This is a genomic window from Nostoc sp. (genome assembly GCF_036919575.1).
Classification (GTDB): domain Bacteria; phylum Cyanobacteriota; class Cyanobacteriia; order Cyanobacteriales; family Nostocaceae; genus Nostoc.
This window is the reverse complement of record NZ_JBALBY010000095.1, coordinates 1-56,984: the sequence shown is the minus strand read 5'-3', so window position 1 is coordinate 56,984 and position 56,984 is coordinate 1. Positions and strand designations below refer to the sequence as shown.

60 protein-coding genes, 1 other RNA gene and 3 pseudogenes are annotated in these 56,984 nt (G+C 41.7%); 34 read left to right on the top strand and 30 right to left on the bottom strand.

Annotation, left to right across the window (positions count from 1 at the left end):
* Nucleotides 1–233: 233 nt before the first annotated feature.
* The 5 genes from rsgA to grpE form a co-directional block, all read right to left on the bottom strand.
* Nucleotides 234–1,349 (bottom strand): small ribosomal subunit biogenesis GTPase RsgA, encoded by a 1,116-nt coding sequence (gene rsgA, locus V7K27_RS24270; RefSeq protein ID WP_334950697.1) that lies wholly within the window; start codon nt 1,347–1,349, stop codon nt 234–236.
* Nucleotides 1,346–1,600 carry a sulfurtransferase TusA family protein gene (locus tag V7K27_RS24265; RefSeq protein ID WP_334829077.1) on the bottom strand — a complete coding sequence of 85 codons (255 nt, stop codon included), beginning with the start codon at nt 1,598–1,600 and terminating at the stop codon, nt 1,346–1,348. Before V7K27_RS24265 ends, rsgA begins: the two co-directional genes overlap by 4 nt.
* A gap of 2 nt (nt 1,601–1,602) precedes the next feature.
* Entirely contained in the window at nt 1,603–2,733 is a 1,131-nt protein-coding gene (dnaJ, locus tag V7K27_RS24260; protein ID WP_292822996.1) for a molecular chaperone DnaJ, read from the bottom strand.
* A 719-nt stretch (nt 2,734–3,452) separates the two neighbouring features.
* Entirely contained in the window at nt 3,453–5,411 is a 1,959-nt protein-coding gene (gene dnaK / locus V7K27_RS24255) for a molecular chaperone DnaK (protein WP_334950696.1), read from the bottom strand.
* A 226-nt stretch (nt 5,412–5,637) separates the two neighbouring features.
* Nucleotides 5,638–6,390 carry a nucleotide exchange factor GrpE gene (gene grpE, locus V7K27_RS24250; RefSeq protein ID WP_334950764.1) on the bottom strand — a complete coding sequence of 251 codons (753 nt, stop codon included), beginning with the start codon at nt 6,388–6,390 and terminating at the stop codon, nt 5,638–5,640.
* Between the two features lie 1,272 nt (nt 6,391–7,662).
* On the opposite strand from grpE, the gene V7K27_RS24245 reads away from it, so the two are divergent.
* Both V7K27_RS24245 and V7K27_RS24240 read left to right on the top strand, forming a co-directional pair.
* Complete coding sequence (locus tag V7K27_RS24245; RefSeq protein WP_334950695.1) at nt 7,663–9,669, top strand: GspE/PulE family protein; 2,007 nt, start codon at nt 7,663–7,665, stop codon at nt 9,667–9,669.
* 125 nt (nt 9,670–9,794) lie between these two features.
* A pseudogene (locus V7K27_RS24240) lies at nt 9,795–10,925 on the top strand (type IV pilus twitching motility protein PilT); the annotation flags it as partial.
* 5 nt (nt 10,926–10,930) lie between these two features.
* Here V7K27_RS24240 and V7K27_RS24235 read toward each other — a convergent pair.
* Nucleotides 10,931–11,056 carry a hypothetical protein gene (locus tag V7K27_RS24235; protein WP_334950693.1) on the bottom strand — a complete coding sequence of 42 codons (126 nt, stop codon included), beginning with the start codon at nt 11,054–11,056 and terminating at the stop codon, nt 10,931–10,933.
* Between the two features lie 35 nt (nt 11,057–11,091).
* Between V7K27_RS24235 and V7K27_RS24230 the strand changes: the two genes are divergently transcribed.
* The gene (locus V7K27_RS24230; RefSeq protein ID WP_334950692.1) at nt 11,092–12,318 is read left to right on the top strand and encodes a type II secretion system F family protein; all 1,227 of its coding nucleotides are present in this window, start codon (nt 11,092–11,094) and stop codon (nt 12,316–12,318) included.
* Between the two features lie 120 nt (nt 12,319–12,438).
* On the top strand, nt 12,439–12,999 hold the full coding sequence (locus V7K27_RS24225; protein WP_334950691.1) for a hypothetical protein: 561 nt from the start codon (nt 12,439–12,441) through the stop codon (nt 12,997–12,999).
* A gap of 290 nt (nt 13,000–13,289) precedes the next feature.
* Here the strand turns inward: V7K27_RS24225 and bioU are convergent, their stop codons facing one another.
* From bioU to V7K27_RS24210, 3 genes and pseudogenes are all read right to left on the bottom strand, one after another.
* Entirely contained in the window at nt 13,290–14,312 is a 1,023-nt protein-coding gene (gene bioU, locus V7K27_RS24220) for a (S)-8-amino-7-oxononanoate synthase BioU (RefSeq protein WP_334950690.1), read from the bottom strand.
* Nucleotides 14,313–14,562: 250 nt separating this feature from the next.
* Nucleotides 14,563–14,808, bottom strand: coding sequence for a UPF0175 family protein (locus tag V7K27_RS24215; protein ID WP_334950689.1), 246 nt, complete (start codon nt 14,806–14,808; stop codon nt 14,563–14,565).
* Nucleotides 14,809–14,881: 73 nt separating this feature from the next.
* Nucleotides 14,882–15,045, bottom strand: a pseudogene (locus V7K27_RS24210) (saccharopine dehydrogenase-like oxidoreductase); the annotation flags it as partial.
* A gap of 265 nt (nt 15,046–15,310) precedes the next feature.
* Between V7K27_RS24210 and V7K27_RS24205 the strand changes: the two are divergent.
* The 11 genes from V7K27_RS24205 (at nt 15,311) to V7K27_RS24155 (ending at nt 20,578) form a co-directional block, all read left to right on the top strand.
* Nucleotides 15,311–15,952 (top strand): hypothetical protein, encoded by a 642-nt coding sequence (locus V7K27_RS24205; protein ID WP_334950688.1) that lies wholly within the window; start codon nt 15,311–15,313, stop codon nt 15,950–15,952.
* A 29-nt stretch (nt 15,953–15,981) separates the two neighbouring features.
* The gene (locus V7K27_RS24200) at nt 15,982–16,152 is read left to right on the top strand and encodes a hypothetical protein (RefSeq protein WP_334950687.1); all 171 of its coding nucleotides are present in this window, start codon (nt 15,982–15,984) and stop codon (nt 16,150–16,152) included.
* A 41-nt stretch (nt 16,153–16,193) separates the two neighbouring features.
* Nucleotides 16,194–16,442: a DUF4926 domain-containing protein gene (locus tag V7K27_RS24195; protein WP_334950686.1), complete on the top strand. Its 249-nt coding sequence runs from the start codon at nt 16,194–16,196 to the stop codon at nt 16,440–16,442.
* A 105-nt stretch (nt 16,443–16,547) separates the two neighbouring features.
* Complete coding sequence (locus tag V7K27_RS24190; protein WP_334950684.1) at nt 16,548–16,802, top strand: hypothetical protein; 255 nt, start codon at nt 16,548–16,550, stop codon at nt 16,800–16,802.
* Nucleotides 16,799–17,146, top strand: a complete 348-nt coding sequence (locus V7K27_RS24185; RefSeq protein ID WP_334950683.1) for a type II toxin-antitoxin system RelE/ParE family toxin — start codon at nt 16,799–16,801, stop codon at nt 17,144–17,146. Before V7K27_RS24190 ends, V7K27_RS24185 begins: the two co-directional genes overlap by 4 nt.
* Nucleotides 17,147–17,431: 285 nt before the next feature.
* Complete coding sequence (locus V7K27_RS24180; RefSeq protein ID WP_334950682.1) at nt 17,432–17,641, top strand: hypothetical protein; 210 nt, start codon at nt 17,432–17,434, stop codon at nt 17,639–17,641.
* 151 nt (nt 17,642–17,792) lie between these two features.
* On the top strand, nt 17,793–18,239 hold the full coding sequence (locus tag V7K27_RS24175; protein WP_334950681.1) for a hypothetical protein: 447 nt from the start codon (nt 17,793–17,795) through the stop codon (nt 18,237–18,239).
* A 14-nt stretch (nt 18,240–18,253) separates the two neighbouring features.
* A complete protein-coding gene (locus V7K27_RS24170; protein ID WP_334950679.1) occupies nt 18,254–18,865 on the top strand; it encodes a PIN domain-containing protein in 612 nt (203 codons plus the stop codon).
* 616 nt (nt 18,866–19,481) lie between these two features.
* Nucleotides 19,482–19,691, top strand: coding sequence for a DUF2997 domain-containing protein (locus tag V7K27_RS24165; RefSeq protein ID WP_334950678.1), 210 nt, complete (start codon nt 19,482–19,484; stop codon nt 19,689–19,691).
* A 39-nt stretch (nt 19,692–19,730) separates the two neighbouring features.
* Nucleotides 19,731–20,117, top strand: a complete 387-nt coding sequence (locus tag V7K27_RS24160; RefSeq protein ID WP_012406942.1) for a DUF1257 domain-containing protein — start codon at nt 19,731–19,733, stop codon at nt 20,115–20,117.
* On the top strand, nt 20,117–20,578 hold the full coding sequence (locus V7K27_RS24155; protein WP_334950677.1) for a ferredoxin: 462 nt from the start codon (nt 20,117–20,119) through the stop codon (nt 20,576–20,578). The genes V7K27_RS24160 and V7K27_RS24155 overlap by 1 nt, the downstream gene beginning before the upstream one ends.
* A gap of 118 nt (nt 20,579–20,696) precedes the next feature.
* On the opposite strand, the gene V7K27_RS24150 is transcribed toward V7K27_RS24155, so the two are convergent.
* Complete coding sequence (locus V7K27_RS24150; protein ID WP_334950676.1) at nt 20,697–20,981, bottom strand: YiaA/YiaB family inner membrane protein; 285 nt, start codon at nt 20,979–20,981, stop codon at nt 20,697–20,699.
* A gap of 550 nt (nt 20,982–21,531) precedes the next feature.
* Nucleotides 21,532–22,497, bottom strand: a complete 966-nt coding sequence (locus V7K27_RS24145) for a glycosyltransferase family 8 protein (RefSeq protein WP_334950675.1) — start codon at nt 22,495–22,497, stop codon at nt 21,532–21,534.
* A gap of 635 nt (nt 22,498–23,132) precedes the next feature.
* On the opposite strand from V7K27_RS24145, the gene V7K27_RS24140 reads away from it, so the two are divergent.
* Nucleotides 23,133–23,255: a hypothetical protein gene (locus V7K27_RS24140; RefSeq protein ID WP_334950674.1), complete on the top strand. Its 123-nt coding sequence runs from the start codon at nt 23,133–23,135 to the stop codon at nt 23,253–23,255.
* Nucleotides 23,256–23,408: 153 nt separating this feature from the next.
* On the top strand, nt 23,409–25,871 hold the full coding sequence (gene pheT / locus V7K27_RS24135) for a phenylalanine--tRNA ligase subunit beta (RefSeq protein ID WP_334950673.1): 2,463 nt from the start codon (nt 23,409–23,411) through the stop codon (nt 25,869–25,871).
* Nucleotides 25,872–25,959: 88 nt separating this feature from the next.
* On the opposite strand, the gene V7K27_RS24130 is transcribed toward pheT, so the two are convergent.
* A complete protein-coding gene (locus tag V7K27_RS24130; RefSeq protein ID WP_334950672.1) occupies nt 25,960–26,352 on the bottom strand; it encodes a hypothetical protein in 393 nt (130 codons plus the stop codon).
* Nucleotides 26,353–26,592: 240 nt separating this feature from the next.
* Here V7K27_RS24130 and V7K27_RS24125 point away from each other — a divergent pair, with 240 nt between their 5' ends.
* From V7K27_RS24125 to V7K27_RS24100, 6 genes are all read left to right on the top strand, one after another.
* On the top strand, nt 26,593–28,173 hold the full coding sequence (locus V7K27_RS24125) for an ATP-binding protein (RefSeq protein WP_334950671.1): 1,581 nt from the start codon (nt 26,593–26,595) through the stop codon (nt 28,171–28,173).
* A 1-nt stretch (nt 28,174) separates the two neighbouring features.
* Complete coding sequence (locus tag V7K27_RS24120) at nt 28,175–30,058, top strand: WD40 repeat domain-containing protein (RefSeq protein ID WP_334950670.1); 1,884 nt, start codon at nt 28,175–28,177, stop codon at nt 30,056–30,058.
* Complete coding sequence (locus V7K27_RS24115; protein ID WP_334950669.1) at nt 30,055–30,540, top strand: type II toxin-antitoxin system VapC family toxin; 486 nt, start codon at nt 30,055–30,057, stop codon at nt 30,538–30,540. Before V7K27_RS24120 ends, V7K27_RS24115 begins: the two co-directional genes overlap by 4 nt.
* A 90-nt stretch (nt 30,541–30,630) precedes the next feature.
* On the top strand, nt 30,631–30,786 hold the full coding sequence (locus V7K27_RS24110; protein WP_334950668.1) for a hypothetical protein: 156 nt from the start codon (nt 30,631–30,633) through the stop codon (nt 30,784–30,786).
* Between the two features lie 145 nt (nt 30,787–30,931).
* A complete protein-coding gene (locus V7K27_RS24105) occupies nt 30,932–32,083 on the top strand; it encodes an ATP-binding protein (protein WP_334950667.1) in 1,152 nt (383 codons plus the stop codon).
* A gap of 203 nt (nt 32,084–32,286) precedes the next feature.
* The gene (locus V7K27_RS24100; protein ID WP_334950666.1) at nt 32,287–32,556 is read left to right on the top strand and encodes a YciI family protein; all 270 of its coding nucleotides are present in this window, start codon (nt 32,287–32,289) and stop codon (nt 32,554–32,556) included.
* Between the two features lie 520 nt (nt 32,557–33,076).
* On the opposite strand, the pseudogene V7K27_RS36570 reads toward V7K27_RS24100, so the two are convergent.
* A pseudogene (locus tag V7K27_RS36570) lies at nt 33,077–33,154 on the bottom strand (ribbon-helix-helix domain-containing protein); the annotation flags it as partial.
* A gap of 153 nt (nt 33,155–33,307) precedes the next feature.
* Here V7K27_RS36570 and V7K27_RS24095 point away from each other — a divergent pair.
* The 6 genes from V7K27_RS24095 to V7K27_RS24075 all read left to right on the top strand — a co-directional run bounded on the left by V7K27_RS24095 (nt 33,308) and on the right by V7K27_RS24075 (nt 36,397).
* A complete protein-coding gene (locus tag V7K27_RS24095) occupies nt 33,308–34,108 on the top strand; it encodes an ice-binding family protein (RefSeq protein ID WP_334950665.1) in 801 nt (266 codons plus the stop codon).
* Nucleotides 34,109–34,336: 228 nt separating this feature from the next.
* Nucleotides 34,337–35,131 carry a Tab2/Atab2 family RNA-binding protein gene (locus V7K27_RS24090; protein WP_334950664.1) on the top strand — a complete coding sequence of 265 codons (795 nt, stop codon included), beginning with the start codon at nt 34,337–34,339 and terminating at the stop codon, nt 35,129–35,131.
* Between the two features lie 52 nt (nt 35,132–35,183).
* On the top strand, nt 35,184–35,756 hold the full coding sequence (locus V7K27_RS24085) for a Uma2 family endonuclease (protein WP_334950662.1): 573 nt from the start codon (nt 35,184–35,186) through the stop codon (nt 35,754–35,756).
* Nucleotides 35,757–35,816: 60 nt separating this feature from the next.
* Nucleotides 35,817–36,047, top strand: coding sequence for a type II toxin-antitoxin system MazE family antitoxin (gene mazE, locus V7K27_RS24080; protein ID WP_334950661.1), 231 nt, complete (start codon nt 35,817–35,819; stop codon nt 36,045–36,047).
* Entirely contained in the window at nt 36,034–36,150 is a 117-nt protein-coding gene (locus V7K27_RS36565; protein WP_442947645.1) for a type II toxin-antitoxin system PemK/MazF family toxin, read from the top strand. Before mazE ends, V7K27_RS36565 begins: the two co-directional genes overlap by 14 nt.
* Before the next feature lie 4 nt (nt 36,151–36,154).
* Complete coding sequence (locus tag V7K27_RS24075; RefSeq protein WP_442947646.1) at nt 36,155–36,397, top strand: type II toxin-antitoxin system PemK/MazF family toxin; 243 nt, start codon at nt 36,155–36,157, stop codon at nt 36,395–36,397.
* Nucleotides 36,398–36,471: 74 nt separating this feature from the next.
* Here V7K27_RS24075 and dcm read toward each other — a convergent pair whose 3' ends face one another.
* Nucleotides 36,472–37,722, bottom strand: coding sequence for a DNA (cytosine-5-)-methyltransferase (gene dcm, locus V7K27_RS24070; protein ID WP_334950658.1), 1,251 nt, complete (start codon nt 37,720–37,722; stop codon nt 36,472–36,474).
* Nucleotides 37,723–37,776: 54 nt separating this feature from the next.
* Nucleotides 37,777–37,968: a hypothetical protein gene (locus V7K27_RS24065; protein WP_334950657.1), complete on the bottom strand. Its 192-nt coding sequence runs from the start codon at nt 37,966–37,968 to the stop codon at nt 37,777–37,779.
* A gap of 204 nt (nt 37,969–38,172) precedes the next feature.
* Here V7K27_RS24065 and V7K27_RS24060 point away from each other — a divergent pair, with 204 nt between their 5' ends.
* On the top strand, nt 38,173–38,823 hold the full coding sequence (locus V7K27_RS24060; protein ID WP_334950656.1) for a hypothetical protein: 651 nt from the start codon (nt 38,173–38,175) through the stop codon (nt 38,821–38,823).
* Between the two features lie 590 nt (nt 38,824–39,413).
* On the opposite strand, the gene V7K27_RS24055 is transcribed toward V7K27_RS24060, so the two are convergent.
* The 3 genes from V7K27_RS24055 to V7K27_RS24045 all read right to left on the bottom strand — a co-directional run bounded on the left by V7K27_RS24055 (nt 39,414) and on the right by V7K27_RS24045 (nt 41,090).
* Entirely contained in the window at nt 39,414–39,701 is a 288-nt protein-coding gene (locus tag V7K27_RS24055; RefSeq protein WP_334950655.1) for a hypothetical protein, read from the bottom strand.
* Nucleotides 39,702–39,725: 24 nt separating this feature from the next.
* Complete coding sequence (locus V7K27_RS24050; RefSeq protein WP_334950763.1) at nt 39,726–40,379, bottom strand: PAP/fibrillin family protein; 654 nt, start codon at nt 40,377–40,379, stop codon at nt 39,726–39,728.
* 87 nt (nt 40,380–40,466) lie between these two features.
* Nucleotides 40,467–41,090 carry a hypothetical protein gene (locus V7K27_RS24045; RefSeq protein ID WP_334950654.1) on the bottom strand — a complete coding sequence of 208 codons (624 nt, stop codon included), beginning with the start codon at nt 41,088–41,090 and terminating at the stop codon, nt 40,467–40,469.
* Between the two features lie 1,013 nt (nt 41,091–42,103).
* Between V7K27_RS24045 and V7K27_RS24040 the strand changes: the two genes are divergently transcribed.
* Nucleotides 42,104–42,403: a hypothetical protein gene (locus V7K27_RS24040; protein WP_334950653.1), complete on the top strand. Its 300-nt coding sequence runs from the start codon at nt 42,104–42,106 to the stop codon at nt 42,401–42,403.
* Nucleotides 42,404–42,627: 224 nt separating this feature from the next.
* Here V7K27_RS24040 and surE read toward each other — a convergent pair whose 3' ends face one another.
* Complete coding sequence (surE, locus tag V7K27_RS24035) at nt 42,628–43,308, bottom strand: 5'/3'-nucleotidase SurE (RefSeq protein WP_334950652.1); 681 nt, start codon at nt 43,306–43,308, stop codon at nt 42,628–42,630.
* 640 nt (nt 43,309–43,948) lie between these two features.
* Here surE and psb32 point away from each other — a divergent pair.
* Nucleotides 43,949–44,686 carry a photosystem II repair protein Psb32 gene (psb32, locus tag V7K27_RS24030; protein WP_334950761.1) on the top strand — a complete coding sequence of 246 codons (738 nt, stop codon included), beginning with the start codon at nt 43,949–43,951 and terminating at the stop codon, nt 44,684–44,686.
* 96 nt (nt 44,687–44,782) lie between these two features.
* Here the strand turns inward: psb32 and V7K27_RS24025 are convergent, their stop codons facing one another.
* The 4 genes from V7K27_RS24025 to V7K27_RS24010 all read right to left on the bottom strand — a co-directional run bounded on the left by V7K27_RS24025 (nt 44,783) and on the right by V7K27_RS24010 (nt 47,918).
* A complete protein-coding gene (locus V7K27_RS24025) occupies nt 44,783–45,166 on the bottom strand; it encodes a DUF4346 domain-containing protein (RefSeq protein WP_334950651.1) in 384 nt (127 codons plus the stop codon).
* A gap of 139 nt (nt 45,167–45,305) precedes the next feature.
* Nucleotides 45,306–45,794, bottom strand: coding sequence for a pentapeptide repeat-containing protein (locus tag V7K27_RS24020; protein WP_334950650.1), 489 nt, complete (start codon nt 45,792–45,794; stop codon nt 45,306–45,308).
* Nucleotides 45,795–45,855: 61 nt separating this feature from the next.
* The gene (locus tag V7K27_RS24015; protein WP_334950648.1) at nt 45,856–47,034 is read right to left on the bottom strand and encodes a GNAT family N-acetyltransferase; all 1,179 of its coding nucleotides are present in this window, start codon (nt 47,032–47,034) and stop codon (nt 45,856–45,858) included.
* Nucleotides 47,035–47,177: 143 nt separating this feature from the next.
* Entirely contained in the window at nt 47,178–47,918 is a 741-nt protein-coding gene (locus V7K27_RS24010) for a RibD family protein (RefSeq protein ID WP_334950647.1), read from the bottom strand.
* 294 nt (nt 47,919–48,212) lie between these two features.
* Here V7K27_RS24010 and V7K27_RS24005 point away from each other — a divergent pair, with 294 nt between their 5' ends.
* The gene (locus tag V7K27_RS24005; protein ID WP_334950645.1) at nt 48,213–50,342 is read left to right on the top strand and encodes an ATP-binding protein; all 2,130 of its coding nucleotides are present in this window, start codon (nt 48,213–48,215) and stop codon (nt 50,340–50,342) included.
* A gap of 70 nt (nt 50,343–50,412) precedes the next feature.
* Here the strand turns inward: V7K27_RS24005 and V7K27_RS24000 are convergent, their stop codons facing one another.
* From V7K27_RS24000 to V7K27_RS23990, 3 genes are all read right to left on the bottom strand, one after another.
* A complete protein-coding gene (locus V7K27_RS24000) occupies nt 50,413–51,633 on the bottom strand; it encodes a Gfo/Idh/MocA family protein (RefSeq protein WP_334950644.1) in 1,221 nt (406 codons plus the stop codon).
* A 123-nt stretch (nt 51,634–51,756) separates the two neighbouring features.
* Nucleotides 51,757–52,476: a ribonuclease III gene (gene rnc, locus V7K27_RS23995; protein ID WP_334950643.1), complete on the bottom strand. Its 720-nt coding sequence runs from the start codon at nt 52,474–52,476 to the stop codon at nt 51,757–51,759.
* Nucleotides 52,477–52,792: 316 nt separating this feature from the next.
* Nucleotides 52,793–52,987 carry a hypothetical protein gene (locus V7K27_RS23990; protein WP_334950642.1) on the bottom strand — a complete coding sequence of 65 codons (195 nt, stop codon included), beginning with the start codon at nt 52,985–52,987 and terminating at the stop codon, nt 52,793–52,795.
* A 124-nt stretch (nt 52,988–53,111) separates the two neighbouring features.
* Between V7K27_RS23990 and V7K27_RS23985 the strand changes: the two genes are divergently transcribed.
* Nucleotides 53,112–53,495 (top strand): hypothetical protein, encoded by a 384-nt coding sequence (locus tag V7K27_RS23985; protein WP_334950641.1) that lies wholly within the window; start codon nt 53,112–53,114, stop codon nt 53,493–53,495.
* Nucleotides 53,496–53,750: 255 nt separating this feature from the next.
* Here the strand turns inward: V7K27_RS23985 and rnpB are convergent.
* From rnpB to V7K27_RS23965, 4 genes are all read right to left on the bottom strand, one after another.
* Nucleotides 53,751–54,186: RNase P RNA component class A (gene rnpB, locus V7K27_RS23980), an RNA gene on the bottom strand.
* Between the two features lie 48 nt (nt 54,187–54,234).
* On the bottom strand, nt 54,235–54,930 hold the full coding sequence (locus V7K27_RS23975) for a hypothetical protein (protein WP_334950640.1): 696 nt from the start codon (nt 54,928–54,930) through the stop codon (nt 54,235–54,237).
* A 64-nt stretch (nt 54,931–54,994) separates the two neighbouring features.
* The gene (corA, locus tag V7K27_RS23970) at nt 54,995–56,137 is read right to left on the bottom strand and encodes a magnesium/cobalt transporter CorA (protein WP_334950639.1); all 1,143 of its coding nucleotides are present in this window, start codon (nt 56,135–56,137) and stop codon (nt 54,995–54,997) included.
* Between the two features lie 556 nt (nt 56,138–56,693).
* On the bottom strand, nt 56,694–56,984 hold a 291-nt coding region (locus tag V7K27_RS23965; RefSeq protein ID WP_334950638.1), incomplete at its 5' end, for a hypothetical protein.

Here is a 56,984-nt window from a genome sequence, read left to right as displayed (position 1 = left end):
TCCCGCAGGGTACCGCAGAGGCGCAGAGAAGCCAGTGCGTTGCGGGGGTGGAGGAGTTTGTAGCAACTGGCGCGACACAGAGAGAAGGAAGAAATGCTTAACTGAACTGTATTGAATTATGTACGACTGGTCTAAGCTTTGGGGTAGCGAGTCCGCATTCGCTATCAGTGGTGAGACTTAATCCCCCACGCTCTTGAATTCTGACTCCTGAATTCTGACTCCTGAATTCTTCTTCATTCTTCATCCCGATATAATTCCTGCAAGTCCTGTAACTGAGTCTTGCGGGAAATCCGGCGATATTTTTTACTTTCTAGCTTGGGTTCGTATTGACTCTGCCCTTTGCCTTTGTTTTTGCTTTTTAACTTCATGGTGGATTCTGGATCAGCTTGTTGATGCAGATGAGTTTCATGAGCGATCGCAGCGTCCAAAAATTCTAAATAATGTTCATATCGTTCCCAGTCTCCGCGGACCACACACTCAGGCTCATCTCGATGCAGACAATCACTAAACCGACAGTTAGCAACTGCTAACCGCTCTCTTGCTTCTGGGAAATAACGGATTAATTCTTCTGGGTTACAATCCATGTCAGGCTGATTAAACCCCGGAGTATCAGCCAACAAACCACCCCTAGGTAACTCAAATAATTCTATATGGCGAGTCGTATGACGACCACGAGCCAGTTTACCAGAAACTTCTCCGACTCGCAGCTTGGCAGAATCAATCAGCGTATTAATCAGGCTAGATTTGCCAACACCGGAAGGCCCAGCAATTACAGTAATTTTATTGCTCAAATATCTGGCTGCTTGGTCAGTATTTATGCCATCCTTAACACTGATAAATATCGGTTGATAGCCCCAACCAAGCAGGCGATCGCTAACTTGTTGCTGTGACTCCGGTGAAATTAAATCACTTTTATTCAAGCATAAAAGTACATCTAAGCCAGTAGACTCAGCCTTAATTAGAAACCGACTGAGTTGATAAGGTTCCAAAGGTGGATCAGCGACGGCAAATACCAAGAGGATTTGGTTCACATTGGCGATCGCTGGACGATCTAACTCACTTTGGCGGGGTAAAACCTCAGCGATCGCTCCCCGTCCTCCAGCCCAATCTGGCTCTTCTACCACAACGCGATCGCCTACCATCACCTGTTGTCCGATTTTTTTCAGACGTGTTCTCCGGGTACAAAGCAGGCGAGGGGGATGGGGAAGATGAGGATCTTGCTCCCTCATCTCCCCCATCTCCCCCATCTCCCCATCCTCTTGATCCAGCTGTACTCGATAAAAATTAGCCTGTACAGCAACCACCGTACCCAATAACTGTCCAGTTGCGGTAAAATTTTCCCCTGTCATTCAACAACTGGACGGCGCACTAACAGAGAAAAATAACTAGTGTAGTCTGTAATTTGTTCCACTTGATAGCCTGCCATTGTCAGACTATCGGGAACCTGCTCAATTGGCTCACCTGGGTCTAGCCAGACTTCTAGCAAACCTCCCAATGGCATTTTCTCCAGACGTAGTTTTGTCCGCACAAAATTAATTGGGCAAGGGGTGCCGCGTAAATCAAGTTGAGCATCGGGAGTTAAAACAGAAGAGGGCTTCATTATTACTTAAATAAATTTCCCAAGAATCCTTCTAGACCGCCTTTACCAGTGCGATCTCCCTTAATTTTAGCCAGCTTCTCCAACAGTTCCCTCTCCTCTGGGGTGACTTTGTTGGGAATATCAATTAATACGTTCAGCATATGATCTCCACGACTCACGGGATTACCCAAGCGCGGTACGCCGCGATTTTCCAACTTCATCACCGTATTCGGCTGGGTTCCAGCTGGAATAATTAGTTCCACCGGACCATCTACCGTATCTACCTCTAACCGACAACCTAAAATCGCTTGCAGGTAGCTAACTTTGATTTCGGAGAGAATATTAATGCCATCCCGTTGGAATTCCTCGTCCTCATTCACGAACAAGTAAACGTACAAATCCCCAGGAGGTCCACTACGTTGACCAGCATCTCCTTCACTAGAAATCCGCAAGCGTGTGCCATTATCCACCCCAGCTGGAATGGTAATTTTGAGTTTCTTTGTGACTTGATTTGCGCCTTTACCATCACACGCATCACACTTATCTTCAATTACCATCCCTGTTCCATTACAGGTGGGACAAGTTGAGACTTGGGTGAAACTGCCAAAGGGTGTTCTGGTGACACGGCGAACTTGACCCGATCCGGTACAAGTCGAACAAGTCCGAGGGCGGGTTCCAGGTTTAGCACCAGAACCGCTACAAACTTCACAATTTTCTAGATGGGAAATGCGAATTTCTTTTTCACCGCCAAATACCGCTTCCCGAAAGTCTAACTTCAGGTCTAGCCGCAGGTCATCACCTCTGGCAGGCCCACTGCGCCGTCTTTGTTGCGTGGGACTACCCATACCGCCAGCAAAGCCACTAAAAATGCTCTCAAAGATATCGGCAAAACCGCCCATATCGCCGACATCTTGAAAGCCCGCGCCAGCAGCACCAGATACACCCTCTGGGCCAAAGCGATCGTAACGAGCGCGGGTTTCTGGTTCCGAGAGTACCTCATAAGCGCGGTTAATTTCTTTAAAGCGATCCTCCGCCCCCGGTTCTTTGTTCACATCTGGGTGATACTTCCGGGCTAAACGGCGATAGGCTTGTTTGATTTCTTCTTTGTCGGTGTCACGAGAGACACCCAGGATTTCATAATAGTCGCGGGCCATATAGCAAAGGTAAAAGTTAGAAGGAAGAAAGGAGAAGGCATTAGAAGGTCACTCACGGTCACTTGCGACCCTACGGGAAGGCGTTATTGCCTAAAGCTCTGGAAGAGCAACGCAGTGTCCTTCAGAGGGTGGCTTGCCGGAGGTCAGGCAGGAGATAAAATTAATTTTTGTTAATAACTGATTTTACCCTTTACTTTTCACAAAAATCACCGACAAATCTTGAGCAACAGGTGCTTTCCTCGTGAGAGACGACAAAAGCCATAGAAGTTAGGAGCTGGTTGTAAGCCTTTGCTCAGACTTGTTACTGCCGAGCGCTGTCTCTTTTACAATTGTGCTACGTAGGAGAGGAAAACCTCGCCCATCAACCAGAGGGGCTAGCCGCACCATTAGGTGTGGAAAACCACCCATTGCAATGGAAGTGCATCTGAACTGGCATACTACCTAGCTCAAAGTAATTTGCTTCTACAATCTAGCAAAGTGCTGGGGTCTTGTGAAACTTCGCTAAATTTATAATCAATATATTTAGATATATTAAAGTGTCTTAAGAAAAATCTGCAACTTAGGGCAGGGGGAGATGAGGGAGATGAGGGAGATGAGGGAGTAAGAATTTTAGATTTTAGATTTTAGATTTTAGATTAAAGAATTGAAATTTAATCCAAAATCGTCAATCCAAAATCCAAAATTGAATTGCCTAATGCCCAATGCCCAATGCCCAACCCCTAATCTATCGCCTCATAATCAGCCTGTGCAGTACTTTCTTCGTCAAAATCAAAGTTGAATTGTGGCATTAGTGTGCCATTCATTGGTGAGTCCATTTCTGGGTTCAAGAGATTAGCTGAAGCCTCCTCAATCTCATCAGTTTGACTGTTAGCTCGATTGTAGACATCAGCACCAATTGCCAGCAGGGTTTGTTGGAAGTCGTCTAAGCGCTGCTTAAATTCCCCTGTGGAAACACTGGAGTCAATCATGGCAGCTTGGAGTTGTGAAACTTTTTCACTGGCCAAGGTTTTCATCTGCTCGCCGATAAAGTTGCCATTATCTTTGATGGTGGATTCGTAACTGAATAACAGATTATCTGCTTGGTTTTTGAGTTCAACTAGTTCTTTACGTCTTCTATCTTCTTCGGCAAACAGTTCGGCCTCTTGGCGCATCCGTTCGACTTCGTTGTTACTCAAGCCACCTGTATTGGTAATCCGAATACTCTGTTCTCTACCAGTACCCTTGTCTTGGGCAGAAACCTTCAGGATGCCGTTGACATCGATTTCAAAGGATACTTCAATTTGGGGCACACCACGGGGCGATGGGGGAATTCCTGCGAGCAAAAACTTGCCGAGACTCTTGTTATCTCGTGACATTGCCCGTTCACCTTGGAGGATGTGAATTTCTACCGAGGTTTGCCCATCAACTGCTGTGGAAAAAACTTGTGACCGACTCGTAGGAATTGTGGTATTGCGTTCAATGATTTTGGTGAACACTTCACCCAAGGTTTCAATTCCCAAGGACAGAGGTGTAACATCCAATAGTAAGAGATTATCGACTTCGCCACCCAACACACCTGCTTGGATAGCCGCTCCCAATGCTACCGCTTCATCAGGGTTGATCGAGCGATCGGGAGCTTTGCCGTTAAAAAACTTAATCAGCGCGTTTTGGACTGCGGGAATACGGGTAGAACCACCTACCAAAATAATCCGATCTATGACTTCTGGTTTGAGATCCGCATCTTTGAGCGCTTGGATCATTGGTTCGATGGTCGCTTCAATTAATTTTCCTGCGAGTTCTTCAAATTTAGAGCGGCTGAGTTCCATCTCCAGATGCTTTGGGCCGGCATCATCAGCCGTGATAAACGGCAAGTTGATGGAGGTATTGACGATGCTGGAGAGTTCAATTTTTGCCTTTTCTGCTGCTTCCCGCAGGCGTTGCAGTGCCATCTTATCTTGGGAAAGGTCGATTTTTTCCTCTTGCTGGAAGTGTTCCATCATCCAACGCACGATCGCATTATCAAAGTCGTCTCCACCTAAGTGGTTGTTACCACAAGTCGCCTTAACTTCAAAAACGCCATCTCCAAGTTGCAGGATCGAGACATCGAAGGTGCCGCCTCCTAAGTCGAATACTAAAATTAGCTGCTCTTGGTCTTGCTTTTCCAATCCGAAAGCTAAAGCCGCAGCTGTTGGTTCGTTGATGATTCGCAGCACTTCTAGTCCAGCAATGGTGCCAGCATCTTTAGTTGCTTGTCTTTGGGCATCTGTGAAATATGCGGGTACCGTGATCACTGCCTGAGTCACCTCCTCACCCAAGAAGTTTTCTGCATCCTGCTTGAGCTTTTGCAGGATCATCGCGGATAGTTCTTGTGGCGTGTAATTTTTGGAGCGAATTTGCACATCAACGGTATCATCTCGACCTTTGACACAGTTGTAGGGAACGCGATCGCGCTCTGTTTCAGTCTCTTCCCAACGCCGCCCAATGAATCGTTTAATACTGTAAATTGTGTTTTCGGCATTGGTTACGGCTTGGCGCTTTGCCAATTGACCAACCAAGCGATCGCCACTCTTGCCAAATCCCAAAATACTAGGAGTAGTTCGTCCACCTTCTGAACTGGCGATCACAAGTGGTTGACCGCCCTCCAAAACTGCGACGCAACTGTTAGTAGTGCCTAAGTCAATCCCAATAACTTTTCCCATATTTGCCAGTATTTTTACTGAGTTTTTCTACTGTAATTTGTCGCGGACTAACTTTTTTGCTTGTTGCAAGGCTAGCGGATAACGCCTGTGGAACCCCGATTGCTGGTAGCAAGAGAGAAGTTGAAACACAGAGAGTTATCCCAAGCCTTGTCCAAGTTTTAGGTAGGCGATGCTCGTCCTTGCTAGAACCCAGGCACTATTGGTCAGCGAGGCGAGCGATTACAGCTTAACTGAAGGCTTGACTCGACGACTGATCTTCTGGTGCAGCAGGGGTATCTTCCTTGGGAGCAGCTACTTTGACCATTGCATGGCGCAGCACGCGATCGCCCAAGTAATATCCGCGCACTAACTCTTCTAACACTCTTCCTTCAGGATGTTCATCCGTAGGTTCCCGCATTACTGCTTCATGCAGGTTAGGATCAAATTCTTCACCTTCAGGACGCATCGGTGATACACCCAAGCGCTTCAGGCTATCTACTAATTGTTTGTAAACGCCTTGGTAACTTTTGTGCATGGTCATTTCGCCATCAGATAGCGGTTTGAGGTGCGATCGCGCCCGCTCAAAATTATCGACCACTGGCAGCAATTCCAAAATCGTGTTCCGCTTCATCTGCACCTCTAGCTCTTCTTTTTCTTTGCTAGTGCGTTTCCGATAATTCTCAAAATCAGCGGCAATCCGCATATATTGAGTACTACGCTCTTCTAGTTGCGTTTTCAGGGACTCGATTTGTTGAGTCAGTTCTGCCAAAGCTGCTCTTTCCACTTCAGTTTTCTCGGTTGCCGCGACACCATTTTCAGGATTGAGAGTAGCCGGATCGCCGGATACATTGGTTTGGGCTGACACTTGCTCTGTCACCTCGCTGCCAGATTCATTGAAATTAATTTGGGCTGGGGAGTCACTCTTCATTGCTTGCTTTACCTCTGTTGGTTCACCCAATTGCTGGCTTGTATTGTTTATCTGTTTATTCTCATCCATTATTGTCTACTCATTCCAGATGCTATTTATGGCAGTGTATCTCCACAGCTTGCAACCGTCGTCATTCACGACTTGCTACTGAGGCTGATTTTGTTGCCGACAAGTTCCTGGAAGTGATGTAACCGTCCTCTTATTGTGACAAATGGTGAACACGTTAGCCCAGATGCGATTAAGGCGGGAACCCGAACGAGTAGTGTACCTCTAGGCAGTAAGTAAACGTGAGTTCGACAAGTTTTATTTGACCTCTCCCCCAGCCCCTCTCCGCTTCGGAGAGGGGAGTAAAAAGCTTAATTTTTCGTTGCTCCTCCCTTTCCGTTTCGGAGAGGGAGGCTGTCCGGGAGAGGTTCATCGAACTCACGTTAAGTAATTTGGAAGAGTGGCCCTGAATGTGATTCGCCCCTCATCTGAATTCATGAGTCAGTTTTTTAAGGAATTACTACTTAAAATTTAACCATTTATCAAATATTGTCATTCCTTCGGAAGTGCGAAGTGTTGAGTCAGATGTTTTAAATCATGACTTTTCACGTCATCTGAAAAAACTAACGCGAAACCTAGCCCGTACTAGAAAGAGGTTTTCCAGATCAGAGTTAGGATTTACGCAAAAGTCCGCGCTATAGGGGAAATTCATGAATTTCCCCTATAGCGCGGATCTATTTACCATCAAAATAATGATTAATCCCAGCCTGAAACGACCTATTATTTTCTCTACTAAGTAAGTAGGTGAGAATAACAGGACTTACGCACTCAAAATCTGAAACTTCGATCCCCCCTAACCCCCCTTAAAAAGGCTACGGTGTATACACAAGTCGAATTACCCCCCTTAATCCCCCCTTATAAAGGGGGGAAACAGGAAATTTAGTTCCCTCCCCTTTCTAAGGGGAGGGTTAGTGTGGGGTAAAACCTTGGTAAATCAGCTATTTCAGACTTGTGTATACACCGTAGCCTTTTTAAGGGGGGATCTTAAAAGCCCCCTTTTTAACGGGGTTGGGGGATCTCTTATGCGTAAGTCCTAAATAAATCAAAGTAGATTAAGTAATGTAAAAAATATTGAGATGAGTTCGTAGAGAGGGCTTCAGCTCTCAAATTACGACTAAAGTCCTTACTACAAACCTTGAATTATTCACGCCGCTCTACTTACTACTTCTTTTTGACTCGCATTTAGCGGCGAGGCCGCTGATAAGTTCGGTGATTTACGACTTTTTGGGGAAATGAGAATTCTGTCTCCCAGTCTGGGAATACTTTAAGCAGAGGTTTCCCCAAATCAATTGCTCATTTATGACTTACTCGTCAGCACACCGGCGCAGTACCGCTCTAACTACCAGAACAGAGTTTTCGCCCTTCGGCAACAAGCTAGTACTATCTGGCTATGTCAATACCGACCAGATGAGGCAGGCACTAATTGAAAGCCGCAAATCTGGCAGACCCCTAACGGAAGTCCTAGAGTCAATCACTGGTCAACAACTATCACCTGAGTTGCTCAGGCAATATAAAAAACAGCAGCTATTTGAACTTAAAATCCTATACGGTGTTGAATTCCTTGATCCAGAAGTCAACTCCTTTGACACCTCGATGATGGCGAACCTGATTGAAACCCTGATCCCAGTGGATATCTGTCGTCGCCATCGTTTAGTACCACTGTCGAAACACGAAGACCAAACCCCGCCCTCAGTTTTAGTGGCGATGGTCGCTCCAGATAATCTAGAGGCTTCCGATGACCTGAACCGCATCTTGCGTCCCCAAGGCTTGGCCTTGCAGCGCATGGTGATTACACAGGAAGACTACCAACAGCTAATCAACCAATATTTGGATCAAATGGCTGTTAAGCAGAAGCACCTAGACCAAGCAAAGTTTACAGATATTAATCAGGATTTAGAAAACCTCGGAAATCTCGATCTTGCGGAGGCCCCGGAAGAAATGGAGGCTGATCTAGGGGCGGCGATGAAGGGTGCAGAGGATGCCCCAGTCATCAACCTAGTCAACAGAATCCTAGCTAAAGCCTTGCATGAGGGCGTTTCTGATATTCATATCGAACCGCAAGAAGAAAACTTACGCATTCGCTTTCGGAAGGATGGCATACTGGTCGAAGCTTTCGATCCTCTACCGAAAAAAATCATCCCGGCGGTAACTGCCCGATTTAAAATCATCTCCAATCTAGACATTGCGGAACGGCGTATACCCCAAGATGGACGCATCCGGCGGCTGTTTGAGGGACGTAAGGTAGATTTCCGGGTCAGCACCTTACCCAGTCGTTACGGGGAAAAGGTGGTGCTACGGATTTTGGATAACTCTTCCACCCAATTGGGATTGGATAAGTTAATTACCGACCCGGAGACTTTACAAATTGTCCAGGATATGGTAAGCCGTCCCTTTGGTCTAATTTTGGTGACTGGGCCAACTGGTTCTGGGAAAACAACCTCGCTATATTCTGCATTATCAGAAAAGAATGATCCCGGTATTAATATCAGTACTGTGGAAGACCCAATTGAGTACAGCCTTCCAGGGATTACTCAAGTACAGGTGATTCGGGAAAAAGGGCTGGATTTTGCTACCGCGTTGCGGGCTTTCTTGCGGCAAGATCCAGATGTGCTGCTGGTGGGTGAAACGCGGGATAAAGAAACGGCAAAAACAGCAATTGAGGCTGCGTTGACGGGTCACTTGGTATTAACTACTTTACATACCAATGATGCCCCAGGTGCGATCGCTCGTTTGGGAGAAATGGGGATTGAGCCATTCATGGTTTCTAGTTCCCTAATTGGCGTTTTAGCTCAACGTTTGGTGCGGCGTGTATGTCCTGAATGTCGTATTCCCTACACTCCTACCGTTCAGGAATTGGGTCGTTATGGTCTATCAGCTTCCTCAGATATCGAAGTCACCTTCTATAAAGCTAACACCTTGACATTAGATGCGATCGCCCAAGCCAAAACTCAAAATCAGCTTTGCCCAAAATGTAATGGCGTCGGCTACAAAGGGCGTTGTGGAGTCTATGAAGTCATGCGAGTTACCGAAAACCTGCAAACTCTCATCAACGAAGATGCACCCACAGAACGTATCAAGGAAGTGGCAATAGAAGAGGGCATGAAAACCTTGCTGTCTTACAGTTTGGACTTAGTGCGCCAAGGTTCTACCACCTTAGAAGAAGTAGAACGAGTAACGTTTACTGATACTGGTTTGGAAGCCGAATTAAAAGCCAAACGCAAGATTGGTCTTACCTGCCTGACTTGCGATGCCACATTGAAACCGGAATGGCTGGATTGTCCCTACTGTATGACATCTCGGTTTTAAAAGTAGTCATTAGTCATTGGTCATTGGTCATTGGTCATTAGTCATTGGTCATTAGTCGATGCTTAGTAACTTTAAACAAATGACAAAGGACAAAGAACAAATAACAAACATTAAAAGGAAGCAGAACTATGGAAATGATGATTGAAGACCTGATGGAGCAATTGATTGAAATGGGAGGTTCCGATTTGCATTTATCCGCAGGTTTGCCTCCCTACTTCCGCATCAGTGGCAAACTCACCCCCATAGGTGAGCATGTAATGACAGCCGATCAGTGTCAAAGGCTGATTTTTAGTATGCTCAACAATACCCAGCGTAAAACCTTGGAGCAGAACTGGGAGTTGGATTGTTCCTATGGTGTTAAGGGTTTGGCTCGTTTCCGGGTCAATGTCTATAAAGAACGTGGTTCTTATGCTGCTTGCTTACGGGCATTAAGTTCTAAAATTCCTAACTTTGAAAAATTAGGTTTGCCAGATATCGTCCGGGAAATGACAGATAAACCCAGAGGGTTAATTCTAGTGACAGGCCCTACAGGTTCCGGCAAGACAACAACCTTAGCGGCAATGATTGACTTGATTAACCGCACGAAAGCAGAGCATATTTTAACGGTGGAAGACCCGATTGAATTTGTCTACGAACCAATTAAAAGCTTGGTTCACCAACGACAACTGGGTGAAGATACTAAGAGTTTTGCTAATGCCTTGAAAGCAGCTTTGCGGGAAGATCCAGATATTGTTCTGGTAGGGGAAATGCGCGATTTGGAAACGATTTCTTTGGCAATTTCCGCCGCAGAAACAGGACATTTGGTATTTGGCACGCTACACACCAGTTCTGCCGCCCAGACAGTTGACCGGATTATTGACGTTTTCCCCCATGAAAGACAAACCCAAGTGCGGGTGCAGTTGTCTAACTCGTTAGTGGCGGTATTTAGCCAAACCTTGGTGTCCAAGAAAAACCCTAAACCCGGTGAATATGGTCGGGTAATGGCTCAAGAAATTCTGATTGTCACTCCCGCTATTTCCAACTTGATTCGAGAAGGCAAAACAGCTCAAATTTACTCAGCTATTCAAACTGGCGGTAAATTGGGAATGCAAACTCTGGAGAAGGTTTTAGCCGATATGTACAAAGCAGGAACGATCTCCTTTGAAGCGGCGATGTCTAAGACTTCTAAGCCAGATGAAATCCAACGTCTCATCGGTACTGCGGCACCGCCGCCGGCAGCTGGTGCGAAACCCGGTGCGGCTGCCAAAGCGCATTAAAGAAACTAGGGAGATGAGGGAGATAAGGGAGATGAGGGAGATGAGGGAGATAAGGGAAACAAGGGGACAAGGAGAATAACCCATGACCAATGACAAATGACCAATGACAAATGACCAATGACAAATGACAAATGACAAATGCCAAATGCCCATTTTGAATTAATTTATGCCAAACTATGTTGCCCGTGTGCGGGATTCTCAAGGAAAATCCCGAACAGAAAAAATTGTTGCCGAATCCTTGGTACAAGCTCGGACTAATCTCAGAGAGCAAGGTTTAGTAATCCAAGAGCTGAAACAATCTCAAGGATTTCAACTAGATGTTGCCATAAAAAATTTCCAGAATTCCTTAGTTAAGGTTTCTGTGAAAGACAAAGCTGTTTTTTCTCGTCAATTTGCCGTTTTGATGAATGCGGGAGTTGCGATCGTTAGAAGTCTGGGGGTACTTTCTGAACAGTGTAGTAACCCTAAACTGAAACAAGCTATTGCGGACATTAGCATCGATGTTCAAAGCGGAATGAATCTTTCAGAGTCAATGCGGAAGCATCCTGACTGCTTTGATGGATTATATGTGAGTATGATTGAAGCTGGCGAAGTTGGTGGTGTTCTAGACGAAGTATTGAATCGTTTAGCCAAGTTGTTAGAAGATGTTGCCCGCTTACAAAACCAAATTAAATCAGCATTGTCTTATCCAGTGGTCGTGGGTTTTATCGCAGTTGCGATCTTTCTCGGCATGACCATTTTTCTTATTCCCATTTTTGCCACGATTTTTGAACAAATTGGAATTACACTACCACCTCTAACGCAATTCTTGATGGATGCTAGTAAATTTTTGAGAAGTCCGAAGGCTGTCATCCTTCTCTTTATTATTGTCGGACTGAAAATTGGCTATGGACAATTCGGTAAAACTCCTGGTGGTCGCCTCACAATTGATCGTCTTTCCCTGAAGGTACCGTTGTTTGGCGACTTAATTCAAAAATCTTCGGTCGCCCGCTTTAGCAGAACTTTTGGTTCTTTGACTCGTTCAGGTGTGCCAATTTTAACTTGCTTAGAAATTGTCCGAGATACATCAGGAAACCAAGTGATTGCCAATGCCATAGATGCAGCCCGCCTTGAGATTCAACAAGGAGGTATGATTAGCATTGCTTTACAACAAAGTGAAAGCGTTTTTCCGGCTATGGCAATTCAGATGATTAGTATTGGAGAAGAAACTGGAGAATTAGATGCAATGTTGATGAAAGTTGCCGATTTCTATGAAGATGAAGTTGAGCAGGCAGTAAAAGCAATGACCAGTATTTTGGAACCAGTGATGATTGTAGTTTTGGGGGGAATGGTTGGAACCATTTTGTTAGCGATGTATCTGCCGATGTTTAAAGTATTTGAAACGTTGGGATAGAGGATTAAAAGTTAGGAGTTAATAGTTAGGAGTTAGGAGTTGAAACTTGTATTTCTAACTTCTGACTTCTAAATTTTATTCTTAACTTATCACTTCTAACTACTTACTATTTAATAAATTATGACTGTGCAAAAATCTCAGTACGAAGCGAGTTTGGCAGAGTACAGCAATCATCTAGCTGCGATCGCCTTACTAAAGCAATATCGGCCATACTTGGAGATGATTCCCAGTTTGCGCCGTCCAGATGAAAGTGTTATCACGATTCCCTTGCCAATTGTCCGTCTTCGCAACACTGCTACAACAGCCCCACAAACGATTTGCTTACCCTGTGATGTGGCAATTTTGATGTGCGATCCTGAGTGGAAAGTCAAAACTGAAGCAGAAATTTTAGTCTTTATTCATCGCGCTCATGAAGACTTTTCTGATTTGTTAGGACGTTGGCGACAAACCCAAGTTTCGTTGGACAATGATTATGAGTGGTTGATGCCTCTGCGCCACAGTCATATTTTGAGTGAGGGTTCTAATACTATATATCCTCTGTTTGTCGTTTTTAGTGAGACTTTAGAACGCATTCAACGAGGACTAGTGGGAGCGGAACTCCCATTTATTATGCAAACACCAGATTCGCTGCTTGAGGAGAATTTCACAGATATTTTCTCTCCACAAATTCCACCAGCTTAGAAAAAGTTAGGAGTTAGGAGTTAAACGAAGTCGGAAGTCGGAAGTCGGAAGTCGGAAGTAAGTTTTGTGACGGGGATTTAGCGAGAAACGCGGTCTTGGGCTTTGCCCAAGAGGAGCGATTTCTCAAGACAGACCCCGACCCAAAACTTGCGGCTTGATAGTTGCCGGGGACTTAAACCCACGGAATCTGGTTAAAAGTTAGGAGTTAAGAGTTTTAAATTGCAACTTTTGAACAAAACCAGAGATTTTTAAGTCTCAAGTTTACGTTTTTAACTCCCCACTCCTAACTATTACCTTACAAATTGGGGCATAATTTCCGCAGCAGTGAATATTCCATAAATGCCGCGTTGGTGCAATTGTTTACCAGCTTTGAGATAGCCAAAGGCAGGACCGCAGACATTGGCTGCCATACTGGTTTCATCTCCCAGAGTAAATGTATGGGTGGAAATCTTCCCTTCAAAAGTGCGTCCTGTTACCTTAACGTTGGTGCTGAGGGGCTTTTTGGGATTGCGGGTATCGACTACACCACCAACAGTAACGCGATCGCGCCCACAAATTCCCGCCACCTCTAACATCACATCATCAGCGTGTTCCATATTCGTCAAGGTAAGCACGCCATTAGTTTTATCTAGTAGTGCTTCTACTTCGGGGTCAGTCATCGCCCTGGCAGTTTCCACTGTGTAACCAGGCATATGGCCAATGTCTTCTCGAACGGTGGCACGGTAAGCTTCCCAGTTAGCAATTCCCACCCCGAAGGTGATTTCGACTTGATGAATTTCGGCGTAGCTTTGGGCGGCTAATGCGGCGGCGGCGGTTAACAATCCCGGTGTAGCACCACAGCCTGTCATGTAAGTAATCCCGGCTGCTTCCAGTTCTTCTTTCATCGCCAGTAGTTGTTCTACAGCAGTGGTGCGCTTAATCGCATCCACTAGCACCCCACGCCAACCAGATTTGATAAACTCCTTGGCTACAGTCGGAATAAAGTCATTTGGCAAGTTGGGTAAAGCCAGAAAATACCCATCCACAGGTTGAGCTATTTCAATTAAATCCTGAATACTTTGATTTGTTAAAGTACCAACTGGCTCTAAATGACCTAACGAACCTTGGGACTGGTAGGTTGCAATGGATTCTTCAGTATTTAAACCTTCAGCAGCGTAAGCGTAGCCTTTTTGATCTGCTGCTGCGACTAAAATCATTTCCCGTTTGCCAGCAAGTAGCTTGGCGGCTGCTTGTCCTAGTCCGCCAAAACCCAGTACTCCCACGCGGATAGCTGGCGAAATATTTAGAGAATTTTTGACTTTTTCGGAATTCATAGTCAATTAGTTAAGTTGAATCAAAAGCCTTTAGCATTCGGCATTTCAGCTTCCGGCTTGTAACTGGTGGCTGATGGCTGATAGCTCAAAGCTATAGAGGTTAATTATGATTCATTATCTTGGGTTTTTTGGCTGACTGATGTTTTTTTATGTAAGCTACTTGGACAGGATCAAAAATTAATTTTCATCAACAAGCTGCAAAACGCTGTTGTATAAAGGTTATTGATGGGCGAAGTATCACTGACAATGATCACAGTCTACCCATCGCCCACAAGTTCTTTATATCTTGTTCAAAATCCTCGACCCCATAATGCACTGAAATTTGACGACTTGCGAGTAGATGCTGAAATGCTATACGATTCATCCCTGCAAACCGGCTGGCTTGAGCAAGGGTTAACTTTTCTTTTTGAAAGAGCATCACCGCAATTTCCTGCTTCATTTCGCCTTCAGTCATCCGAGTTGCGGTTAATATTTCATTAGGAATGACGACGCTCATAATTACAATACTCTCTATTACTACTATTTTAAGCTGCTTGGGCATTACCAAGTAATAATTAGGTAAATTTGCAGTCAGTATTTAAATCATCAGCAGCGTAAGCGTAGCCTTTTTGATCTGCTGCTGCGACTAAAATCATTTTCCGTTTGCCAGTAAGTACCTTGGCGGCTGCTTGTCCTAGTCCGCCAAACCCAGTACTCCGACGCGGATAGGTTGGTTTGTTGGTTGTGTATTCATAGTGATTTTACTGTGGCTGATGGCTATAAAGGTTAATTATGCTTTATTTTTCTGGGTGATGAGGATGAAGGATAGTTTTTTTACTGGGAAATTCTGACGAGTAGGATATGTAATAACTTAAATCTTGTCTAATTTGAAACCTACAGTTTTTATAGTATTTACTGGAAAGCTTATGTATCAGGGGCTATATGCCTCAACAGGCTGTTGAAAAAGCCCCAGTTTTCAAGATAGACGTGGTTTGATATAGGAGTATTGATAATTAAGTATGACAATTTATACACCTGGAGGAATGCCAATCAGCTTCCCGATGAACTATGCTTTTAGCTTACTCGCAAGACTTTATCCAAAGTATCGACCACATAAGGTTTTGAAGATAAGTGAAGGTATGGATAAAGCCCCTGAAGCTATTGCATATCTTTTGGGATTTATATTATTTTCACTGCGAATTTCACCCATAATAATTTTTACAAATGTTCTCGTTGTACCAGGTATTCTGCGTTGGATGCATATTAGGAGTAAATATATTGATCAGGTCGTGAATTTAGGTGTGATATTCAATTCAATTGGGACAGTTGGAATAATTTCGATAGGACTTACTCTGTTTGGATGGTACTCAGTAGGATGGCAAGGCTTAGTAGCATTTTTCTGTGCAAGGTTCTTTGGGGGATTTATAAATATTATTCTTGAGGCACAAGAAAAGAATCGAATCAGAGTGTTAGCAAAAGTCAACTATAACGAGTTTGATAGATGTTTTATAGACGCATATAGATTTTGTGCAAATAAGATTGGTGTAACTCTCGATTTATCAGTTTCTGAGCAAGAGTTAGCCAGTAATCGTTGGCAGATCATCTACAGAGACTATTCTGCTAAAAACCCTGTTCTGTTTAAAATGAAAGATTTTTTATGAAGAATTTTAGTTTAGTTATGGAGATATTTATGACTATTATTTCAGGGGTTTTTGTATTCATCTTAGGACAATTAGCACTCAAGTTGATTATCGAGCCTATTCAGGAATTTAGAAAAACTTTAGCTGATATCGCTTTTGCTTTAATTGAATATGCAAATATTTATTACTTGGCATTTATGACCCAAGAATTGATTAAGTAAAAAGAGATTGCATAATAAATATATAGTGGAATTGATACAATATGACTAAAAGTACAATCAAGTTGCTGGATGTAGTAGCACTGACGGTTGATTTGCCTGAATACAACTTGTACCGTGGTCAAGTTGGCACAGTAGTAGAATTATTAGCTGGTGGCGCTGCATTTGAAGTTGAATTTAGCGATCGCAATGGCCGCACATACGAATCTGTCGGTTTACGCCCAGAGCAAATTATGGTGTTACATTTTGAGCCAGCATCCCCTGATTCAGTCCCGGAAATGATGACAGCATAACTGGTTGTGTCCAGAGCGATGCCTACGGTTGGCTACGCCTACGCAGCTTGATCAGATATTCTGAAATAAAATCATATCTATAAACCTGACGCAAAATATCCGATTATGGCGATCGTTGTTTCCCTTAGCCCAGAATTAGAAGCACGACTGCGCGAGAAAGCCGCACAGCAAGGACAAGATGTTAGTTTCCTTGCGGCACAATTGCTAGAGGCTGTCCTAGAGTGGGAGGTGCAAGACTCAGAAGCAGCTATTAAGGGTATTCAGCAAGGATTAGAAGACTTTGAAGCTGGTAGATTCCGTTCATTTGATGATTTTGCTGACCAGCAGCGTCGCAAATATAATCTGCCAGCCGATTCATGAAATACCGCATTGAAATCTCTAGTGTAGCTGAAGCAGAAGCAGACAGCGCATTTTTGCAGTTGTCTCAAGTTACTTCTCCTGAAAGGGCAAGTCAGTGGTATGCAGGATTACTACAAGTCATTGAGTCTTTATCGCAAATGCCAAGGCGATGTTCTCTAGCTAGAGAAAATGATTATTTTAGCCAAGAAATTCGCCAGATACTTTACGGTCGAGGGCGCAACTCATACCGAATAATTTTCACAATTTTGGCAGGACAAGAAATATCGACAGTGCGTGTTCTTCATATCCGTCACGCTGCACAGCAGACCCTTGGTGAAGCACCGGATGACTCTGAGACGACCTAAAGACTAGCAACCGCACCAGACTACGCCGGAGCATATTAAACATATACCAGCAATGCGATCGCCTATGGTAATTTTGAGAGCGATGCCTACGCTTACGCATCATCAGAAAGCATAAAGCGATCGCATCAAAAATTCTTGAGAATATGGAAGCTTCTAACGAGATGCTAATGATATTTACGATGGGCTACCCTTACGCACATAAATATAGAGAATCTAGCGATCGCTTATCGTATATTGTAGTTTTGAGAGCGATACCAAGATAGATAAAAAATAAAGAGCAAAATAATGCTAAAAACATTCAGAGCTTGGTTGAAAGGAAGTCGTTTAGAGTGGATTGATCATGTACCTACATTGGGAGAGGAACAAATCCCAGTTCATGTTACATTCCTGGAAAATGAATCAGTTATAGATAAACAAGCACGGGGACGAAAAATGGCTGAAATATTAGAAAAACTTGCTGTGAGTCAAGCTTTGACTGATATTAAACCCAGTTAAGAGAAAAGTGTGTCACCGATAGCGTAGCGTTAGCGACGCAGGAGCGTCACAGCCCGTCGTAGACATCGCCTATGGTAATTTTGAGTGCGATCGCCCATAACCTATAATTAATATGTTATTTAAAATGGTCAATGTCACAAGGATTTGAAAAATGGACGTTGAAAAACTCAGTGGCCAAACAATAGAGGTATCAGACATTACAGGTTGGAATAAAAACGGACAAAAACTTTTAGTATCAAAAATTAGAGCAAGAGACATTCAAGAAGATATTAAATCCAAAGTAGAAGAAATTCTCAACTTCGAGCATGAACATAATCAAGTCATAGTTCCTTATGCTATGACTGCTACTCCTGAAAATATTAATTTCTTTAAATGGGATGGGAAAAATCTAGAGACTGTCTACACTTTCCCAACTCATGAAGTTATGTCTGAATACGATTCAGAATTTGCAAACAAGAGGATTTCTGAGTTTTATCTACAAACATTAGTTGAGAGTTGGTTAAGAGATTTAGCATATAACTGGAAAACAGATAATCCTCCTAAATCACAAGAGTTAAAACAAATAGATTTTGTAGAAAAGCTGGCAGATGCAGCATAAGGGTAGGAAAGCTAGTGACTATACTTTATGTTGAAACTAACTTTTTCATTGGTTTCGCTAAAAACCAAGATAAAGATTCTCACCTCTTAATTTATCCTCAAACAATTGAGCAAATCTCACAAATTAAAATTGTGACTCCTGCAATTTGTTATATGGAATCTCTTTCTGTTCTAGAAGACGAACGCAGAAGAAGACATAGTTTTACAGAAAGGTTAGAGACAGAAATAAAGGAACTGAAAGGAAACATCAATTTAGAATCTTGTACGAGAATTTTGCGTTCTCTTCAAACCGCAAAACTTGATAATGAAGCGATGACTGATGATATTGAGAATCGCCTTTTTCAAGTTCGGGAATGGGCTGCTAATAATGTAGAATTAATACAATTAGAATCATCTATACTCATTATCAGCCATAATCAACAACTTATTACTGATCCGACAGATAACTTAATTTTACATTGTATTCTTGCTCATGCCAGAACATCTTCAGATGAGCAGAAAGTTTTGTTGAGTGGAAATCATAAAGACTTTGGTACAAAAGAGATTAAGCAAATATTGGGTGCAGCAGGAATCCAAAAATATGTTGCAAGTACGAGAGATTTTTTAGGGTGGTTGCAGTCAATTTAATTATTAGATTAGAGTGCGATCGCCTATTGTAGTGTAAAGAGCGACGTCTAAGTTGGGGTTTATCTACGTATATATACGTCTACAGGAAAGCGCGTAGTTTACCGCACTTCTCTACGAGACGCTGCGCGAACGGCAAAACTCTGTTACCACCGTAGGCATCGCATTAAAAAATTATTGAAAAATTGAGCGCTTGTTGACAAAATCCTGAGTAGTAATCACGCAGCTAGTGCTGCATCCAACCTAATTAGCAATCCTTGCTACAATAAGCTAAATCTAATGGTAATGATGAAGTTTTTCAATAGATTTTATATTTTTATGAATTGTCTTGGTGGCTATATTACGCCCTAATGCTTGTTTTTAGGGCTTTTGCAGCTTACTTAGCAACCTCAGTTGTTACCTTGACTAATCGATGAGGTTAAGAGAGACTAACTAAATACTGATGTATATGCTTATAAAATTAATAATTTTTGTAAAGATTATGAGATATATGTGTTGAAAGATGGAACATTAGTTAACAAATGTTTTGATCTAACGTAAAAATGTTCCTAGGGCTATATTTATAGCCTTCTGCTAAGGCAGTACAATTCAAGCGTACTTATCGTGGTTGGCCAAGAGCATGGAGACATTAGAGTTCATAATCTATCCAGACGGTCGGGTACAAGAAAAAGTCACTGGCATTGTAGGTGCTTCTTGCGCTGAGGTTACAGCAGCAATAGAGGCACAGCTGGGGCAAGTACTTAATCATGAGCCAACCTCAGAATATTTCGCCGCTCAAGTGCAGCAATCTAATGTGGCGAATACACACACCACTTACAGCGATTGGTAAGTTTTCACAGTTGTTTAGTGTTATTAATTCATAACCACCATGTCACACTTTAGCCAAATTAAGACTCAAATCCGTAACCTTGATTCTTTGAAAGATGCTTTGACTGAATTGGGCGTAGACTGGAAACCAGGACCACGGGAAGTACGTGGCTATCGCGGTCAAACCCATCCTGCGGAAGTTAGTATTGAGCAGGAAAATGGCTACGATATCGGCTTTAGATGGAATGGCAAGGAATATGAACTGGTGGCTGACTTGCAATATTGGCAGCAAGACCTGTCTGTAGACGGATTTTTGCGCCAGGTAACACAGCGCTATGCTTATCAAACTGTTGTGAAGGAAACCGCTCGTGTTGGTTTTCAAGTCTCTGAACAACAGAAAAATGAAGATGGTTCAATTCGCCTGGTAGTACAACGCTGGAGTGCGTAATGGCTGATTTTTTGCCGTCGCCGGAAGAACAAGAAGATAATCGTTCAGGTTTGGAACCAGAATTAGGGGGTTTTTTACGGGATGCCCCAGAACGTTCTGGTTTAGAACCGGAATTGGGCGGTGTGCTGCGCCAAAATGGTGTTTATGTTGACGAAATCACCTGTATTGGTTGCAAGCACTGCGCTCATGTTGCGCGTAACACCTTTTATATTGAACCAGATTACGGGCGATCGCGCGTGGTTCGGCAAGATGGGGACGGTGAGGAAATTATCCAAGAAGCAATTGACACTTGTCCGGTTGATTGCATTCACTGGGTTAATTATACTGAACTGAAAAAGTTAGAAGAAGAGCGCAAATATCAGGTAATTCCGATAGTGGGTTATCCGGTAGAACATGCAGTGGCTGCTAGCGAAAGTCGGCGTAAAAAGCAAAAGTTAAAGACCAAAAAATCCCGTTATTAAGATAAAAACGTTAAATCAATATAATAAGGGACTGGTATATCCAGTCCTTTTGTTTTTTGTCATATAGTTAATTTTTGATAATTCTTAATTTTGAATTACCCGCAAAGGCTGACTGCCTTCATTTGAAATTCAGAGGATCGTGTTGTGAAAGCAATTTTTCTACTTTCGCCTCGTCTAACCTAGCGGTTAATCTTCTAGTTTCGTGCAAGTCTCTAGTAGTTTTTGCCAAAGTAAAAGTTGAGCCAACAGAAAAAGCTAAACCCATACCCATAAAGCCTTTCACCCAGCCATCCACAGGCAAATTTACAATGCCGAAGGTGGTCATAGAAATAGAAAGTATAAAAGCTGCCCAAGTTTGAATAACCCAAGCTGGACTGTCTTTTTGAGTACCAATTGTTTGCATATTCCCTACCTTTGATCTAGCTGATTTATACCAACTCGTAATTCGTAATAAGAGCGCCAGATTTTATCTGGTTTTCCAGACTTGTATCTATAGCGCTTCCCAATTGCATGGAATACAGACCTAACAAGAACAGCCCCTTCCCTTCTAGCGTTGGGGAGTAAGATTCAAAGCTTCTCTCCTTTTAGGAGAGAGGTTTGGAGAGAGGTCAAAACTGTACTGCACTCAAGCGAGAACCGCTATATAGTTTTATTTTGGAGAATTGGTGTTAATAGTGATTGTATTGATTAGTAGGTTTACTGGTATCAATAGTAAGACCAGTTTGCTAACTGGACTCTAAAAGCCAAGCTCAACAGCAATTGGAGCAAACACAAACTGGCACAACGTTTGTACCAGTTTTACAAGTGGCATTAAATAATTCGTAATTCGTAATTCGTAATTCGTAAATTTTGTTTAGTCCTGTAGAGAAATTTTTTAGCAGCGTCCTGGCTATACCCTTGCTGCCCTTGGGTTGACTTACTTTTTTCGATTGAAAGACAGGTTTAGTTTTTTACTATGCTTTCAACAGTGATTTAATTCGCTGCTTCATCATATAATAAATGTTGTGTAAAAAAGCCATCCGCCTTTGCCTTTCTTTTTTTATAGCTTGTTCAGCATACCAATTAGACCAAATTGAATTATCAAGGTATTGAAAAAATAAATCTTTGTCAGGATGCTTACAACTATTGTACCAAGGCTTATCCCTAGTTGAATAATGAATAATGTCAGGATTATTAATTAGCTGATTGAATACATCTTCTGTAAACGGACTATCTTGCCAAGATGAATATTGAAACAAATATGGCATTTGATTCCATCTAGGTTCAAGTTCTCCCCATTTTCCTGCAAGAATAGCATTCAAAGCATCTTGATCATGCCACCGCACATACTGTTTATTTGTTGCCAAATACTCAATTAATTTTTCAAAAATCTTATCTTCCCGCCATTTTTTGAGGTTAATTACTAGAACCCCGGAATTAAAGTATTTAGATTCTGGGGAAATGCCAAGCTCTTGATAATTCATGAGTCCTCTTGGCGAAGATACATAAGGCGCTCCCATATCCTGTGCTGCCAAGAGATAATATTCTCCAATATCAATATTCCATAATCTCTCTATATTTCCTTGTACAATCACATCGCTATCAATGTAAATTGCCTTATCAAATTGCTTTGGCAGCAGTTGAGGAATTAAAAACCGATAGTAAGCAGCAATTGTAATTGTGGATGAAATTTGTGCATTTTGGAAGTGCTTTTTTCTGGGCTTAAGCCAATTGATACTGACTTCCTCAGATTTTAAGTTTTTGATAATTCTCTGTTTGTTGAGTTTACTAATTCCACCATCAATAATATATAGAAGCAACTTGTGTTCACTTTGGAAATTGGCAATAACTGAGCGGGTAGCCGATGCTATAGGCATAGAATAGTTATCATCAGCAGCACAAACAAGAACAATTGGGTTTTCATTTGATATAATTGTCATTATTGCATTTTTATATAATTTAGATATTGCTAATATCAACGCAGATATTTTAACATAATCACCTGATAAATATTTAAGTTAACGCCTGTTTTGCTGATTCATTTTACCTCATTGAAAGTTTGGTATTCAAACAATCATATATCAAGAGTTTTACTTGATTTAGGTTACATAACTTTACAACGTGCCCTCTTTGCGATCGCGTGTCGTATTTGGTTAGCTCAATTGTTTGTAATAGGTTACTTAGTCGCACACATAAATCGTGGAAAATTTCAATATTTGGGATTATTGATAGATATTATCCTTGAACAGTTTTAAATTGCAAATACTTTCTGGCAAGGAGCGGAAAAAATTTTCATGAGCATCTATGTATTGAATATTTTGTAACCTCGTAATGCTTTCTGGTAAATATTCTAAAGCGTTGCTACTTATTTTAATCTAGAAGTGCTACGGCTGACTAGAGGCGATCGCAAAAAATGTAAAGATAAAGTCGAGCATTTATAGCTTTTGGATTAGCATTTATAGCTTTTGGGTTAGCATTTATAGCTTTTGGATTAGCATTTATAGCTTTTGGGTTAGCATTTATAGCTTTTGGGTTAGCATTTATAGCTTTTGGGTTAGCATTTATAGCTTTTGGCTTGGCATTTATAGCTTTTGGCTTGGCATTTATAGCTTTTGGGTTAGCATTTATAGCTTTTGGGTTAGCATTTATAGCTTTTGGGTTAGCACTACTATTCTTTACGATCGCATATCCTACCTAATTAGCTAAATTGTGTGTAGTATATTGTTCTGCCAGTCTAACGTAGTAGGATTGTTCAAGTGAAAGGGTACGCCTTGCGGGACGAGTAGCCATCGATCGCTAGTAGGCACCCTAAAATGAGAACAAAAGACGATTCCTAAAACAAGCACACTCCATGCGTATTTCTCTCAATTGGCTGCGCGAACTAGTAGAGATAAAACTTAGTCCAGAAGAATTAGCCGAAACCCTGACAATGGCGGGGTTTGAGGTAGAAGAAATTGAAGACCGCCGCACTTGGGCAAATGGCGTGGTTGTTGGGAAAGTTATTGAGCGTCAACCCCATCCCAACGCCGATAAATTGAGTGTTTGCCAAGTGGATATCGGTGCAGATGAGATTTTAAATATTGTCTGTGGCGCTGCGAATGTGAAAGCAGATATCTATGTGCCAGTAGCAACTACGGGTACTTACTTACCCAACATCGATTTAAAAATCAAACCTGCAAAACTGCGTGGTGTCTCATCTCAGGGGATGATTTGTTCTTTAAAGGAACTCGGTTTGCCCACTGATGTAGACGGAATTCATATTTTTACCCAGGAAAATTTACCATTGGGTAGTGATGTGCGTCCGTTGTTGGGTTTAGATGATGTAATTTTAGACCTCACGGCAACTGCTAATCGCGCTGATGCTCTAAGTATGGTAGGCGTAGCACGGGAAGTAGCAGCTTTAACTGGTGGAAAGTTGAGCATTGTTGAACCTAGTGAAGTCTCTATTTCTAAAAGTGCCGGAAATTTAGCTCTAAAAATTGCCGATACCCAAGCTTGTCCTGCATACATCGGTACGGTAATTGAACAGGTAAAAATTGCTCCATCTCCCGAATGGTTGCAACAGCGTTTGCGGGCTGCTGGAGTACGTCCCATAAGTAATGTTGTGGATATTACTAACTACGTTTTGTTGGAATGGGGACAACCACTACACGCCTTTGATTGCGATCGCCTACAATCTGTTGCAAGTAGCGAAAATTTAAGCATCGGCGTTCGCTTCGCCACTGCTGGAGAATCCCTCAAAACCCTGGATGGACAAACTCGCACCCTATCAACCCAAAATTTGTTAATTACCGCTAACGACAGACCCGTTGCACTAGCGGGAGTCATGGGTGGGGAAGAAACAGAAGTCCATGAAGGGACTCAAAGCCTAGTTTTAGAAGCAGCTTTATTTGATTCCGTAGCAATTCGCCGTTCTTCCCGGAGTGCAGGCTTAAGAAGTGAAGCTTCTGGCAGATATGAACGGGGAGTTAACCGGGCTGAATTGGAAATAGCTAATCGCCGCGCCTTATCCTTAATTAGCGAATTGGCTAGTGGAATTCTTGTCCAGCAAGAAATTGCCGATACCCGCCCCCATCCATCTACTTGGAGTCGTTCTATTGCACTGCGTTTAGACCGAGTTAATCAGATATTAGGGCCAATCGATTTGGAAGAGGACACAGGTGAACTCCAAGAACAAGATGTTGAGCGCATCCTGACTGCATTAGGATGTCAGTTGACTCCTTCAGGCAATGTTCCAGGAGAAGGTAGCACCCATCAACCTACATGGTCAGTTTCCGTCCCACCCTATCGTTACCGCGACTTAGAGCGAGAAATTGATTTAATTGAAGAAATCGCCCGTCTTTATGGCTACAACAAATTTTGTGATACCTTACCAGAAAAAGCGGAAGCTGGCTATCTGCCTTTAGATGAGGAACTGATTCGCAAGTTACGAGCTTTTTTCCGGGCTGAAGGGTTGACAGAATTAATCCACTATTCTTTAGTCAAACCAGGAGAAGACAGAAAGATAGTACTGTCAAACCCCTTATTTGTCGAATATTCAGCGCTAAGAACCGATTTGATATCTGGGTTAATTGATGCCTTTCAATACAATTTAGAACAGGGTAATGGTGCCCTTAACGGTTTTGAAATCGGACAAATTTTCTGGCGAGAAGAAGACGGTTTGCAAGAAACAGAAGCCCTTGCTGGGATTGTGGGAGGCGATCGCACCCTTGGCAAATGGTCAAAAAGTGGACGCGAACAATCCCTCACCTGGTTTGAAGCCAAAGGCATTTTAGAAAGTGTATTTCGGCAACTTAGCTTGGAAATCGAATTTCAACCCGATCGCCGCGACGATCGCTTACATCCAGGACGCACCGCTTCTCTGTGGATTCAGGGTAACAGACTGGGTATTTTTGGACAACTCCATCCGCAATTGCGACGAGAAAAAGGTTTACCAGATTCCGTTTATGTTTTCCAGTTGGATCTAGATGTGCTTTTAGATTCTCTAGAACAAGATGAAATGCTCGTTCCAACATTCAGTCCCTATTCTACCTATCCGGCTAGCGATCGCGATATCGCCTTTTTCGCACCTGTGAAAATCTCAGTTGCCGAAATTCAAAAAGTAATTACCAAAGCTGGTAAAGATTTACTCGAATCAGTGGAATTATTTGATGAATATCGTGGCGAAAATGTCCCCGAAGGACAAAGGAGTTTAGCATTTCGCTTAATTTATCGGGCTAGCGATCGCACCCTCACCGAGGCTGAAGTTGAACCAGTACATAATAAAGTCCGTGAAGCTTTGGTGGAAAAATTCGGCGTCAATCTGAGAAGTTAGGAGTAATTACCCCCCTTAATCCCCCCCTTCGACAGGCTCAGGGCATCGCTTGTAAAGGGGGGAAACCGAAAATCCAGTTCCCTCCCCTTTACAAGGGGAGGGTTAGGGTGGGGTAATTCGAGGACTGGTAGTGATTCGATAACTTGTGTGTACACCGTAGGCTTAGAAAGGGGGGAAACAAGAAATCTAGTTCCCTCCCTTTTATTGTTAATTCGGCGATCGCATTTGTTAATTCGGCGATCGCATTTGTTAATTCGGCGATCGCATTTGTTGATTCGGCGATCGCATTTGTTGATTCGGGGTTCGCATTTGTTAATTCGGAGTTCGCGTTTGTTGATTCGGAGTTCGCATTTGTTAATTCGGAGTTCGCGTTTGTTGATTCGGAGTTCGCATTTGTTGATTCGGCGTTCGCATTTGTTGATTCGGCGATGGCATTTGTTACATTGGGGGTAGCGATCGCATCTAACAAAAGTAATCCCATTTGCTTGAATAAAGCAGTGTTACTATCAGGAATTATATGTTAAATTAAATACCTAATACAGTCAGTATCGGAGTTGTAATCCCTTGCGTAGGCTTTGCTATACCAGCATAAGGATGTTTTGGCAGATGTTTAAATACAACAACATTACGTTATGCAACTATAATATTACTCAACGGTACTTACTGTATAATTTGCTATAATACTAGTCGTAACAAAATAGTAAATTTTCGGTAGTAAGCCATGATAGAATTTGCCGTCATTACTTCACTGATTACTCCCATAATTAAAAAATATGCTCCTCAAGCTGGTGGAGAAATCATCAGACAAGCTCTAAAAAACGAAGCTGTTATCAAGGTTTTAAAGGATTTACAACTCAATTCTACCGAAATTCCTGATGATAAGGTTGATACTGTTTATGTTTACGCTCTGGTAAGGTATGGTGTATTTAAGCCAGAAGCAATTTTAAACCTATTTAGAGATAAAGAAATTAAAGATTATTTTTGGTATGCTTACAGCAATAATTCTCCCGTTAAATTTAAAGAAAAAACAATAGAATTTATTAATCAAAATAGCGAACTAAAAACGCAGATAATCAATGCTAAAATTAACTTTTTGGGTGAATTAGAAGAATTTGGCGAAGCTTTTATTGCAGTTGCCAAACAAACGAAAGCCTCACGATATCAGCCTTATCCAGATTGGAATTTAGATGTTTATCCCAAAGATTTTAAAGCCCTAATATTTGAAAAAACTCGCTTATTTTGCGGACGTGATTTTGTTTTTAAGGCGATTCAAAAATTCTTCACAACTCAAAACAAGGGTTACTTTAGTGTGATTGGGGATGCAGGGATGGGTAAAAGTGCCATTGCTGCTAAATATGTTTTAGCTACTAAATTTCCTTGTTATTTTAATGTTTTCGCAGAAGGACGCAACAAACCAGAAAAGTTTTTAGCCAGTATTCGTCAACAATTAATTAAGCGTCATTCTCTCCAAAATGCAGACAACGCTGATTTAAGAACTTTCCTGCAAAAAGCTAGTGAAGAACTAAAAGGACAAAAACTTGTAATTGTTATTGATGCACTAGATGAAGTAGAACAAGAAGGAAATGGTAATCTTTTAGATTTACCACAAAATCTTCCCGATGGAGTCTATTTTTTACTGACCAGAAGACTTTATAATCAAGAAACAAAACGTTTAACTTTGTCTCCAGATACTCCTGTAGATGAATTAGATTTAACAAAGGGTTATTATACAGCTTTAAGTCGAGAAGATGTAAAAGAGTATATTCACTTGTTTTTGAAGAATGATCAAAAACTCATAAGTTGGATTAATGAGCGTAATATTTCTGAGGATAACTTTACTCAGGAAATAGCTATCAAGAGTGAAAATAATTTTATATATTTGCGCTATTTATTGCCGGGAATCTCTGAAGGTAAATACAATAATTTAACTTTAAAGGGATTACCGCAAGGTCTTCAAGACTATTATACGACTCATTGGAATCGGATGGGGATGGATAATGAATCAAATGAAAAGAAGGTAAAAATACTGTATATATTGGTAGAAAGAGGTGAGCCAATATCCATAAACATGATTGCGGAAATTCTTGATGAGGATGAATATGAGGTGAAATCGGTGTTAAATGATTGGGTTGAGTATGTAACACCCAAAGTAAATGAAGATGAACGAAAAACTTACTATAGTATTTATCATCGAAGTTTTCTGGAATTTCTCAAAGGGCAAGACAAACTAGGTAAAGGTCGAAAACTGTTTAGAGAAGTTAATAAGAGTATGGCTAATTATATGGCAAAGGAGATGGCATAGAATGGGGGGAATTGCCACTAAATTAGCCTCAAAATCAGTAGAATTTCAAAATTTATTTCTTGGTCAATTTCCTGAACAACAATTAAAAGCGGGTAACTCGGAAAAGTATTATCAAACTCTCACAGATTTTGATTTTATTTCTCTGAAAATTCGATATCCTAAATTTGGAATAGAACCCCTAATTATGGATTTTTATTTGATTGATGACCCAGAGATATTAAATAGCTTAGAGTCAGAAGATAAATTAGACCCCGAAAAAGTCAAAACACTCCAATTAATTCAACGTGCGCTACAGTTATCAGCCCATGTTTTGAATCAAGACCCCAACCAATTAGTAGGACAATTATGGGGAAGGTTGCAGATTTTTCCGCAGCCAGAAATTCAGAAGATTTTGGCAGATGCAGGACAAAGTAAAAGTGAAATTCCTCGATTTCGTCCCATTACAGCTAGCTTAACCACTCCAGGCGGAAATCTACTGTGTACCCTGACAGGTCATAACGGCTTGGTAAGAGCAGTAGCGATCGCTCCCGATGGCAAAAAAGCTGTTTCTGGTTCTTGGGACAATACCCTGAAGTTGTGGGATTTAGAGACAGGAAAGGAAATTTCTACCCTAACAGGTCATAACGACTTGGTATATGCAGTAGCGATCGCCCCAGATGGTAAAAAAGCCGTTTCTGCTTCTCGTGATAACACCCTGAAACTGTGGGATTTGGAGACAGGAACGGAAATCTTGACCCTGATAGGTCACAACGACTCGGTAACAGCAGTAGCGATCGCCCCAGATGGCAAAAAAGCCGTTTCTGGTTCTTGGGACAACACCCTGAAGCTATGGGATTTGGAGACAGGAACGGAAATCTCGACTCTGAGAGGTCATAACTCCTCGGTATATGCAGTAGCGATCGCCCCAGATGGTCAAAGAGCCGTTTCTGGTTCAAATGACAACACCCTGAAACTGTGGGATTTGCAGACAGGAAAGGAAATCTCTACCCTGACAGGTCATAACAAAGCAGTAACAGCAGCAGCGATCGCCCCAGATGGCAAAAAAGCCGTTTCTGCTTCCTATGACAACACCCTGAAAGTCTGGGATTTGCAGACAGGAAAGGAAATCTCTACCCTGACAGGTCATAACGACTCGGTAATGGCAGTAGCGATCGCACCAGATGGTCAAAAAGCCGTTTCTGGTTCTTATGACAAGACCCTGAAACTGTGGGATTTAGAGACAGGAAAGGAAATCTCTACCCTGACAGGTCATAACTCCTCGGTATATGCAGTAGCGATCGCCCCAAATGGAAAAACAGCCGTTTCTGGTTCTGGTGACAACACCTTGAAACTGTGGGATTTGCAGACAGAAAGGGAAATCTCGACCCTGACACGTCATAACGACTCGGTAAATGCAGTAGCGATCGCACCAGATGGTCAAAAAGCCGTTTCTGCTTCTGATGACAAGACTCTGAAGCTGTGGGATTTACAGACAGGAGCCGAAATTTCTACCCTGACAGGTCATAACGAATCGGTAAATGCAGTAGCGATCTACGCAGGTGGTCAAAAAGCCGTTTCTGGTTCATCTGACAACACCCTAAAACAGTGGGATTTGCAGACAGAAAGGGAAATCGCTACCCTAAAAGGTCATAACAGCCGAGTAGAAGCAGTAGCGATGCCTACGGCGGGCGGAACCAACGCCCTAGATGGTCAAAAAGCTATTTCTGGTTCAGCTGACAACACGCTAAAACTGTGGGATTTGGAAACAGGAAAGGTAATCTCTACTTTTACTGGTGACAGTCCTATAAAATGTTGTGCTATTTCCCCAGATGGATTCACGATTGTAGCAGGAGACACATCAGGGCGTGTTCATTTTCTGCGGTTGGAAGGAGAAGATATAGAGTGAGCAAATCTTATTTTATTTATCTTGATGTTTGTTGTTTAAATCGCCCTTTTGATGATTGGAGTTATGATAGAAATCGTTTAGAAGGTGAAGCAGTTCTTAAAATTTTCAAGCAGGTTAAATCAGGAAAATATAAATTAGTCAGTAGCGAAGCTATTGAAGCAGAGTTAAGAAAAATGACTAATCTTGATAAATTCAAAGAAATTAGAGAACTATTAAAGTTAGTTAATTATCAAATAATTTTAAATGAAGAAATAGATAAACGTTCCCAAGAATTAGAGAAGTTAGGGTTTAGTCTTTATGATTCTTTTCATGTCGCTTGTGCTGAATCTGCTAAAATAGATATATTATTAACAACGGATGATAGATTACTCAAAAAAGCAATTAAATATAGTAATACAGCGCATTTCAATTTGGTGAGGTACACAACCAAAGTCTCAAACCCTGGTGTAAAAGCTGTTTTACTTCAGAATTCTGACCTCTGAATTCTGAATTCTGCTGTATATTACAAGTTAAATTAGAAAACCCTGTTATTTGGTTAATGAATAGTTTTTTATTAAATGGAGATGATGAAAATGACACTCATTGAATTACGCACAAAAGGTTATCAAGCCTTAGTTAAAGAGTTGGGACAACTTGACACAATTCGCTTTTTACAAGAAATGGGTTGGGGTTCTGGTGATTATACAAAAGAACGCCAAGAGTCTCTAAAAAATGTAACAAGAGCATAATTTTGGCAAGATATTGAAGAAATTAGAAAAGAAACAATAGGCTAAATAATAAATACATTTCTATTAAATCTTAAAGATGATTCTAGTGCGATCGCTTGTTAATTCCAGAAATTGAATTCCTTCTAATAGTAAATGAAGTAAATAAATGTTTAATAACACATCTATCAAAAATCCAAGAGGACATCCCAAAGAATTTGAAGCAATTATTACAGAAAAAAGCCGTAATTTTGTCGGTCGTGAATTTGTCTTTGCTGCTATCAACAACTTTCTCAATCAATATGACCGGGGCTACTTTACTATTATCGGTGATCCTGGGATTGGCAAAAGTGCCATTCTTGCCCATTATGTCAGCCAAAATCCCGGCGTTGTCTATTACAATGTCGAAATTACAGGTAAAAGTCGCGTTGAAGAATTTCTGACGACGATTTGCACTCAATTAATAGAAATTGCCCAACATCAAGATAGTAAAACTTGTGTTGAGCGGAGTCGAAACAATCTCACCACGAACTTTCCTGATTTTACCACGGAAGGCAGTGGCTTTTTATCGTTATTACTGCAACAAATCAGCGATAGATTGCATCCAGAACAACGTTTAATTATTACTATAGATGGGTGTGATAAGATTGATACCAACAATCAATCACGCGGCTCAAATATATTCTATTTACCCCGCTATCTGCCAGAAAAAGTTTATTTTATCCTCACTCGTCGTCCATTTCTGACAGATAAATCAGGTTTATTAGTTGAAAATCCAGCCGAATCTTTCGATTTATCAGCCTACTCGGAACAAAATCGCGCTGATATCCAGGAATATATTAAAAGCTATTTAAATGAATCATGTAATTCTGTAGACGCTTCTGCGGCTTCCCGCAGGGTGCGTAGCGTTAGCGAAGCAAAGAATCCTGAAGATGTTTCCCTCAACCTCATAGAGCCAGGTTTTGATGATGATGAAACCAATTTTATGTATATTAGGGAAATATTAGCAGCTATTAATGAGGAAATTTACCCCTCAAATTTACAGATCTATTACCAAAATCACTTAGAAAAAATGAATTTAGCAACCAGTAAACAGCAACCAATGGGTTTAGAGGTGTTAAATATCTTAGTTCAAGAGCAATCAATATCAATAGAAGCGATCGCAGAAAGATTAGATGAAGATGAATATGAAATCAAGGTAATTTTAGACAAGTGGCGAGAGTTTTTACATTTAGAATCAATAGCAGCAGAAATCTATTATAGTATTTATCATGCTAGTTTTCGTGATTGGTTGAGGCAACAAATTGAGTCTAAATTTTGAGTTTGGCATGGTACTATAGCGGTTCTCGCTTGGGTGCAGTACAGTTTTGACCTCTCTTCCATTCCTCTCTCCTACAAGGAGAGATGCTTTGAGTGTTACTCCCCTTCCCTTGTAGGGAAGGGGCTGTTCTTGTTAGGTCTGTATTCCATGCAATTGGGAACTACTATAACCCCTTTATTAACTACTAGGAGTAACAAGCAATTATGCCTAAATATGTACTTTGGGGAACTTACTGCGAAGACGTTCTCGAAAAACGCGCCCCCCACCGTCAAGCTCATTTAGACGGATTAGCAAAACAGAAAGAATCCGGTGTGCTGATTACTATTGGCCCCACCAAAGATGTTACAAAAGTTTTTGGGATTTACGAAGCCGAAGACGAAGCCACTGTGCGCCAGTTAATTGAAAATGACCCCTACTGGAAAAATAGCATCTGGACTGAATATTCTGTCAAAGAGTGGATTCAGGCTTTTTGAATTAGGTATGGGGCATTCTTGACAGGTTAAGGTAAATGGATTTTTGTCACAATTCAGTAGCGGAGCAAGGGAAAAGCTCCTCTGAGGCGTCAGACGTGGGGAGTATCAAGGATAATTGGTGTCAACTTAACGTGAAAGCCTTTTAAAACCTCGTTTCCAGCAAGAAGCTGGAAATGCACCTCATAGCGGCTCTGCCGCAAGTCTTGAGGCGGAGCCTCTCAGAATGCATTCCCAGTCTCCGACTGGGAACGAGATAAACGAGATAATCTCTAAAAGCTGCTTCTAGACTAACTTTCATCTTAAGTTGACACGTATGATCAAGGATGTCCCTCTCCTTACTAAGGAGAGGGACAGGTTTTGCGTAGCAGAACCAGGGTGAGGTTTCTTTGGGCTATTCGATAAACCGTAAATTGCGTCTAGAGAGACTTGTGTGTATACCGTAGCTCCCCACACCCGATTATAAGACTGTTTTAAGTATTTTAACTGATTGACAAAAGGTACTTTATTTGTGAATGCAACCTTAAGCAATCGGACTCTTCCCATACTTTTCAAATAAATCATTTAAAGCTTCAGCCAGCAATGCTTGACTACTTCGGTCTTTGTCAAGTGCAAATTCATCCCGCCTTTATACAATGCTAAAGATTGCGTAAAGGTTAAATAAAACACAATTTTTTCCTTTGAGATCAAGCATACTTGTATTTGTTAAGACAAACTAGTAATTAGTGATAACACTTAATAAGGAAAATTAAAAATGAACTACAAGTACGCAATAGTTTTAGGAATCGTGGTATTCTCCAGTTTTCAAGCTCCAGCAAAAGCCGCTTCTCTGCTGGGAACGGCGAATAACTTCGGGGTCTTGGGTGGCTCGACGGTGACTAATACCGGCAAGTCCCTCATCACGCAATCTCTGGGTGTCAACGCAGGTTCTTCAGCTACTGGCTTTTCTCCAGCGGTCGGGGTCGTGAACGGAGGGATATTCACATCTGATGCAGTTGCGGCTCAGGCTCAACTGGATAACGCAAGTGCGTACAATTATTTAGCAGCCTTGAGTCCCACTAAGGAGTTGACTGGTCTGGATCTGGGTGGAATGACGCTCACACCTGGGGTCTATTCTTTTAGCTCATCGGCTCAGTTGACAGGAAAACTCACGCTCGACAATCAAGGCGACCCCAATGCGCTCTTCGTTTTCCAGATAGCCAGCACGCTCACCACCGCAACCGACTCGTCTGTTGTCACGACCAACGGTGAAGCTCCCAATGTGTTTTTCCAGATCGGCAGCTCCGCGACTCTCGGAACCTACACTCAGTTCCAGGGAAATATTCTAGCGCTCACCAGCATCACCCTGACTACTGGCGTAAACATTGACTGCGGTAGAGCCTTGGCGCAAAATGGTGCCGTGACGATGGATACCAACAAGGTCTCCAGCACCTGCTATACAAAGCCACAGGAAACGGTAGCAGTTCCAGAACCTGACTCATCACTTGGTGTTCTCGGCTCCGGGATGGTGGGTCTGTTATTCGCCTTCAACAAAAGATTTAGAAAAGGGTGGTAGGTTGCAAATAGTTTTTTGAAATACTTGATTGGCAAAGAGTGTAGCAATCTATGGTAAAAAAGATAGGTCTGGAATTGTCAATAAGACTTATCTGTTTAAAATGTTACCAGTATTTTACCAAAAGCATAATAATAATTAAATAGAGGGGGATGAGGCGAGCGATGTTCGCCTCATCCCCCTCTCCTCATAGCCGATTATCGGAAATCAAAGGTGCCCCACTCCCCACTTATGAAAATTTGGCAGGCTGATTTTTATCGTCGTCCGTTCCCAGATGCATCTGGACAAATTTTATGGGAGTTGTTGATTTGTGACTCAACTCACAGCTTTAAATATGAAGCTACCTGTCTACAGTCAGCAGCAAATTCTAATTGGGTTGCGGCTCAATTTGAGTTAGCATCTGGCGACAAATTGCCAGATGTGATTCAGGTGTTTCGTCCTCAGTCTCTAAGTTTAATTGAGGCGGCTGGACGCAATTTAGGTATTAATGTCGAACCGACCCGCCACACTTTGGCATTGAAGCAGTGGTTACAAGAAAAGCAATATCCCTCAGTGCTGGATAAACCGCCCCCAGCACCATTATCAGAAAACCTCTGGGGAGAACAATGGCGTTTTGCGACTCTAGCAGCTAGTGATATAGAAACGAGATTTAGCGATCGCCCCATTCCCATTTTGCACATACCAGAACATCTCAAACCCATCAATTTCGGTTTGGCGTCAACAGTACCGGTCCCTGGTGTGGTAATTTATGGTGGACGGCGATCGATGCCCCTAGCGCGGTGGTTGCAGCAAGCCCGTCCTGTGGCGTTAAACTACATATCTGGCGCACCGGATGGCTTAATATTAGAAGCTGGCTTGGTGGATAGGTGGATTGTTGCCACTTTTGAAGATTCAGAAGTTACAACAGCAGCCCAAGCATTTGAACAACGGAAAAAGCATTGCCGAGGATTGCATTTTTTGTTAGTGCAACCCGATGATTCTGGGATGACTTATAGCGGCTTTTGGTTATTGCGAGCAGAAGATTGATATTAATTGCCAAAAATATTGTTCTGTTTATTAAGTGAATTTTGAATTGCTTATGACTCTTAGCCAATTTCACCCCTATCTTTCTCCAGAAGCATACCTGGAAGCTGAAAAATCCAGCCTGAATAAACACGAATATATTCAAGGGCAAATCTATGCAATGTCAGGGGCAAGTGATGCCCATGTGACAATTACAACTAATCTCATCGCCCTCCTGAGAAATCATGTTCGCGGCACTAGTTGTCGCCTTTACGCTACAGATATGAAAGCTCGCATTGAATCATTAAATATTTTCTATTATCCTGATATCCTGGTTACTTGTGACCAAAGAGATATAAAGTTTGAATATTTTAAACGTTATCCCTGTTTAATTATTGAGGTTCTTTCTCCATCCACGGAAGCTTTTGACAGAGGCGATAAATTTATTGACTATCAAGAATTAGAAACATTTCAAGAATACGTCTTAATCAGTCAAACCCGCCAGCGCGTTGATTGTTTTCGTCGCAATGCTGAGGGAAGATGGGTTCTATATAGTTATAAAGGAAATCAAGAATTACAATTAATCAGCCTAAACTTTGCCTGTTCACTAACGGATATTTATGAAGATGTATCCTTTGCCGAAACATAGACTTGGCAAATTATATAATGATAAAATCATCCTAAATAGTAATACTAAAAATTCATACAGATGCTCAAAGTGATAATTAGCTTAGAAGAAGACATTCTGCAATTTGTAGATCAGTATGCACAAGGAAATCGTAGTGCATACATCAATACACTGCTGGCAGAACACCGCAGCCGAATTTTAGCAGCAGAAATGATTACAGCGCTCAAGCAGGATGCTGAAGATCCAGAGTATCAAGCTGAAATTGCTGCTTGGGATAGTGTTATTGGAGATGGCATAAATGCCAGGGAGTAATTTAACTTATCGGCGAGGAGAAATACGTTGGGTGAATCTTGATCCAACAGTTGGGGCTGAAGCAAAAAAAATCCGCGCTTGCTTGCTTGATTGTGCAAAATGACATCATGAATCAGTATGGGTTGCTGACAATTGTCATGCCATTTCGGCCCGGAAGTAAACAAGCCCCCTACGTTGTGAATGTGAAAGCAACACCAAATAATGGACTAGACCAAGACCGTTTTATTGATGTTGGGCAAATTCGTGCTGTTGACCATAGTCGTATTTTGGGTTTGCTGGGTGTGCTGGAGTCAGAATACTGGGAACTTATTCGTACAGCTTTAAATGTAGTTCTGGGATTTGTGGTTTAAGGGTGTTACAGCAATTATAGTTAAGGAACATAATTCAAAGATTGAGCAAGTGTGATCTGAGATTTATCTATTCTTTATTGAGTAGAATATAACGTTTTTATAATCGCTTCTTGAGCCACAGCTTTGACTACATTAATACTCACAGAATTTCCCAGTTGATAATAAGCCTTATCATCATTGGGATGAAGTATAAAGCTATCAGGAAAACCTTGCAGCCTTGCAGCTTCTCGCGGAGTTAGTCGCCGCACTCTCTGATTGTGATAAACTCCCAATCTATTAGCATCACTAGCAACTAACGTTACCGAAATTTTATTTGGATCTACAAACTTATAAACTTCAAATGAAAAGTTGCCCGATAGAGGTTTGTATTTATCATTAATAAGTTTTAAATATTTTTTTGTAACTAGTGAATTCAAAATTTTCCCTAAACTGGGATGTTCAAAAAAACTAGCTATTTGCTCCTGAGTTAATAGTTTGCCATCTTGTTCTTGTCCAAATTCTTTATTCCGTCTCTTTAATATGAAACGGTTCATTAGTTCAATTTCTTCGGAACTACACTCGCCACGCAATCCTAAATCCCAGGAATGAATAGAGTTTCCACCCCGATAATCAATCAGCCTTATGCCATGTAAGCGATTTAAATCATTATTAAATATTCGTTTTAAAGCATTGACGAAGTTTGGTGAGCAATTATATTTTTCATCTGGATTACTTTCCAAAATGTCGGCAACAGTCACAGATTTTTTTGGTGAATAAAACAAAGATAACTGCTGAGGATTATATGAATGTGAGTCTTTAAATCCCACATCAGAAATCAATTCAAAAGTGGGAGAAGCATCTAAAATTCCTACTAGATAAATGCGGACACGATTTTGCGGTAAGCCAAAGTTTGCACTGTTGAGTAAAAAAGCATGAAAACTATAACCTCTTTTTTTAATTTCATGCTTAATTGTTGCTAAGGTTCGCCCTTGATCATGACTATAAAGCCCTCGGACATTTTCAAAAATAAAAGCTTGTGGTTTATAGGTATCGAGTAATCTGGTTATTTCAAAAAATAGCGTCCCTCGTGTATCGACAAACCCTGCTTTTTTGCCAGCATGAGAAAAAGACTGACAAGGAAACCCAGCTAATAAAAATTCATGTTCTGGTAGTTGATCAATTAATCGAATGTCACCTAAAGCTTTTTGACCAAAGTTTTTTTCATAAACTAATTGAGCTTCTGAATTGATTTCGCTGCTGAAAACACATTCACTTTCTATATTTAAAGAATCAGCCGCCTGTTCAAAGGCTAATCTAATTCCTCCTATTCCTGAAAATAAATCCACAAACCGAATTTTCTGCATAAATATTAAGTGACTTTTATGCCAAAGTTTAATAGATTACGTAGGTTCGCATTCCGCATTTATTTTATTTGAGGCGATCGCCCCATGCACAGTAGCTTCGCGCAGTTTATCGCTGGAATGCTTGTATAGCAATACTTTTAGGCTAGCGTGGCTTACCCTGCTACCACCAAGGTGCGTCACCGAACAGCCCGTTGAAAACATCGCTTCCACAGTGGCGTAGCCGATCACACTCCTGGAAAAAAGCGTCGGCTAATGAATTATTTACTGTTCTATCAAATTAACGTTGTTAAGTTACTCAGCAGGTGTAGTTCTCACCTTCAGGCTGTGTTAGATATTGTGACGCAAAACAGGAGTATAGATACGTTGCGAAAGCTTTCTCCAGAATCTCCTCTATTTATTCTGCTAATCATTATTAGTTTTCTAGTAGTAACTTTGTCAACTTGGTTATCATCTAAACCATTCGTTTTAAAACCATTTGGGGTTAATGATATTCTCCAGTTACTCACATTACAGTTATTTATTTCTTTGTTGTTAGAGCGTTCTTTAGAAGTTTTTATAACTACTTGGCGTGGCCCATTTATCGAGCAATTAGAGATTAGTATTCAGCAAGAAAAAGCTCTAATATCTGAGAAGATAAAACTTATGGAAATCCAACAAAAACAGTTTCCTTCTTTGGAATCAAATCAAGTCAGTGGACTACCGCCTGAAGGAATGAGTTTAGAACAGCAAATCATCCAAAGTTTTACCCAAAATCAACAAGATTCATTAAAAATGTTCCAGCCACAAACTGATGATATAAATGAAAAAGAGCGCCAAAGAACAGCCTATAAATCTGATACACGAACAATTGCTCTATGGACATCCCTTTTATTCGGCCTTTTAATTAGCGCAATAGGTATTCGCTCAATCGAGCCACTTGTAGTTATTGATTTAGATAATCCCATACAAGTAGTTATTTTTCGTTGTTTAGATGCATTCCTGACAGGAGGTTTAATTGCAGGAGGTAGCGAGGGAATCCATCAGATTATAAAAGTTTTTCCCGATTTTATGGAAGCTACATCTAAACAAATAAAAAATCAGTGATTGTCTTGATAAAAGGAAGCGGTTTACTTTCTAAAATACAGGATAATATTACAAATATTATTAAAATTACAGTGGGAACATCTCAAGTTTTTAAATTTCCTATTATTCTGTCTGAAGATAGGAATAAGAGAATGATGAAACGAACCGCAAAGTACGCAAAGAGGAGGCAGCGCGTTGCGGGGGTTCCCCCCCGTTGTAGCGACTGCCGTCGCAAAGTAAAGAGAGTTATAAAGGGTTTTTGTATCAGTGCCGTGAATTTTTGAAAAATTGAGATGCTCCCAATTATAGTATTAATGATTCTACCAAGTGGGCTATTCGCTTACACGGTTCGCAGTGAAAAGTTAGACGAATTGCCGCACCACTTTCAAAGGTTAGCAAAGAGCCAGGGTTGAAGAAGAATGCAGAATGCAGAATTCACCAATCTTTCAGTCGGGGATTCAGCGCAAAGTGCGGTCTTGGGGTCTCCCCCGCCGCAGGATGCGCGAAGCGCTGTAGAGGAGCAACTTTGTAAGAGAGACCCGCCACTGAATTGTTGCACCACCAAATCGTAGATTTGGTGGGGGTCTAAAAAGAGGTTATTCATCCGCCAGTCATACAGAATACCCAACTGAATTCTGACTCCTGACTCCTGAATTCTGTTCGATAAAATTATCAAACTCTATACCCGTAACCACAATATTTTCTCGCAATCCTCCTGGTTTAATTGATAAGTCGAAAATATCTTCATACCTAACAATTAAAACTTGCCTGGGACTTATCGGATCGACATTAATATCTCTTTCTATACCATCACCTAATTTTAAATTTAATGTTTTAAGCTCCACCATCGCAGAACCTAGTTTTACCTTGGTGAAAAGATGCATTATTGAGAGAGCCATATCCATTCGGCGGCGCGATCAATTTCAAATTGAGGAGGTGAAGTCAGGTAAATCATCGGATTTACTAAGAATGAATAAACTTCCATCTCCTCCCCGTCCAATCCTTAAGGTTTCATCTAAGTAAGTAATGTCCAGTGTGGCAATTCTGTTAGTAGGATTATTCGCTGGGACAACCTTAAATGGGTTGAGTTGGGGCGTATTAATGCCAACAATTTTCTGAATCGATAGGTAGCGTTTGTCAAAATAGACGTTGATACGTTTGTTCGCTAGAGGCTCTAAATCTTCTTTGGCTGGCTCAAAGCTAGCTGTCACCTTGACATATCCCGAAACTAGCCCCAGAGAATGTTTAACTTTAGCTAGATTGAAAAATAATTTATTTGCAACATCAATCACTTGATAAACTTTACCCAGTTTTAATCCCAATGGGAGAGAAACTAAAGAACGGATTTCTCTCGCTGTGGAGTATTGCAGTTGCCAAGCTCCCTCCAGCAAAGAAGTAGCGTAGAGAAGAGGATTGAGATTGGGATTGACACTCTCTAATTCCGTCGTCAATTGTTCAATTTCTTCGGCTAAAGTTTTGTCTAGTTGCAAATCGGTAACGGGAGAACCATCGCTTTTGGCTTGAATCTTCTCAAGCTTGGCTTGTAATTTTTCCTTAATTAAAAGTTGATTGTTCAATGGTTGAAGATTTTGCTTTACATATCCTATTGCTTTAGTTGAACTTTTATGTGGGAAGTGCATAAAAGTTCAACTATCTAGATGAGATTAGTCAATGAGTTCTGGGTTGGGAATATGCACATCGATATCTGCTTGGGATAAAGTGGGGAGCAACCAGCTACTCTCACCCGCCTTGAATACTTTGGCAGGTTCAACATTCAATTCAATTACACCAGTGGCTGGATTGCTTCTAGCAATAGACTGTGTGCCATCGACAAACTTGACGGCAATTGGTTCGGTCAGTTCTTGTGGTTGAGCGTTCGGGCCTAGAACCACTTGAGAACCTGCGGGTAAGTAAATGCCATCACAATCCCAATCATCATCCGTGATTGTTCCTGCGCCCAGGTAGTAGAGTTGGGTTGGAGATTTTTTTGGTTTATTGGCATAGACAGCCAACGTTTTTCCAGTTTCATTGCGGCACTGCGCCCGCTTGCTAGCTGTTTCTATGACATTTTTCTGAAGCTGCAATTGTGCCAGTCGCTGCTGGAATTGCTCAGGTGTATAGCCAGCTTGCTCTGGTGTATCTTTTACAGTTAAAAGTTGATTGAGCGCCTGAGTTACCTCAGCATAGTCAGCGCCCTTAGTAAAATCCTTGCCTGCCCAAGAAGGTTGAGCAATTAGCAGGTTCACCATCAACACAAGAGCGACAAGAACAATTTTGAGAAACTGCATATTTTTCTCCTTTTTTTAAAATTAATGTTCACGGCTACTGAAACTTTAGCAGATTTCAAAAGCTTAAAAATTGTGAGTAGATCAGCAATTTTATTTTGATCGCGATCGCACAAACAATAGCCATAAGATCAATAGTGCTACAAGCTTTCCCAAATGTCCAAGTAACGCTTAAATTTAGGTTGTACTGAACTGCGAGGAGTAAATTAAAATTCCTCTTTTGAAAAAATCACACTTAGATAAATGTTTGTTACTAGTGTTTAGTGAATTGTAGAGCCAAATGTTAAGCAACAAGGATATAATTACTGGGATTTAATTAGACTAGAAACTTAGCTTAATTAAAAGTATCAATTTTAACTATAAGTTTACTTAATTTTGGTTAAATTTTTGGGAAGTACAACTTTGTAAAAATTGAAGTTAATTTTCCTTAACTATCTCTTGCGAGGGGTGACTAATGATTTTAGATATGTAATATGTGGTGAAGATTCTTGATTAAAAATTGCAATCAATTAATTACAAAAAAGGCAGAAGGCAGGAGGCAGGAGGCAGGAGGTTAGGAGTATCAATTGAAACTAAAGTTGCAGGATCAAAAGCCCAGTTCATAAAAAGAATTATACCGAGACGCGCTTCCTCGTGGTATAAAGCGTCCTTACTTCAATCCCACGTTTTTAAACGTGGGTTCCTCCAGCAAGAACTGCCTTCGACCTCCTGCCTCCTGAACTATAGCGGTTCTCAATTGTATGGAATACAGGAGCCAGTCGCGTGGGCGGGTGTCCTGACTTGGGCGAACTGGCGTACCACTCGTAGGGGCAATTCATGAATTGCCCCTACCATGTATTGCATCCATAGACTGCTATATAAGTAGCTAAACACAACATTGAGTATAAGCATCAAATAACAAAATCACACATATTATTGGAATGACAGTGTTATCTAATGTTTTTACAGGGATTAATTATTTCAATTGGTATTAGGAATTTTACTAAGATGCTCTCTCAAAACTAGGATGTAAAGAAATGATTTCAGCAGGAGTCGAAGTAAAGATAAATCGCTTAGAATCTATTGTTGAGCAAATTGGAGAAGCAGTACTATCTACGACTGAGACAATTGAACGTCTTGGAGAAAGATTGGAGACTCTCAGCATCCAAGTCGAAGCACAGGGACAGCAGGTGCAACAGCAAAGCTATCAAATTGTCGCGTTGTGTGATGCTGTACAGACTCTTGCTGAATCTCAGCATGATTCACTGCAAAAACTCAACCAACTGACACAAACTGTAGATCGGTTTATGTCTTTAATTCAAGCATTAGATGACTAAAATAATTCGTAATTCGTAATAGAGCCTCCGGCACGCTACGCGAACGTAATTCGTAATTACTGAACAGAGCAACTTAATTTATCAATGTAAAAAAAGGAATGCAATCAATATTTAAGAGGACGTGAATTGATTCGTGCGGTGCAAAACTTATGAATTAGAAATTATCAGTTATTAATTATCACCCTAAAAACTGGTAACAGTTAACTAGTAACTGATAGCTGATTTCAAACCCTTAACTGAGTTACGGCGATATTGCCGGAAAAACATACATCTACATCGCTACCAGGAGTGCGATCGCGTTTGCCATATTCTCCTACATAATAAAAATCATCGCCTTCAATTCGATAGTTCACGGGCAAAGGTTTGGTACAGGGTTGGCAAAACACCACATTCGGATCTGATTCTCCTGGTTGCAGATGCGGCAAGTTCACATTCCAAAAGCTTCCCGGTTCTAAGGGACGCTTGAGTAAGTCCGCTAAAACTTTAGCTGTGAATTTGGCGGCCAGATCCCAATCAAAATTCTGCTTGGCTTTGCGATACTGGGAAATGGCAACTCCCGGAATACCGTGCATTGCGGCTTCCCGCACGGCGGCAACTGTGCCAGAAATGTAGACATCGACTCCCAAGTTGCCCCCAGCGTTGATACCTGAAAGTACAAATTTGACATCTGCGGCAATTTGTGTTATTGCAATTCTCACACAATCGGCGGGAGTACCTGCGATCGCATACTCAGTCTCAGAACGTCGCTGGAGGTTGATGGCACGAGTGGTAGTAACTTGATGTCCACAGCCAGATTGAGGATCAACAGGAGCAACGATAATAGCATTTTTGCCGTTTACAGCTTTGAGCAGAGCTTGGATACCAGGGGCATCAATGCCGTCGTCGTTAGTTAAAATTATGGTCATGTATATATTATATTGATATAGATTTAGCCTAAAATATCAGAAAAATGCAGATATCCCCGATCAATGGATACAGCAGGAAAAGCTACTTGCAGATATGGAAAAAATATGCTTCATTTTGCCAAAAATATTGATCGTGCGATATGATTTCTAGATGGTTTGCAAATTCCGCCCTAAGTATTTGAGTTAATTACCAAAATGGGCGGTATTTTTTGTCACTAGCAAGGGTGTTAGCGTCAAGTTAATACTTGCAGCCGCCCTCAAAACAAGTTTTTGCAATCAAAAAATCCTGTAATAAGCTAAAACACATCTAATTTGCATATTAAATTTTATCAAATTCTTGTGGGGTGGGCATCTTGCCCGCCTTGATCATGCAACTTAAATGCCGATTAGCTTATCATGTCCGCCAAATTACCCATAATAAAAGAACCCCACCCCCAACCCCTCCCCGCCTGCGGGGAGGGGAGCAAGAGCGCATGGCGGGGTGGGGTTCCGGGTATTATGTTTAATTGGCCAGACATCATCTAAAATATATATCTGCTGGCAATACCAGAAATTTCATCCTGTAGAAAATCGGGAACGAGGTGATTTTTGCAGTGATTCTGTAGTATTTTTGGTGCAAGTCTGTCTTAGGGATCACATGATGAAACAGCTCCTCAAACAAATATTTAGCAGTCAAAAACACCTCATTCGGCTAATTCTACCTTTGGTGACGGTTATTTTAGCAGCTTCGCTGTTTGCCGCACCTGCTTTAGCTACAGGTGTGTATCAAATACCCAACCTCACGGCAGGGAATGACACCTGGGTTTTAGATCAAAGTGAAGTCATCAGCCGTCTGAATGAAGGTAAGATTAGCAGCGCTTTCGGGGATTTGGCAAAGCAAACAGATAAGCAAGTCCGAATTGTGACTGTTCGCCGCCTCGACTATGGGGAAACACCAGAAAGCTTCACCAAAGAGCTGTTTAAAAAATGGTTTCCTACAAAAGAAGCCCAAGCTAATCAAACCTTATTGGTTATTGATACAGTTACCAATGGTACTGCCATTATTACTGGCGATCAAGTCAAGCCTTTACTCACTGACTCTATTGCCGAGAGCGTCGCTACTGAAACAGTAAGTGTGCCGTTACGCAATGGTAACAAATACAATCAGGCATTTCTAGATGCAAGCGATCGCCTTGTCGCCGTTCTCTCTGGCAAACCCGATCCAGGCCCACCCAAAATAACTGACAATGTACAGGTAGAAGGCACCTTCAAGAAAGCAGAAGAAACCAACCAAGGTAACGCTACTGCCTGGGTAGTAGGATTGTTAATTGCCGCCACCGTTATCCCAATGGCGACTTACTATATCTATCAGATAAATCAGCCATCATCTAATGGATAATGGGAGAGTTATTCAATTTTAGATTTTTAATTTTGGATTTTGGATTGAAATAAAAATCTAAAATCTAAAATCTAAAATCTAAAATCTAAAATTGGCTTAATCTTGAACATACTCTTGCCCTGTGAGTAAAGCCACCTCAGCCCGGACAAATTCTCGACCCAAATAAGCTGCATGATCTAATAGAGTTATTGGAGGAGGCTGAGTTTCTTCAAAAATCTTCACGCAAAGTTCTTTCGCCGTCCTCGCGCTAAAAACTGTCGTGTGAGTTCGTTCTACTTTTTTTCGCGCCGGAATTACCTTTCCGGTTTCTGGATCGACAGCTAAACCGCGATCGTCAATCACATTTGTAAAATGCTTGGCAGAAATTAACCCTGCATCTCGATCCAAGTAAATAATGAAATATCCACCCGGATCAAGGTCAATATGACGCTGGGAAAGTTTATCATCAATTGCGGCTAAATTTTCAACTATTAAATCCATAAGCATTATCAAAAGAAATTTTCTTTCTTGAGGGTTTTTACACTCTACATCAAGTGTAATTCCTATCTTCCTTAGTGTTCTTGATATCTTTGAGATATTTTTGATTGCTTTTACTTAAAAGCAAATCAGAGAATTAGACTCAACTATTCCGAATAGTGCCATCTGGCATGATGGTATTACGAAAATTAGTGCGACGCAGACTAGATCCTTCCAAATTGGCTCCAGTCAAGTTAGCTTCCCACAGAATACATCCCCCTAAATCAGTTCCACTCAAATTAGCCCCGGTAAGATTAGCTCTATCGAACCTAGTGTTGGAAAATCTCGCACCTCTAAGGTCAGCGTTGGTCAAGTTAGTAACTCTGAGGTTCGCGTAAGACAATCTAGCACCTCTGAGATCGGCTTCGGTCAAATCGGCACCATCCAAACAGGATTGAGCCAATTGGGTATTGACGAAACTGGCACGCTTCAAGATGGCACGCTCAAAATAGAACTCGTCCATCTTATTCCCAGTAAAGTCAGCACCACTCAGGTCAATCCCCGACAAATCCCCGTCCAATTTGACTCCAGAAAAGTTTCTTTCCCCAGCAGCATATCTTCTAATCAATTCATCACGATTCACACGATCCATAAATATATTTCTGAACTTATTAGGACTTACGCAGTGATGTTACGAAAGTAGTTCCTTTTCCTCAACCATTTTTCTCACTAAATGGCAACTCTGCATTAATTGCCTCAATCTGCTGCTGTTCGAGTTGATTCACTTCCTTAATATAGGGACGTAAAATTTGTCCTAAACGATTATTGTAAAAGCGGTGCAGACTGTGATTGGGCATCGCGGGGAAACCGCGCCGTTTTTTGTGACGCCCACCTGCGCCAGGGTCAAAAATTTGAATTCCGTTAGCGATCGCCCACTCAATCGGCGCATAATAACAAGCATCAAAATGTAAGCAATCTATTTCTTGAAAACTCCCCCAATAGCGTCCATAGAGTTTGTCATCTTTAAACAAACAAAAGGACATTCCTAAAGGATAAGAGTTATCTGACTCGCTATATGCAGCAACAAACAAGACTCGATGGCGATAATCGGTGTATAGCTGCTCAAAAAACCTCTGTGTGAGATACTTGCTACCCCACCAGCCAAACTTATCACAGGTGTCTGCATAGAACTGGTGCATCAAAGGAAACAAAGACTGAGGAATTTGATCGCCACTTAGCGGTTGCAATCGTAAACCTGCTTTCTCCACAGCTTTGCGTTCCCGCTTGATATTGCGGCGCTGATTGGCGTTAAACACTTTCAAGTAGTCATCAAAAGTTTTAAAGCCAGCATTTTCCCAAACATAGCTGTGGTGCAGCCAAGTTGTAAAGCCATGCCGTTCCAGCATCGGACGCCATTGGGGATCGACGTAGAGAAAATGACACCCAGAAATTCCATTTTTGGAGCAAAAAGTGTCAATTTCATGCACCATCATCGCTGTGATTTCATCCTCATCTTCTCCTGGGGCGATTAAAAACCGATAACCTTCAGCCGGGGTAAATGGTGTCATTCCCAGCAATTTTGGGTAATATTGGACTCCAATGCGATCGGCTAACTCTGCCCATTGGTGATCGAAAACAAATTCACCAGAACTATGTCCTTTAAGATAAAGTGGCGCAGCCGCAATCAGCGTTCGATCTCGCCACAATGTCAAGTGATTTGGCAACCAACCAGTTTTAGCCGTAGCACTCTGAGAGGTTTCGAGATTGTTCAGCCACTCCCATTCTAAAAACGGCGTTTTGAGTGGCATTGCCAAAGCATTCCAGGCATTTTGGGGTACTTCAGCGATTTTGTTCGTCCAAACGACAGAATAGCGAGGCTTAAGTTGTTCCACTTTTTAGGGGAGTAGGGAGTAGGGAGTGGGGAGTAAGAATTTTAGATTTTAGATTTTAGATTAAAGAATTGAAATTTAATCCAAAATCCAAAATCCAAAATCCAAAATTGAATTGCCCAATAAATAACTTAACTTAGCTTAATCTAATCTGCTGGTCGTTGCAGGCGATAGTGCAAAAACACTTCTTGCTCAACTGTATGAACTTCTAGAAGTTGCAACTTGGGAGCTAAATCTGGTAAAAAACCTTTCCCATCTACGGGTGTGGGTGCGGTATTACCACCTAAAATCAGTGGGCAGACAGTCAGCCATAATTCATCAATTAAATCTAATTCCAGTAAGGAAGCGACTAATTCACCTCCACCCAAGACCACCAAGCGTGTTATATGTAGAGTGGCTAGATGTTTCAAAGCTGCGGGAATGTCAATTTCTCGCGTTGGTGTTTCAAAAACTAGAATCTGCTCAAATTCTGGAGGGCATTCCTGTGTTCTGGTTTCCACAGTTGAGTGAAGCGTCTGTAAGCGTCCTTTCCATGAAACTGCTCCTGCTGTAGTCGTGAGTAGCCAGCGTCTAACTGGTTGCTTAAAAAAGTGAATTTCCGGATTGAGGTTTGCAGAGTGTGTAGTCACTATATGAACTGGCTGCGGAGACTTCCCTGCTTGCGCCCGAAGTTCCACTAAAGTTGGATCTGTGACGGTGAGTGTTGTTCCGTAAGCGCCCAGAGTACCAGCACCGAATAAAACCGCATCAGAGGCAGCGATTTGCTTTTCTAAGTGTGCTTTATCAACCCTTGAGCCAAACCGAGCAGGCGATCGCCTAAAATCTGCTATTTTGCCATCTGCACTCATTGCTAAAACAACTGTAGTATGAGGACGATGTTGCAACATTAAATTGATTTGATAGTATTAATATTTTCTTTGAACCTGTGTAGATTATCAAAAAAATCCATGCCTGCAAGCTACTGTTTTACAATTTCACTACTGTATTCATCTGCAACACAAATCGCTTCTAAATCTAGCATATATGAGTTTTGGTATCCCACGTTTCTTTTTGAATTATAGCAATTTGTTATTTTTAAACATTGAAAATAAAATTCTGATTATTTAATAAAATGTCTCATTTAGATCGTCTAATTGCATATCTTTGCTGTTGTGGTTTGCAGGTGCAAAGTGAGACACTCGATGACTAAGTTCCGCCAATCTTCCTTTCGTCGAATTTTAGTCACGAGAATATTGCTCCTGTTTGTCCCAGTTTTACTTACAGGCGAGATTGTTGCCTTAAATAAGGCACGTTCTAGCATATTGGAAACTGCCCGTCAAAATTTAGCAGAAAGCGCCATCAGTAAAGGGGAGAGAATTGGAGATGCGATCGCGATCTTAAAAGCTAATTTGCTGAGTGTAAGTAAAACAATAGTGATTCCGTCGGGTTCGCCGATACAAGAGCAAGAAATTCTCACGCAGTTAAGGCAACAACTTCCAGCCAATATTGAGTGCATCCAATTAACGAATCTGCGAACCCAGAAGATAATTGCCAGTAGCTGCGGGGATCAAGCTATTGGAGAACTGACATTACCTTCAGCTAGTGACGGAATTGATGTCAAAGCAATGTTCCCGTCAAAGGCAGGAATAACTGGTAAAAGAAACACCCAAAATCAACTGCGATTAGTGTTATCTGCACCACTCTCTGATAGCCGAAGAAATTTAGTTTACAGCTTAAGTATTCAGTCTGCATTGTACCAACAAACCATAAATCGACCGGGATCGCTCACAGGTGCGATGGTAGTGATTGCTGAAAATGGAACAATTTTGGCGCACCCACTCACAGACTGGGTAGGAACTAATATCAATCAGCACCCAAATGCTTCCCAACTCAGGAGCATAATTAAAAATGCGATCGCGGGACGAAACGATTCGATAAATTTGTCTTTTACACAGGGGAAAGAATTAATCGGTGGCTATACAGCTATTGCAAATCCTCTGACCCAACAGCAGCAGCAAAAATGGATAATCTTAGCTGTTACTAGTGTCGATAATGCGCTTTTTGGTTTACAGGAAATCAAACTAATTCTCATCGTTTTGACAGTTGGTTTGATTGGTGCAAGTTTGTTAGCGTCCCTATATCTAGCTCCTTACTTAGCACGTCCTGTAGAAGAATTGCGAGACTACGCTCTCAATATTCACTCTCACCACGCCGCACAACCAGTTCCGCACAATTTTCAAATCCGGGAATTCAATCAACTAGCCCAAGCATTAGACCAAATGGTAGAACGGCTCAAAGCTGGGGCAGAAGAACTGGAAACAGCTTGGAAAGAAGCAAAAACCGCTAACCAGATTAAAAGCCAGTTTTTGGCTACGACTTCCCATGAATTGAGAAACCCATTAAATATTATTATTAACTGTATTCGCCTGGTTGAAGATGGCTTATGTGATGACCGGGAAGAAGAAATGGAGTTTCTCAAACGTGCCGATGAAACAACGATTCACTTGCTAGGTATTATTAATGATTTACTCGACATTTCTAAAATCGAAGCAGGTAAGCTTTCAGTCGTCAGCACACCTATTGACCTCCGACAAATATTGTTAGAGGTGATTAATTTACAATCAGTTAATGTTCAACAAAAAGGCTTGCAGTTGAAATGTGAGTTAGCTCCCCAAGCGATACCAATTAAGGCAGACGCGGCAAAACTGAAGCAGGTGCTAATTAATGTTATCGGCAACGCCACTAAGTTCACCGACACCGGAAGCATCACCATTAGTACAGAACTTCAATATAGTAATGGTAAATCTCAGGTGGTAGTCGCTGTCCAAGATACAGGTATAGGCATTGATCCAACTCAACAGCACAAACTATTTCGCCCCTTTGTGATGGTGAATGGCACAACCACGCGCCAGTTTGAAGGTACTGGACTGGGATTAGCGATTTCACGAAACTTAATCGAACTCATGGGAGGCAGCATTTCTCTTGAGAGTGCGGGACTTCATCAAGGTACGACACTAAAGATTACCATTCCTTTGATTGATATCTCGCTGTTAGCTGTTCCAAAGAAAGAAGAAAATGTCGGCGATCTGGGATTTTCCTCTGAGAATGAGGGGGCAAAAGCAAGCCGCTACCCTAGCTTACAAGAGTCTGGGGGAAGTCCCTCTTTGGGGAGCAGCGAATCTGCCAAAGCAGGAGTAGACAACGAGAAGTTCCCGAAGTCCCTGCTGCTACTTGGGAAGGAGACTTGCGAGATTCGTCTTTCGCCGCTACAAACTATCCTGGTAAGTCTTCCAAAGGGAGGGGTTTGTGCAAATGGAACTTTCAAGAGGTAATTTTGTCATTTGTCATTTGTCATTTGTCATTTGTCATTTGTACTAATGACTTCGATTTCCCCACGGCAATTCAAGAGTCACTAGTTATTACTTTTGATCCTTGACGATCGCTAAGAAAAATAGGTTTGCCGCCTTGCCCAAGAGATACTGTTAGAGCAGCAAGAATTTCTACTAACTCAGTGCCTACCCAGCCTGATGAAACCTCTGAGGGAGTATTGTTGAGAATAGAGACAACAAAGGTGGAGCAAACCCTCTGTAATGGTTCCCCTGGCTCTAATTCCAGCACCACCTGCTTTTGATTCACAGGAATAAATTGATTGCCCTGCTGTTCAAACTCCCCATGTAGTAAGGTGAGAGGTGATGATAGTGACATTTCATCAAAAATCAAACTACCAAGGCTGCCCACGATCGCCAGCCGTCGCTGTTTATCAGGATTCAGCCAGCACAGGTGAATATAAGCTTGAAAGCCATCTGGGTATGTCAGTGTCAGCCATACTAGGTCAGCTAGTCCCTGAGATGAGGGGGATGAGGGGGATGAGGGGGATGAGGGGGATGAGGGGGATGAGGGGGATGAGGGGGATGAGGGAGAATAAATAGTAATTAACTCCCTCATCTCCCCCTGCTCCCTCATCTCCCCCTGCTCCCTCATCTCCCCCTGCTCCCTCATCTCCCCCTGCTCCTCACCCCCCTGTAGCCACACCGTACCCGTTGCTTGTACTTTCACAGGGATTTGACCCAGCCAAGCGTTAAAGATCGCAATATCGTGAATGGCTAAGTCCCACAGCGCATCAACATCTTGCCGGACAGGCCCTAAATGGGTGCGCGTTGCGTAGCCATAGCGTAAATCTCCTAATTTACCCGCTTGTACTACAGTTTTTCCTCGCTGAACTGCTGGGTGAAATAAATAAGTATGGTCAACCATGAGTATCAAATGATGCTTCTCTGCTAACTGGCAAAGTTCCCGACATTCTGCTGGGTTGAGGGTTAGAGGTTTTTCTGCTAAAACATGGTATCCCTGTTGGAGGGCATCTTGAATTAAAGCATAGTGGGTGGTGGCTGGAGTTGCGATCGCCACTCCTATTAACCCTGGTACTTTCTTTAAATCCTGCCACTGGGTTGTTAATACTACATTTTCATCTAAGTTAAACTGCTGCTTTACCGCCGCTAATCGTTCTGGATGTGGGTCTACTACAGCAACTACATTTGCTTGGGGATCTGCTAAGAAATTCCGCAGCAGATGCACTCCCCAACGCCCAACTCCGATGACAGCAATTTTAATTTGGTTTGTCATTAGTTATTTGTCATTTGTCATTTGTCATTTGTCATTAGTTATTTGTCATTTGTATACAAAGGACGAAGGACAAATGACCACTGACAATTAACTGATTATCAGTTTATTTGTAATCTTTTGAGTTCAGGGTTTTTGCGGATTAGTAATTGCTAAAAAAGCTACCTTGGCTGCGGCTTGTTCAGCAGTTTTGATTGAGCGTCCCTTACCAACTCCTAGCTTGTTTCCGTGCAGCCACACTTCAGCCAGGAAACGTTCTTGATTACGGTGCGGTTGACTGATTTCCACAACCCGATATTCTGGTAAAACTTTAAATTGTGCCTGAGTCCATTCTTGGAGAGCAGCTTTGTAATTAAGTCTGGCAGGATCGAGGCGAATTTCTGTGGTTAGTTGGTGGAAGTGCGGATCTAGCCAAGAGCGGATCAGTTCCAGATTTTGAGTACTTAAGTAAAGCGCACCTAAAACTGCTTCAAAAGCATCTGCCAGTCGTGACTCTAGACCAACTTTATCAGCAGTAGCACTGCCAGCGACTAGTAAGTATAACTCCAAACCATAAACTCTGGCTAATTGGGCGAGGATGCGATCGCTCACCAACACCGAACGAATTGCCGCAAAATCCCCTACTGGACAATCGGGATAATTTTCCCATAACACAACAGCTGACACCAGCCGCACCACTGCATCGCCAACAAACTCCAGCTGTTCATAATTTGCCGAATCAGAAACAGTGGGATGAGTTAGCGCTAAATCCAGCAGTTCCCATTTTATAGGTGCTTCTAGCGACAAACCTAATTTTTGGACTAAACTTTCGAGTTGCCGTTGACGGCGTGGATAAGCAAGGCGCATTGCATGAACAGGGGAAAGGGGGTAGGGGGATCTGACTTTTCACGGCATCTGGAAAACCTCACTTCTATTTCTCTCTCCTAAAAGGAGAGAGACTTTGAATTTTCCCCCAACGCTAGTAGGGAAGGGGGCTAGGGGGTTAGGTCAATCGTTAGCTTTTTCACATAACGTAAAAAGTCAGGTAGGGGGAGCAGGAGGAAACTAATATACTCCTAACTGCTAACTTTTAACTCACTACTAAAATAGGGGGAGAGAGCAGGACATAAATACTAGCTATCTATTCTAATAGTTCTCGAAGTAATACTCTAACAACTTTTAACTACTTCCCTTTATTTCTATTTAGCTTCTCTTGGATAGCTTCTCTACAGAATTCAGGAGGGTTATCTTGTTGCTGCACTTCCTCTTTCATAGATTTTGTCATGCGTAAATTCATCTTCTCAGTCAGAGGTTCTTCCCTGTCAGTCTTGAAACCATAATTTTTAATATCTGGATTACCGCGATTATCTTTAGACACTTTACGTTACTTAATAAAGCTGTACTAATGTGGAAGCGTATTGAATAATGATTAATTGGCGGATGAAACTTTCTGAGGGTATGCATCCACCGATTCCCACTTTTACAAGAGGTAACTCTATTTTATGTTTACACGCACAGAATTAGAACTTAAAAGCTTGAGAGCATTACGGGATTTATGTCTGATACAGTATGGCATCCAAGCAATAGGCAACCCTGCTGATAAGGCATCCTACATTAACGCACTCCTGACTTTTCCTGTTGTGGCCTGCAAGCAAGTGTCAGAGAATAAAGGATTGAAGTCTCCTATGCTCTCTCAAGTACAAGCGCTAGAAGCAACGCTAGAGGCTATGGGAACACCTACACCGGAGCAGTCAGCATTGCTCAAAGTGACGATGGAGGGAAAGAAGCTAGAGTACCCAGCACGGTATAGTCAAGAGAAACTGTTTGGACTCTATCGGGTTAAATGGCATCTGGATACAGCATTAGAGATACTAGGAATGCTTTAAATTAACGTGAGTTCGACAAATTTTGTTTGACCTCTCAAGAGCAGCCCCTCGACCTTGGCGTCAGCCTGCCGTTAGGCAAGCCCAGAGGGGAGTAAAAAGCTTAATTTTTCGTTGCTCCTCCCTTTCCGTTTCGGAGAGGGAGGCTGTCCGGGAAAGGTTCATCGAACTCACGTTAAATTATGAATTAACGATCGCCCAAAATCCGTACAAAAAATAATAGAGTACAAACCGTGAAAGGTTCATACTCCATTACAGGGGAAAGACTAGGTAGTAAGCCGGGTTCTGTTCTCTTGCGAGGGCAGTTATCTATCTGGGACGCCTGTTACCAAACGCCTCTAGCGGCTCTCATTGAGCGGAACTGGTAAAAGACCAACCGTAGTTCCTATCGCCTTGCTCCCAACCGGGGTTTACCGAGCCAGCACCTCTCGATACTGCTGGTGCGCTCTTACCGCACCTTTGCACCCTTACCAAAGAGTGGGGAGTGGGGAGTGGGGAGTGGGGAGTAGGGTTTTTCTTTCCCTATTCCCTATTCCCTATTCCCTATTCCCTAATTCTTGGCGGTATCTTTCTGTGGCACTATCCTCACGATCGCTCGCACTGGACGTTATCCAGCAAGTTTGGTCTTTCGGGAGTCCGGACTTTCCTCAAACCAGTAACTATGACTGATCTGCAACTGCCTGCGCCTACTCTCTCCTTAGATCCAGTGTAATCTTGGATGGCATAGTATGTTGACATGGCATTACTTCTTTTTATTCCAAGGTAGAGCGTAAGTCCAAGGTAGTTTCCTGACTGTGAAAGGACAATTGATAATACTAATGGCAGGAAAATCACGACCTGGGGCTAGACCTAAACGCACCTCAGATATCCGTAGCACCAGTTGCAGCGAAAAGTCCAACTCCTTTCTTCTGTTAATAAAGTCGTTGTATAACTTTTTTTGCCCTTTTTGCAGCCCGTTGATATCAATTAGTGGTTTTTTTGCTGAATAGGTGCCAGTTACTTGATCGCGCTGCAAAACATCTTCTGCTGTCACGGTTTCAGAAAGTGTTTTCTTGGGAGCAATCAGGCTAGGACTTTGGGGTACTGCTAAATCGCGGGTTAAATCTGGTGATTTCCGAATTACGCGACGCGATTGCTTGCTATGTTCAACTACTAAAGAGCTATTGTCCCAGTCAACGTATACAGCAATATTTTCAGATTTATTTTCAACGCTAATTCCTAAATCTTTCAAATCGTCAATTGGGTATGAGGATTTGAGTCTAAAGGAAATTCCAATTTTATCGTCGAGATTTTGTTCTTTGAGTTGCTCGTCAACGATTCCTTTTTTAAACTCAAACTTAATTTGGTCATCGATGGATTCAACCATGCGGTTAAAAACATAGGAAACACCGATAATATAAATCGTCAAAACTATTAAATTCTGGTCGCTACTTCTCATAACTCAGAATCTTAACTCCCGGTGCTAATGAATGTATATTCGACTCATCGTTCATCTGCAATTTTTAATTGCGCTTGATTATTACAGAATTTTGCAGCCAGCCACGTCGCCAAAAAAAGAATAGCAAACCAAATGCGATCGCTAACATCACTGCCAAACAAAGTGGATAGCCCCAATACCAATTCAACTCAGGCATATTATATGGCGATTTTTCAGTATTGAAATTCATCCCATATATTCCAGCCACAAAAGTCAGTGGAATAAAAATTGTTGAAACTACTGTTAGTACTTTCATGATTTCATTCATTTTGTTGCTCACTGCCGAAAGGTACACATCCATTAATCCAGATGCTAGTTCTCGATAAGTTTCCACCATATCCATCACTTGTACCGTATGGTCATAACAATCTCGTAGGTAGATTCGCACTTCTTCACTAATCAAATCGCTACCATCCCGGATTAAGGAATTAATTGCATCTCGCTGTGGCCAGATAGCACGACGTAGTTGCAGTAATTCTCGCCTAATTTGATAAATATTTTGTAGTGTTTGCGGAGTAGGTTTAACTATTACCTCCTCCTCTAACTCTTCAATTCGCTCACCATAAAGCTCCAGTACAGGGAAAAAGCCATCAATAATCGCATCTAACAGAGCGTAAGCTAAATAATCCGCTCCCTGTTTACGGATAGTACCTTTATTTTTTTCAATTCGCGATCGCACCGCTTCAAAGCAATCATGCTCTGGTTCTTCTTGGACTGTCAGCAAATAATTTTTCCCTAATATCAAACTCACTTGCTCGCTGTAAAAACCACATGTTCTTTCCTTTGCTACTACCATGCGGCTAATGAATAGCAATTGGTCTTCATAATCCTCTGTTTTCGGACGCTCCGGTACATTGACTATATCTTCTAAAACTAGAGGATGTAACTTAAAAACGTTACCCAATCGTTGTAATATATCTTGACTGCCTAGACCTTGTACGTCTACCCAAGAAATAGATTCCATCTCCAGATATGGGACACACTCCTCTGGGGTTGCTATTTGTTCGTGGATAAAATTGGTTTGGTTATAGTCAATTAAAAAAATTATCGGTAGTGGAGCATCTGCATCAATAATAATGGTTCCAGGTATAGTTCCTGGTTGGTGATAGAACTCATTTTCATATAGCCTAGTTACTATTTTGGGGAGCCGCCGCAGTTTTCGTGCCATTAAATATTACCTAATAGTTATTGGTCATTGGTCATTGGTCATTGGTAAAAATAATTGACCAATGACCATTTACACATAATTTTACAAAATTTAATACAAATAGGACTTACGCACTCTACAAATTCATCGTGATGTGCGTTAACAAAAATAGGTTGTTTCAGGCTTTTCTTAATTATCCTTTGGTTGTAAATAGATGATGCTGTAGGGGAAAAGCCATGCTCATTGGTGTCAACTTAAGCTCAAATGCTTATCTCACAGACGTTTTACCCCCCTTAATCCCCCTTATAAAGGGGGAAAAAATCCAGTTCCCTCCCCTTTATAAGGGGAGGGTTAGGGTGGGGTAACGCGGATCGTGATGAGAAACCAAAGAATTGAATATCACGTCTTGGCAAGGGTTTCACCTTAAGTTGACACGTATGAGCTTTTGCTTTACCCCTACGAAAGATATGGTTTTTCACCTGAAGCATATTTGGTATTTGTTGTCAATACGTAACTCCTGACAAAGACGGTAATTTCTAGGTTATAAAAAATTTGGAGGTGTTATAAATCTGTAGAGTCAACCTGCTCCTACTTTTTTTAACTCAGGACTTAGTAAGGTTAAAGTAAAAGTTACTACAAAAAAAGCGGAAGTTTCTACAGAGAAGGCGGAAGTTGCTACAGACTGCGCCAAACACGGAAACGTCAAGGCAGAAGTTCTTACTCTTAAAGCGGAAGTTGCTACAGACTGCGCGAAACACCGAAACGTCAAGGCGGAAGTTCTTACTCTTAAAGCGGAAGTTGCTACAGACTGCGCGAAACACCGAAACGTCAAGGCGGAAGTTCTTACTCTTAAAGCGGAAGTTGCTAC

Coding starts and splice junctions, on each gene's coding strand:
- pheT (WP_334950673.1), top strand. CDS start 23,409: ATGCGTATTTCTCTCAATTGGCTGCGCGAACTAGTAGAGATAAAACTT.
- V7K27_RS24200 (WP_334950687.1), top strand. CDS start 15,982: ATGACTATTATTTCAGGGGTTTTTGTATTCATCTTAGGACAATTAGCA.
- V7K27_RS24160 (WP_012406942.1), top strand. CDS start 19,731: ATGTCACACTTTAGCCAAATTAAGACTCAAATCCGTAACCTTGATTCT.
- bioU (WP_334950690.1), bottom strand. CDS start 14,312: ATGAATTCCGAAAAAGTCAAAAATTCTCTAAATATTTCGCCAGCTATC.
- V7K27_RS24085 (WP_334950662.1), top strand. CDS start 35,184: ATGACTCTTAGCCAATTTCACCCCTATCTTTCTCCAGAAGCATACCTG.
- V7K27_RS23985 (WP_334950641.1), top strand. CDS start 53,112: ATGTTTACACGCACAGAATTAGAACTTAAAAGCTTGAGAGCATTACGG.
- V7K27_RS24190 (WP_334950684.1), top strand. CDS start 16,548: ATGGCGATCGTTGTTTCCCTTAGCCCAGAATTAGAAGCACGACTGCGC.
- V7K27_RS24195 (WP_334950686.1), top strand. CDS start 16,194: ATGACTAAAAGTACAATCAAGTTGCTGGATGTAGTAGCACTGACGGTT.
- V7K27_RS24155 (WP_334950677.1), top strand. CDS start 20,117: ATGGCTGATTTTTTGCCGTCGCCGGAAGAACAAGAAGATAATCGTTCA.
- psb32 (WP_334950761.1), top strand. CDS start 43,949: ATGAAACAGCTCCTCAAACAAATATTTAGCAGTCAAAAACACCTCATT.
- corA (WP_334950639.1), bottom strand. CDS start 56,137: ATGGCACGAAAACTGCGGCGGCTCCCCAAAATAGTAACTAGGCTATAT.
- V7K27_RS24205 (WP_334950688.1), top strand. CDS start 15,311: ATGACAATTTATACACCTGGAGGAATGCCAATCAGCTTCCCGATGAAC.
- V7K27_RS24040 (WP_334950653.1), top strand. CDS start 42,104: ATGATTTCAGCAGGAGTCGAAGTAAAGATAAATCGCTTAGAATCTATT.
- V7K27_RS24265 (WP_334829077.1), bottom strand. CDS start 1,600: ATGAAGCCCTCTTCTGTTTTAACTCCCGATGCTCAACTTGATTTACGC.
- rnc (WP_334950643.1), bottom strand. CDS start 52,476: ATGCGCCTTGCTTATCCACGCCGTCAACGGCAACTCGAAAGTTTAGTC.
- V7K27_RS24130 (WP_334950672.1), bottom strand. CDS start 26,352: ATGGGATTACTTTTGTTAGATGCGATCGCTACCCCCAATGTAACAAAT.
- V7K27_RS24005 (WP_334950645.1), top strand. CDS start 48,213: ATGACTAAGTTCCGCCAATCTTCCTTTCGTCGAATTTTAGTCACGAGA.
- V7K27_RS24230 (WP_334950692.1), top strand. CDS start 11,092: ATGCCAAACTATGTTGCCCGTGTGCGGGATTCTCAAGGAAAATCCCGA.
- V7K27_RS24185 (WP_334950683.1), top strand. CDS start 16,799: ATGAAATACCGCATTGAAATCTCTAGTGTAGCTGAAGCAGAAGCAGAC.
- V7K27_RS24125 (WP_334950671.1), top strand. CDS start 26,593: ATGATAGAATTTGCCGTCATTACTTCACTGATTACTCCCATAATTAAA.
- dnaJ (WP_292822996.1), bottom strand. CDS start 2,733: ATGGCCCGCGACTATTATGAAATCCTGGGTGTCTCTCGTGACACCGAC.
- V7K27_RS24105 (WP_334950667.1), top strand. CDS start 30,932: ATGTTTAATAACACATCTATCAAAAATCCAAGAGGACATCCCAAAGAA.
- mazE (WP_334950661.1), top strand. CDS start 35,817: ATGCTCAAAGTGATAATTAGCTTAGAAGAAGACATTCTGCAATTTGTA.
- V7K27_RS24055 (WP_334950655.1), bottom strand. CDS start 39,701: ATGGCTCTCTCAATAATGCATCTTTTCACCAAGGTAAAACTAGGTTCT.
- V7K27_RS24225 (WP_334950691.1), top strand. CDS start 12,439: ATGACTGTGCAAAAATCTCAGTACGAAGCGAGTTTGGCAGAGTACAGC.
- V7K27_RS24145 (WP_334950675.1), bottom strand. CDS start 22,497: ATGACAATTATATCAAATGAAAACCCAATTGTTCTTGTTTGTGCTGCT.
- surE (WP_334950652.1), bottom strand. CDS start 43,308: ATGACCATAATTTTAACTAACGACGACGGCATTGATGCCCCTGGTATC.
- V7K27_RS24100 (WP_334950666.1), top strand. CDS start 32,287: ATGCCTAAATATGTACTTTGGGGAACTTACTGCGAAGACGTTCTCGAA.
- V7K27_RS24120 (WP_334950670.1), top strand. CDS start 28,175: ATGGGGGGAATTGCCACTAAATTAGCCTCAAAATCAGTAGAATTTCAA.
- V7K27_RS24215 (WP_334950689.1), bottom strand. CDS start 14,808: ATGAGCGTCGTCATTCCTAATGAAATATTAACCGCAACTCGGATGACT.
- dnaK (WP_334950696.1), bottom strand. CDS start 5,411: ATGGGAAAAGTTATTGGGATTGACTTAGGCACTACTAACAGTTGCGTC.
- V7K27_RS24110 (WP_334950668.1), top strand. CDS start 30,631: ATGACACTCATTGAATTACGCACAAAAGGTTATCAAGCCTTAGTTAAA.
- V7K27_RS24165 (WP_334950678.1), top strand. CDS start 19,482: ATGGAGACATTAGAGTTCATAATCTATCCAGACGGTCGGGTACAAGAA.
- V7K27_RS24095 (WP_334950665.1), top strand. CDS start 33,308: ATGAACTACAAGTACGCAATAGTTTTAGGAATCGTGGTATTCTCCAGT.
- V7K27_RS36565 (WP_442947645.1), top strand. CDS start 36,034: ATGCCAGGGAGTAATTTAACTTATCGGCGAGGAGAAATACGTTGGGTG.
- V7K27_RS24090 (WP_334950664.1), top strand. CDS start 34,337: ATGAAAATTTGGCAGGCTGATTTTTATCGTCGTCCGTTCCCAGATGCA.
- rsgA (WP_334950697.1), bottom strand. CDS start 1,349: ATGACAGGGGAAAATTTTACCGCAACTGGACAGTTATTGGGTACGGTG.
- V7K27_RS24245 (WP_334950695.1), top strand. CDS start 7,663: ATGACTTACTCGTCAGCACACCGGCGCAGTACCGCTCTAACTACCAGA.
- V7K27_RS24045 (WP_334950654.1), bottom strand. CDS start 41,090: ATGCAGTTTCTCAAAATTGTTCTTGTCGCTCTTGTGTTGATGGTGAAC.
- V7K27_RS24180 (WP_334950682.1), top strand. CDS start 17,432: ATGCTAAAAACATTCAGAGCTTGGTTGAAAGGAAGTCGTTTAGAGTGG.
- V7K27_RS23975 (WP_334950640.1), bottom strand. CDS start 54,930: ATGAGAAGTAGCGACCAGAATTTAATAGTTTTGACGATTTATATTATC.
- V7K27_RS24150 (WP_334950676.1), bottom strand. CDS start 20,981: ATGCAAACAATTGGTACTCAAAAAGACAGTCCAGCTTGGGTTATTCAA.
- V7K27_RS24000 (WP_334950644.1), bottom strand. CDS start 51,633: ATGACAAACCAAATTAAAATTGCTGTCATCGGAGTTGGGCGTTGGGGA.
- V7K27_RS24025 (WP_334950651.1), bottom strand. CDS start 45,166: ATGGATTTAATAGTTGAAAATTTAGCCGCAATTGATGATAAACTTTCC.
- V7K27_RS24175 (WP_334950681.1), top strand. CDS start 17,793: ATGGACGTTGAAAAACTCAGTGGCCAAACAATAGAGGTATCAGACATT.
- V7K27_RS24010 (WP_334950647.1), bottom strand. CDS start 47,918: ATGTTGCAACATCGTCCTCATACTACAGTTGTTTTAGCAATGAGTGCA.
- V7K27_RS24075 (WP_442947646.1), top strand. CDS start 36,155: ATGAATCAGTATGGGTTGCTGACAATTGTCATGCCATTTCGGCCCGGA.
- V7K27_RS24020 (WP_334950650.1), bottom strand. CDS start 45,794: ATGGATCGTGTGAATCGTGATGAATTGATTAGAAGATATGCTGCTGGG.